44 protein-coding genes are annotated in these 45549 nt (G+C 47.3%); 24 read left to right on the plus strand and 20 right to left on the minus strand.

Going from position 1 to position 45549, the window contains the following annotated elements; genetic code table 11:
* Nucleotides 1-609 (minus strand): IS110 family transposase (locus tag ACI4J0_RS04595; RefSeq protein ID WP_439764637.1); only part of this gene is annotated, 609 nt, incomplete at its 3' end.
* Between the two features lie 297 nt (nucleotides 610-906).
* Between ACI4J0_RS04595 and ACI4J0_RS04600 the strand changes: the two genes are divergently transcribed.
* Entirely contained in the window at nucleotides 907-2475 is a 1569-nt protein-coding gene (locus ACI4J0_RS04600; protein ID WP_439764638.1) for an AAA family ATPase, read from the plus strand.
* Between the two features lie 54 nt (nucleotides 2476-2529).
* Here the strand turns inward: ACI4J0_RS04600 and ACI4J0_RS04605 are convergent, their stop codons facing one another.
* Nucleotides 2530-2781, minus strand: a complete 252-nt coding sequence (locus tag ACI4J0_RS04605; RefSeq protein WP_439764639.1) for an alpha/beta-type small acid-soluble spore protein — start codon at nucleotides 2779-2781, stop codon at nucleotides 2530-2532.
* Nucleotides 2782-3423: 642 nt separating this feature from the next.
* Between ACI4J0_RS04605 and ACI4J0_RS04610 the strand changes: the two genes are divergently transcribed.
* Nucleotides 3424-4461, plus strand: a complete 1038-nt coding sequence (locus ACI4J0_RS04610) for a LacI family DNA-binding transcriptional regulator (RefSeq protein ID WP_439764640.1) — start codon at nucleotides 3424-3426, stop codon at nucleotides 4459-4461.
* On the opposite strand, the gene ACI4J0_RS04615 is transcribed toward ACI4J0_RS04610, so the two are convergent.
* Entirely contained in the window at nucleotides 4431-5216 is a 786-nt protein-coding gene (locus ACI4J0_RS04615) for a class I SAM-dependent methyltransferase (protein ID WP_439764641.1), read from the minus strand. The genes ACI4J0_RS04610 and ACI4J0_RS04615 overlap by 31 nt on opposite strands.
* A gap of 89 nt (nucleotides 5217-5305) precedes the next feature.
* On the opposite strand from ACI4J0_RS04615, the gene ACI4J0_RS04620 reads away from it, so the two are divergent.
* From ACI4J0_RS04620 to ACI4J0_RS04635, 4 genes are read left to right on the plus strand one after another with little or no spacing between them, the layout of a single operon-like run.
* Nucleotides 5306-6328, plus strand: coding sequence for an FAD:protein FMN transferase (locus tag ACI4J0_RS04620; protein WP_439764642.1), 1023 nt, complete (start codon nucleotides 5306-5308; stop codon nucleotides 6326-6328).
* Nucleotides 6325-6693: a NusG domain II-containing protein gene (locus tag ACI4J0_RS04625; protein WP_439764643.1), complete on the plus strand. Its 369-nt coding sequence runs from the start codon at nucleotides 6325-6327 to the stop codon at nucleotides 6691-6693. Before ACI4J0_RS04620 ends, ACI4J0_RS04625 begins: the two co-directional genes overlap by 4 nt.
* Nucleotides 6694-6698: 5 nt before the next feature.
* The gene (locus ACI4J0_RS04630; RefSeq protein ID WP_439764644.1) at nucleotides 6699-7190 is read left to right on the plus strand and encodes a Gx transporter family protein; all 492 of its coding nucleotides are present in this window, start codon (nucleotides 6699-6701) and stop codon (nucleotides 7188-7190) included.
* A gap of 1 nt (nucleotide 7191) precedes the next feature.
* Nucleotides 7192-7632 carry a GNAT family N-acetyltransferase gene (locus ACI4J0_RS04635; protein ID WP_439764645.1) on the plus strand — a complete coding sequence of 147 codons (441 nt, stop codon included), beginning with the start codon at nucleotides 7192-7194 and terminating at the stop codon, nucleotides 7630-7632.
* A 39-nt stretch (nucleotides 7633-7671) separates the two neighbouring features.
* Here ACI4J0_RS04635 and ACI4J0_RS04640 read toward each other — a convergent pair whose 3' ends face one another.
* Both ACI4J0_RS04640 and ACI4J0_RS04645 read right to left on the minus strand, forming a co-directional pair.
* Nucleotides 7672-8295 carry a hypothetical protein gene (locus ACI4J0_RS04640; protein ID WP_439764646.1) on the minus strand — a complete coding sequence of 208 codons (624 nt, stop codon included), beginning with the start codon at nucleotides 8293-8295 and terminating at the stop codon, nucleotides 7672-7674.
* Nucleotides 8296-8299: 4 nt separating this feature from the next.
* On the minus strand, nucleotides 8300-9271 hold the full coding sequence (locus tag ACI4J0_RS04645) for a carbohydrate kinase family protein (RefSeq protein ID WP_439764647.1): 972 nt from the start codon (nucleotides 9269-9271) through the stop codon (nucleotides 8300-8302).
* Nucleotides 9272-9457: 186 nt separating this feature from the next.
* Here ACI4J0_RS04645 and ACI4J0_RS04650 point away from each other — a divergent pair, with 186 nt between their 5' ends.
* From ACI4J0_RS04650 to ACI4J0_RS04660, 3 genes are read left to right on the plus strand one after another with little or no spacing between them, the layout of a single operon-like run.
* Entirely contained in the window at nucleotides 9458-11002 is a 1545-nt protein-coding gene (locus ACI4J0_RS04650; protein WP_439764648.1) for a spore germination protein, read from the plus strand.
* The gene (locus tag ACI4J0_RS04655; protein WP_439764649.1) at nucleotides 10999-12039 is read left to right on the plus strand and encodes a GerAB/ArcD/ProY family transporter; all 1041 of its coding nucleotides are present in this window, start codon (nucleotides 10999-11001) and stop codon (nucleotides 12037-12039) included. The genes ACI4J0_RS04650 and ACI4J0_RS04655 overlap by 4 nt, the downstream gene beginning before the upstream one ends.
* A complete protein-coding gene (locus ACI4J0_RS04660; protein ID WP_439764650.1) occupies nucleotides 12036-13040 on the plus strand; it encodes a hypothetical protein in 1005 nt (334 codons plus the stop codon). Before ACI4J0_RS04655 ends, ACI4J0_RS04660 begins: the two co-directional genes overlap by 4 nt.
* A 152-nt stretch (nucleotides 13041-13192) precedes the next feature.
* Here ACI4J0_RS04660 and ACI4J0_RS04665 read toward each other — a convergent pair whose 3' ends face one another.
* The 6 genes from ACI4J0_RS04665 to ACI4J0_RS04690 are packed head-to-tail and all read right to left on the minus strand — an operon-like array spanning nucleotide 13193 to nucleotide 18205.
* Nucleotides 13193-13975, minus strand: coding sequence for an MBL fold metallo-hydrolase (locus ACI4J0_RS04665; protein ID WP_439764651.1), 783 nt, complete (start codon nucleotides 13973-13975; stop codon nucleotides 13193-13195).
* Nucleotides 13976-13986: 11 nt separating this feature from the next.
* Complete coding sequence (locus ACI4J0_RS04670; protein ID WP_439764652.1) at nucleotides 13987-14793, minus strand: hypothetical protein; 807 nt, start codon at nucleotides 14791-14793, stop codon at nucleotides 13987-13989.
* A gap of 10 nt (nucleotides 14794-14803) precedes the next feature.
* Nucleotides 14804-16051, minus strand: coding sequence for a glutamate-5-semialdehyde dehydrogenase (locus ACI4J0_RS04675; protein ID WP_439764653.1), 1248 nt, complete (start codon nucleotides 16049-16051; stop codon nucleotides 14804-14806).
* Nucleotides 16052-16066: 15 nt separating this feature from the next.
* Nucleotides 16067-16858 carry a glutamate 5-kinase gene (proB, locus tag ACI4J0_RS04680; protein ID WP_439764654.1) on the minus strand — a complete coding sequence of 264 codons (792 nt, stop codon included), beginning with the start codon at nucleotides 16856-16858 and terminating at the stop codon, nucleotides 16067-16069.
* Nucleotides 16859-16877: 19 nt separating this feature from the next.
* Nucleotides 16878-17825, minus strand: a complete 948-nt coding sequence (locus ACI4J0_RS04685; RefSeq protein WP_439764655.1) for a D-2-hydroxyacid dehydrogenase — start codon at nucleotides 17823-17825, stop codon at nucleotides 16878-16880.
* Between the two features lie 11 nt (nucleotides 17826-17836).
* Nucleotides 17837-18205, minus strand: coding sequence for a hypothetical protein (locus ACI4J0_RS04690; RefSeq protein WP_439764656.1), 369 nt, complete (start codon nucleotides 18203-18205; stop codon nucleotides 17837-17839).
* Between the two features lie 236 nt (nucleotides 18206-18441).
* Here ACI4J0_RS04690 and ACI4J0_RS04695 point away from each other — a divergent pair, with 236 nt between their 5' ends.
* The 15 genes from ACI4J0_RS04695 to ACI4J0_RS04765 all read left to right on the plus strand — a co-directional run bounded on the left by ACI4J0_RS04695 (nucleotide 18442) and on the right by ACI4J0_RS04765 (nucleotide 38503).
* Nucleotides 18442-20490, plus strand: coding sequence for a cellulase family glycosylhydrolase (locus ACI4J0_RS04695; RefSeq protein ID WP_439764657.1), 2049 nt, complete (start codon nucleotides 18442-18444; stop codon nucleotides 20488-20490).
* A gap of 21 nt (nucleotides 20491-20511) precedes the next feature.
* Nucleotides 20512-21243, plus strand: a complete 732-nt coding sequence (locus tag ACI4J0_RS04700; protein WP_439764658.1) for a tRNA1(Val) (adenine(37)-N6)-methyltransferase — start codon at nucleotides 20512-20514, stop codon at nucleotides 21241-21243.
* A gap of 3 nt (nucleotides 21244-21246) precedes the next feature.
* Nucleotides 21247-22071 (plus strand): 16S rRNA (cytidine(1402)-2'-O)-methyltransferase, encoded by an 825-nt coding sequence (gene rsmI / locus ACI4J0_RS04705; RefSeq protein WP_439764659.1) that lies wholly within the window; start codon nucleotides 21247-21249, stop codon nucleotides 22069-22071.
* A gap of 195 nt (nucleotides 22072-22266) precedes the next feature.
* Nucleotides 22267-23613: an NADP-specific glutamate dehydrogenase gene (gene gdhA, locus ACI4J0_RS04710; RefSeq protein ID WP_439764660.1), complete on the plus strand. Its 1347-nt coding sequence runs from the start codon at nucleotides 22267-22269 to the stop codon at nucleotides 23611-23613.
* Between the two features lie 171 nt (nucleotides 23614-23784).
* Nucleotides 23785-24507 carry an N-acetylmuramoyl-L-alanine amidase gene (locus ACI4J0_RS04715; protein ID WP_439764661.1) on the plus strand — a complete coding sequence of 241 codons (723 nt, stop codon included), beginning with the start codon at nucleotides 23785-23787 and terminating at the stop codon, nucleotides 24505-24507.
* A 373-nt stretch (nucleotides 24508-24880) separates the two neighbouring features.
* Nucleotides 24881-26677 carry a sensor histidine kinase gene (locus ACI4J0_RS04720; protein ID WP_439764662.1) on the plus strand — a complete coding sequence of 599 codons (1797 nt, stop codon included), beginning with the start codon at nucleotides 24881-24883 and terminating at the stop codon, nucleotides 26675-26677.
* 6 nt (nucleotides 26678-26683) lie between these two features.
* Nucleotides 26684-28186, plus strand: a complete 1503-nt coding sequence (locus tag ACI4J0_RS04725) for a response regulator (RefSeq protein WP_439764663.1) — start codon at nucleotides 26684-26686, stop codon at nucleotides 28184-28186.
* A 175-nt stretch (nucleotides 28187-28361) separates the two neighbouring features.
* Nucleotides 28362-29201 carry a sulfide/dihydroorotate dehydrogenase-like FAD/NAD-binding protein gene (locus ACI4J0_RS04730; protein ID WP_439764664.1) on the plus strand — a complete coding sequence of 280 codons (840 nt, stop codon included), beginning with the start codon at nucleotides 28362-28364 and terminating at the stop codon, nucleotides 29199-29201.
* A 1-nt stretch (nucleotide 29202) separates the two neighbouring features.
* Nucleotides 29203-30588 carry an NADPH-dependent glutamate synthase gene (gltA, locus tag ACI4J0_RS04735; RefSeq protein WP_439764665.1) on the plus strand — a complete coding sequence of 462 codons (1386 nt, stop codon included), beginning with the start codon at nucleotides 29203-29205 and terminating at the stop codon, nucleotides 30586-30588.
* Between the two features lie 60 nt (nucleotides 30589-30648).
* A complete protein-coding gene (locus ACI4J0_RS04740; RefSeq protein WP_439764666.1) occupies nucleotides 30649-31620 on the plus strand; it encodes a hypothetical protein in 972 nt (323 codons plus the stop codon).
* A complete protein-coding gene (locus ACI4J0_RS04745; RefSeq protein ID WP_439764667.1) occupies nucleotides 31617-32579 on the plus strand; it encodes an RluA family pseudouridine synthase in 963 nt (320 codons plus the stop codon). The genes ACI4J0_RS04740 and ACI4J0_RS04745 overlap by 4 nt, the downstream gene beginning before the upstream one ends.
* Before the next feature lie 119 nt (nucleotides 32580-32698).
* Nucleotides 32699-33235, plus strand: coding sequence for a MarR family winged helix-turn-helix transcriptional regulator (locus tag ACI4J0_RS04750; protein WP_439764668.1), 537 nt, complete (start codon nucleotides 32699-32701; stop codon nucleotides 33233-33235).
* A complete protein-coding gene (locus tag ACI4J0_RS04755) occupies nucleotides 33229-34959 on the plus strand; it encodes an ABC transporter ATP-binding protein (protein WP_439764669.1) in 1731 nt (576 codons plus the stop codon). Before ACI4J0_RS04750 ends, ACI4J0_RS04755 begins: the two co-directional genes overlap by 7 nt.
* Nucleotides 34959-36869: an ABC transporter ATP-binding protein gene (locus ACI4J0_RS04760; RefSeq protein ID WP_439764670.1), complete on the plus strand. Its 1911-nt coding sequence runs from the start codon at nucleotides 34959-34961 to the stop codon at nucleotides 36867-36869. The genes ACI4J0_RS04755 and ACI4J0_RS04760 overlap by 1 nt, the downstream gene beginning before the upstream one ends.
* Nucleotides 36870-37207: 338 nt before the next feature.
* Entirely contained in the window at nucleotides 37208-38503 is a 1296-nt protein-coding gene (locus ACI4J0_RS04765) for an O-acetylhomoserine aminocarboxypropyltransferase/cysteine synthase family protein (RefSeq protein ID WP_439764671.1), read from the plus strand.
* An 83-nt stretch (nucleotides 38504-38586) separates the two neighbouring features.
* Here the strand turns inward: ACI4J0_RS04765 and ACI4J0_RS04770 are convergent, their stop codons facing one another.
* From ACI4J0_RS04770 to ACI4J0_RS04810, 9 genes are all read right to left on the minus strand, one after another.
* Nucleotides 38587-39183 (minus strand): hypothetical protein, encoded by a 597-nt coding sequence (locus ACI4J0_RS04770; RefSeq protein ID WP_439764672.1) that lies wholly within the window; start codon nucleotides 39181-39183, stop codon nucleotides 38587-38589.
* 19 nt (nucleotides 39184-39202) lie between these two features.
* Nucleotides 39203-40684, minus strand: a complete 1482-nt coding sequence (locus ACI4J0_RS04775) for a rhamnulokinase (RefSeq protein WP_439764673.1) — start codon at nucleotides 40682-40684, stop codon at nucleotides 39203-39205.
* An 18-nt stretch (nucleotides 40685-40702) separates the two neighbouring features.
* The gene (gene fucU, locus ACI4J0_RS04780) at nucleotides 40703-41131 is read right to left on the minus strand and encodes an L-fucose mutarotase (RefSeq protein ID WP_439764674.1); all 429 of its coding nucleotides are present in this window, start codon (nucleotides 41129-41131) and stop codon (nucleotides 40703-40705) included.
* A gap of 13 nt (nucleotides 41132-41144) precedes the next feature.
* On the minus strand, nucleotides 41145-41672 hold the full coding sequence (locus ACI4J0_RS04785; RefSeq protein WP_439764675.1) for a nitroreductase family protein: 528 nt from the start codon (nucleotides 41670-41672) through the stop codon (nucleotides 41145-41147).
* A gap of 24 nt (nucleotides 41673-41696) precedes the next feature.
* Nucleotides 41697-42017: a hypothetical protein gene (locus ACI4J0_RS04790; protein ID WP_439764676.1), complete on the minus strand. Its 321-nt coding sequence runs from the start codon at nucleotides 42015-42017 to the stop codon at nucleotides 41697-41699.
* Complete coding sequence (locus ACI4J0_RS04795; RefSeq protein WP_439764677.1) at nucleotides 42014-42592, minus strand: GNAT family N-acetyltransferase; 579 nt, start codon at nucleotides 42590-42592, stop codon at nucleotides 42014-42016. Before ACI4J0_RS04795 ends, ACI4J0_RS04790 begins: the two co-directional genes overlap by 4 nt.
* Before the next feature lie 128 nt (nucleotides 42593-42720).
* Nucleotides 42721-43869, minus strand: a complete 1149-nt coding sequence (gene fucO, locus ACI4J0_RS04800) for a lactaldehyde reductase (protein ID WP_439764678.1) — start codon at nucleotides 43867-43869, stop codon at nucleotides 42721-42723.
* A gap of 80 nt (nucleotides 43870-43949) precedes the next feature.
* Entirely contained in the window at nucleotides 43950-44540 is a 591-nt protein-coding gene (locus ACI4J0_RS04805; RefSeq protein ID WP_439764679.1) for a hypothetical protein, read from the minus strand.
* Nucleotides 44541-44561: 21 nt separating this feature from the next.
* Nucleotides 44562-45251, minus strand: coding sequence for a class II aldolase/adducin family protein (locus ACI4J0_RS04810; protein WP_439764680.1), 690 nt, complete (start codon nucleotides 45249-45251; stop codon nucleotides 44562-44564).
* Nucleotides 45252-45549 lie beyond the last annotated feature (298 nt).

A 45549-nucleotide genomic window follows, 5' to 3' on the forward strand; every position in this document is an offset into this window, starting at 1 on the left:
TATGGGGTGCTTACATCGTTTATCTACAAAAGGTGTAACATCAAAGGTCTCACCGGGATGTTCAAGGATCTGCTTGATGATGGAACGTGAGGATTTACCAAACACGTCGGAAAACACATCGTCAAGCTTAAGATTGGAAACGGTAAGACAATTGAGAGCACGATTTTTCATACCGGTGATCTGATACGTCAGTTTCATACGGAATCGCAGAAGGTCACGAAGCTGCCGTATATCAGGCGGTGGGATAAAGCTTGGTTTGATCATATCGCACATGAACAGGTCACAGATCCATTTCGCATCTTTGCGGTCAGTTTTGTTACCTTTCTGCGGTTTAGTGTATTTGGGGTGAGCAAGTGTTACCCAGCAGGTTTTTTCAAGAATGTTGAAAACAGGGATCCAATATTTACCCGATGATTCCATACAGACTTCTGTACAAGAGTATTTAGCAAGCCATTCAGCCAGTTCCTTCAAGCCATTGGAAAATGAAGAAAAGCGAGCCTGCTTGTACTCTGTACGATTGTTGGGATCGGTTGTTCCGATACAGGCATAGATCCAGGTTTTGTGAACATCAAGTCCGCAGCAGTTTTTACGGAAGATTTTAAATGCCATTGACATTCCTCCTGCGAAAAAATTGAGGAAACGGCATTGACTGATCCTCCGGCAAAATCGAGTCGATTTGAAAGAGATAAGTTTACGGGCTACTTGTTTGCGCCAGTTATTGATGCCTTAACGGAGAATCAAACCATATAAACATGCGAGGTTGCCGCTATACAGCCCCGCCACTCACCTCCACGGTTTCTGTAGTTGACCGTTTCCTTCAACTACTATTATATCACATTAAATATCTTAGCGAAAGTACTTTTCATTACCCGATTGGTGCCTTTCGCAGAAAGGCGGATTATAAAGATGGGAATCTATCTTAACCCTGATAATACTCTTTTTTTTAATTCAGTTAATCATTCAAATGTATATGTTGATAAATCAGCTCTCATAGACAAGACAAATGGATGCTTATTCGGAGAATTACGTCACATCTGCATAAGCCGTCCACGACGTTTCGGCAAATCAATGGCGGCAAATATGCTGACTGCATATTACAGCCGAGGCTGTGATTCAAGGAATCTTTTCAGCCAACTAAAAATTTCAAGATTTGACAGCTTTGAAAAACACCTTAACAAATATAACGTCTTCCACTTTGATATAAGAAGCTTTGCTTCAAAATCCGACAATATCAAAATGATGATCGAAATGCTTGAAAAAACGATCAAGCGTGACTTGAAAAGTGATTATTCCGATATGAATTTGCCCGATGATTACAGTGCAGATGAAATGCTGCTTGCAGTGTTCCGCAAATACGGTATTCCATTTGTTTTTATAATCGACGAATGGGACTGCATATTCAGAATATATAAGGACGATACAAAAGGACAGCAGCTGTATCTGAATTATCTTCGTACATTACTGAAAGAACAGCCCTATGTCGCCCTTGATTATGCAACGGGTATTCTTCCCGTTAAGAAATACGGCGAGCATTCCGCTCTCAATATGTATTCGGAATATTCTATGGCTAATCAGGCTATGTTTGCGGAGTACACAGGATTTACCCCCGATGATGTTGCCTATCTTTGCAAAAAATTTGATATGCCCCTTGAAAAAATGGCACAGTGGTACGATGGATACAAAGTGGGCAGCTATGATATTTACAATCCTCAATCTGTTGTAAGAGCAGTAACCAACCGCATATTTGACAGCTACTGGACAAAAACCGAAACCTTTGAAGCCCTGCAAATGTATATCAAAATAGATATGGACGGACTGCGGCAGTCGGTCATCAGAATGATAGCAGGAGAGCATATTTCCGTAAACACGGGCAAATTTCAGAATGATATGGTATCGCTCCATTCCGCCGATGATGTTCTTACGCTTCTTATCCATCTCGGATATCTCACATATGATTTTGATTCCAAAACTGCATGGATACCCAATAAAGAGGTTCAGCAGGAGTTTATCAACTGTATAGAAGACGGCGGTTGGGAAGAGGTCATGAACTCGCTCCGTCAGTCGGACGAACTGCTTTCCGCAACCCTTGCCTGCAACAGTGACAAGGTTGCCGAGATACTTGAAGAAGTACATCGGAAAAACACTTCCATCATTGCTTACAACAATGAAATGTCCCTGTCGGTAACGCTTTCACTTGCCTATTATTCCGCAAGAAACAGCTACGAGATATTCAGAGAGCTTCCAAGCGGAAAAGGCTTTGCCGATCTCACATTCATTCCCCGCAAGGGCGTTGATTCACCTGCAATGGTCATTGAGCTGAAATACAACAAAACCGCTTCAAATGCACTTGAGCAAATAAAGGGAAAGAATTATACCGAAAAGCTGACTGCATTCAGCGGAGAAATACTGCTTGTGGGTATCAGCTACGACGAGAGCAAGGGTCATTCCTGCGTTATCGAGAAGATAGTTAAATGAGAAACAGCCGAGGACAAAAAATCCTCGGCTGTTTGCATATCCGATAAATACGTATCATATCCCGCTCTGCACCAAAAATGTAAGATCCTGTGAATGCCCGATCTTGCGTACATTATTGCGAGTAAAACACCATTGTTGTTCGGGAGTCATCATATTGACCATCATACCGCCTACAGAGCCTGCTTCTCTTGCAGTGATATCGCCGTTGTAACCGTTCTTGAGGTTAACGCCGACCTCGTTGGCTGCTTCCATCTTAAATCTTTCCATAGTTTCTCTGCCCTGGGCAGTGAGCTTATCGCTTTTCATAGTATTATTCTCCTTTTATGATCAGTTTGATTTGAGAAGCGGATTTCGTTTCTCTATTGGGTTTGCAGTAATATTATATTACAGACAGCAGTTTTTATTATCGGAAATGTTTTGCACGTAAGGGAGAAAATGCCCGTAGATATCCTGCATAATACTAACAAATAATCCTGCATTATTGTGCAGAAGTATTACCAGAACTTACAGCTTGAAAAAGAGCAGAATAAATGCTATAATTAAGTTGATCCGAGAGGGAAAAATCCCTTGCGGAAATAAAAAAAGGGAGGCGAGAATGATGTGTGGATTTAATTTCTCCTGCATTATGGAAATTATCAGAAACTGCTTTACAAGCTGCGGCAGATAAGATGAAGCAACCTGAACGAAACGAAAAAACATATCAATGGAGGTAACATTATGTGCAACTTTAATTTCTTCTGCGCAGATATATCCTGCGTCATTGACATTCTCAGAAACTGCTTTACAGGCTGCGGCAGATAAGCTGCGTTTAACATAACAAAATAACAGAACATAGGCTCATCTATGCTCCGTTCCCTGGGAGCGTAGATGAGCGTTTTTTGTGTTGACTTTTTAGTCTGTTGTGTAGTATAATAAATCTGTTGATATGCAGAAAGGAAAGTGACCGTTTTGACAAAAAATGTTAAAATGCAGGATATAGCCGACCGACTCGGGATAAGTGTTGTGGCTGTCTCCAAGGCTCTGGGAGGCAAAAGCGGAGTAAGCGAGGCGCTTCGTGACGAGGTTCGCCGCACCGCCAAGGAGCTTGGCTATTCCTATACAGTAAGACGAAAGCAGCAGGGGAGTCTTACAGGAAATATCTGCGTTCTCGCATCTTCACGCTTTATCGACGAGGACTCCTTTTATCTGAAATATTATAAGCATATCTCCGCCCAGCTTCAAAGCAGAGGACGGTGTGCCTTTTTTCATACCGTAACTCCGGAAAGCGAGGAAAAGCTGATATATCCATCTGCTATGCAGGGAAAAGCTGACGGCGCAATTATCCTCGGACAGCTTTCAAAAAGCTATACCGACCTTATCACTTCGGAAAATATTCCCGTTGTATTCCTTGATTTTTACGACGACCGCAAGGACATAGACTGCATAATCAGCGACAGCTTTTACGCCTCCTACGATATTACAAATTTCCTTATAAATATAGGTCACCGAAAGCTTGCCTTTGTAGGCTCCGTCAAGGCAACAAGCTCTATTCAGGACAGATATCTGGGCTATATCAAATCCCTTATGGAGCATAATATCCACGTAAGCTCAAATTATGTTCTCGAGGACAGAGGCGAGGACGGACTTATGAAGCCCATAGCCCTGCCTGTGGATATGCCTACCGCATTTGTCTGCAACTGTGACGGCACAGCCTATCAGCTTATTGACCAGCTGAAAAAAGAGGGCTATCGTGTTCCTCAGGATATTTCCGTCACAGGCTTTGATAATTCGGTCTACTCGGAAATGTCCGACCCGAAAATAACGACCATTGAGGTAAATACCGAGCAGATGTCCGCTCTTGCAGTGGAGACCATTCTTAAAAAAATCGAAAATCCCGCCTATTCCATCGGACGAATGCCCGTGGGCGGCAGGATAATCTATAAAAATTCCGTAAGAGCCATAAAAACTGAAACGGATCAGATCTTTTCAAACTCAAACAGGCGGTAAATTTTTTTAGTTGCCTTTCCCGCAAGGACAGCATTGAAAAAGGTCCTTTCAAAACCTTGAAGCTGCTCAGTAAGCTTTGGGGGAGTCATAGAATGTTCCGACTTAAAGCGTATTTCCTCTGTTTCAATTTCATCGGGGCTGTCAATGCCGTAAACCTCGGTAACGCCCACATCATTTATGGGATTTTTGTACTTTGTGGCTTTGGCTGCAAAAACGGTGTAAACGTCCGCTAAGATAAACAGCCTGTCATATTTCTGTGAAAGAGCCTCAAAAAGCTCCCGGACCTTTTCCTTTCCGAGATACATAGATATCCCTTCCATAACGACCACTGCTTCCGGGGCGTCGGGAAGAGAGCTTATCCAGCCTGTTTCCGAAGCGTCCGCTCCAAGCATAGTATATTTCTCATTTTCGGAAAAATACTTTTTACGTTCGGCGATCACATCGGGAAAATCAATGTCAAACCATAAATTGGAGCTGTTTCCCGTCCGCAGGATACGGCTGTCAAGACCGCAGCCGATGTGCAGGACGACTGCCTCGGGATATTTGGAAAGAGTCCGCACCGTCCATTCGTCAAACACCGCCGCCCGCATTGACATAAACAGGGCGAGCCATTTTGAGCGAGCCTTTCCTTTAAGCCGGAAGCCCTCCTTTTCCCATATCTCCTCAGCCATTTTGTCGCTGATGATAATGCCCCTGCGGCTTATTTCGGATTTACCGTATAAAGGAATATAAAGCGTTTTGTTGACCCCGTTCATAATGCTGCTCTCCTAAATAAAAAATATCTGCTTTGATTATAGCATATCCGCGGATAAACGTCAATCAGTTTTTAAGTGAGATGATAATTTTGAAAAAAGCAGCCGTAATTTTCGGCATATCCGTTTTTAGCCTGCTCTGCGGCTGCGCAGATCGGGGAGAGCCCTGCGCCAAAAAAGACCTTTTTGCAATGGATACCTATATGACAATGACCGCATACGGTGAAAATGCAGAAGCTGCGCTTGACAAGGCATGCAGTGAAATAACAAGGCTTGAGGGACTTTTTTCCGTTACCGATACAAACAGCGATATCGCCGGGATAAACAGCTCTGACGGACAGCCTGTCGAAATAAGCCGCGATACCGCCGAACTTATCCGCAGTTCGTCAGCGCTTTCCGAAATGACTGACGGAGCAGTTGATATCACCGTTTATCCCCTTGTGCGGGAGTGGGGCTTTACAACGGGAAATTATTCGGTACCGACAGAAAAAAGGATAAATGAGCTTATCGGATTTACAGGTTATTCTAACATTTCAATAAGCGATAATAAGGTCACCGTACCAGCAAATTATCAGCTTGATCTCGGCTCTGTTGCAAAGGGCTATGCGGGCGAAAAGGCGGCGGAAATCCTCAGAAATGAAGGCGTCACCTCTGCCATACTGAGTCTGGGCGGAAATATTCAGACCATAGGCGAAAAGCCCGACGGCACACCATGGCGTGTGGCTGTGACCGACCCGGTTTCCCCCTCGGACACCGTCTGTACCCTTTCCGTTCGGGATAAAGCAGTAGTCACCTCGGGAAATTATCAGCGTTATTTTATCTGCGCAGACGGAAAAAAATACTGTCACATAATAGATCCCGAAACGGGATATCCCGTTGATAACGGACTTGCCTCAGTAACGGTAACAGGCGACAGCGGAACATACTGCGACGGCTTGTCAACGGCTCTTTTTGTAATGGGCGAAGAAAAAGCTGTGAGCTTTTGGAAAGACCATCGGGATTTTGAAATGCTCATAATAACCGAGGACGGCAGGATAATTATGACAGAAAACCTATCCGAAAACATCGGATTTGCGGATAATACTCTCAGTTCCAAAGCGGAAGTGATAAAATGAAAAAAACAAGGATAATTGTAATTATCATCGTCCTGATATTTGCGGCAGCCCTGGCAGGCAGTCTGATGATATGGTGTAAGCCCCGTGGAAATGTGGTGAATATCAGAAGCGGCGGCGAAATGATCTGTTCCATAGACCTTTCCGATGCCGAGGACTGCGAATTTGATGTCAACTATAGCGGCGGCGTGAATACCATTGAAATAAAAGATCATATGATACACGTCAAAGAAGCGGACTGTCCCGACGGAATATGCATAAAAACGGGCTGGATAGGCGGCGAAAAGGGAGCCGCACCCATAGTATGCCTGCCCAACCGCCTTGTTATCGAGCCTGCGGACGATACAGCCGACGGCAGAACGAGGTGAAGGCAATGGATAAAAAACGGATAACACAAATGGGGCTTCTTACCTGTATAGCTCTTATAATATTCGTGGTGGAAATGCAGATACCCCTCCCCGTCCCCGTACCGGGTATGAAGCTGGGACTTGCAAATATCGTGACCGTATACGCGGTTTACCGATACACCCCGAAGGAAACGGCGCTTATCCTCACCGCAAGAATAATTCTCGGCTCCATATTTTCGGGAAATCCCTCAGCACTGATTTTCAGTACCTGCGGCGGGATACTCTGCCTTATGGGAATGATATTTCTGAAACGTTTCATAGACAAAAAGCATATATACCTTAACAGTATCATCGGCGCAGTCCTTCACAATATTGGACAGCTCTCGGCAGCAGCGGCGGTAATGGGAACAATGTCCGTATTTGCCTACCTTCCCGTGCTTACGGTCGCAGGCTGTATCGCAGGGCTTTTTACGGGAATATGCGCTCAGATCGCAGTTAACAGAATAGGAGTGAAGTAAAATGACCATCAGAAAAATTACCATCGAGGACTACGAAAAAATGTATGCTCTCTGGCTTTCCTGCAAGGGAATGGGGCTCAACGATACAGACGATTCCAAGGAGGGCATAAAGCGTTTCCTTGACCGCAATCCCGAGACCTGCTTTGCCGCCTGTGAGAATGACTGTATCATAGGAGTTATCCTTGCAGGAAATGACGGCAGGAGAGGTTTTATATACCACACCGCCGTATCGCCTGATTTTAGGGGCAGGGGAGTAGGCACCGCCCTTGTAAATGCCGCCCTTGAAGCGCTGGGAAGTCTCGGTATAACAAAGACCGCCCTGGTGGTCTTTGACCGCAACGAGTCGGGCAACGCCTTCTGGGAGAAATTGGGCTTTACCGCAAGAAACGACCTTGTTTACCGAAACAAGGCACTTGTGGATATGGTAAGGATAGATACATAACTATCGGCTTCGGCAGTATTTTTCTGCCGAAGCCGATGTTTATATATTCTTATATATCCTGAACTCCGAGCCGTTTAAAAAGCGTTCCGAACCCTGTTCGCAGGGGAGAATGACCAAAAGCTCATTCTTTTTTGCAAAATCTGAAATAAGCCTCAGCCGTTCCTCCTGAATTTCAGCCTGTGAAGCGGATATCCAGGGAAAACCGAAAATTCTTGCTCCCTTTTGAAAGCCGAGGTAGAATGAAACGATATATCGCCAGTTGCCTAAATTTGTAAGCTCTCTGTCCATTATACCGTTTTCCGATAGAAATCTGAATATTTCGTCATCTCCGGGCAAAATAATATCTTTTACCTTTTTATGTGTAAGCTTTTGTATAAGGTCAGGCTCAGTGCCGCATATGTAAAAGCTTTTTCTGCGCAGCATTCTGAGGCTCACATTTTTCCCGTTAAGAAAAAAGTCTCCTTCAGTGTCAGATGCTTTCATACTTTTATTGCAAAGGCAGTTTGAAAGCCCCCAGCCGTTGCCGTTCAAGGGACAGGTAAGTACGTTTACCCCCTCTCTCAGCCCTTTGATCGAAAAATCGCGGCAGAAATTTTTAAGCACCCCGATGTGAGGGTGTCGGCAATGAAAATATGTGTACAAACCGTATACGGTAATATTCATATGTTCAGTTCCTCTCCGGCTTCACCGTCTCCATAAGCTTGATAATATCCTCCTTTGAGGGCATTGCGGGAATAGCCCCCTGCTTGGTGGAACAAAGAGCGCCGCAGGCATTTGCAAACATAGCCATCTCAAGAATATCCTCACTGTCCAGCTCTTCGATAGACTTTTCAAGCTTTAAAAGCTTGTAGAGGAAAGCACCGAAAAAGCTGTCTCCAGAGCCCAGAGTGTCAATTGACTTTACCTTGTAAGCAGGATATCTTTCAATACCCTTTGCCGTAGCAATTATACAGCCCTTTGCCCCCTGGGTGATACATATGATCTTAACGCCTGCACCGAGCAGCTTAGCCACTCCGGGAATAAGAGCGCCGCAGTCGGTGAGCAGCTGTAATTCATTTTCCGATACCTTGATAATGTCCGCATATTGAGCAGCGCTTTTCATCGCCCTGATGCCTGCTTCCTTTGACTCCCACAGAAGGGGTCTCCAGTTTGGATCGTAGGAAATATACTTTCCCTGCATTTTAGCATATTCCACCGCATTTACAGTAGCCGTTCTTGCAGGCTCAGAGGAAAGGGACAGCGACCCGAAATGGAAAATTTTGCATTCGTCAATAAGCTCCCTGTTCACTTCCCCGTACCGCAGATTAAGATCCGCGGCAGTCTGAGGGCTGCGGTAAAAAACGAAATCCCTGTCGCCTTCCTCATCGTTGTGAATAAAAGCAAGGGTGGTGGAATAATTGGGGTCAAGAATAAGTCCCGTTGTATCGACCTTGTTGTCAAACAATACCTTTTTTAGATAAAATCCGAACATATCCCTGCCTATTTTTCCGATAAAGCCCGTACTTGCCCCTAATTTTGAAGCCATACAAACAACATTGGCAGGAGCGCCGCCTGCATTCTGCTTGTAGATCGTCTCTCCGTCAAGCCGGGAGCAGGTAAAATCCACTAAAAGTTCTCCTATAGCAACAATATCAGTCATATTTCTTATCTCCGTTTCAAGTTTATAAAATAATTATACCATTGGATAATGTAAATATATGACGAAAAATAATTGCCGGTGTATAAAATAATTATGAACTCCGAAGCCATTGCATAAATTTAGCAGCAGCGGCAAAAATATTTCTGCATAGAAAAAAAGAATTATGCGGAAAGCAGGCTGTACATTTTGAAAAAGAAGGACACCCGTTATCCCGACGGATATAATTTTGAAAATGTCCCTATAGCAGCGGGTCTTGATGAAAATATCAGGAACATAAAAAATATCCTGGGCAATACAAGCGACCTGCTCATAAGCCCCATAACCATCTGCGGCACAAAAGCGGCAGTTATCTGCTTTGAGGGAATGGTCTCGGGACTTAGCACCGCCCATATGGTAATAAACCCTTTAATGAACATCTCCATTGACAACTGTACCGGCAAAAAGCTTTTCAGCCATATCCGTGACAATATGATACTCTCGGTAGATACAGCCGTTTCCGAGGAATACGGCGATATTATCCGAAGGCTTATGAGCGGTTTTGCGGTAATATTCGTGGACGGTGAAGGAAAAGCCATATGCTGCGGCATACAGGGCTATGACAAAAGGGGAGTTGACGAGCCCTCCTCCGAAGGAAATATCCGAGGCTCCCACGAAGGCTTTGTTGAAACTGTCCGTACGAATATGTCCCTTGTCCGCCGCCGAATGAAAACGCCTCTTCTGCGCTTTGAGCTTTTTCCCGTATCTCCCCGAAGCAATACGGACGTTATCGTCTGCTATATGGCTGACAGAGTGCCTCCCGCCCTTGTAAAGAGCATAAAAAAGAAGCTCAGGGACTTAAAGCTTGAGACAATTCTGGGCAGCGGATATATAGAACCCTTTCTCGACAGCGGCAGACCCTCCGTTTTTTCGGGGCTTACCATAACCGAGCGCCCCGACGTGATGTGCGCCAAGCTCCTTGAGGGACGAGTGGGGGTAATGATAGAAGGCACACCCTTTGCCATAGTCATTCCCGCAATGTTCACCGAGCATTTCCAGACTCTCGATGACTATAACTTCCGCCCCTTCTACGCCGTATTTTTAAGATATATAAGATATATCGCCTTTTTCCTCGCCGTATTCTTCCCGGGAATATACGTGGCAGCAGCACTTTTTCACCCCGAGATGTTCAACAGCCGCCTGCTTTTAAATTTAGCGGCAGCCCAGGAAGCCGCACCCTTGAACCTTATGTGGGAAGCACTCATAACTCTCATATTCTACGAAATAATCAGAGAAGCGGGAGTCCGTCTCCCCCAGAGCGTAGGAGGAGCAGTCTCCATAGTAGGCGGACTTATCATCGGAGACGCCGCAGTGTCCGCAGGAATAATCTCAAACCCCATGCTGCTTGTCTGCGCCATATCCGTGACCGCCTCCTTTGTAATACCGAGCCTTGACCAGCAGGTAACACTTTTTCGTCTCGCGGCAGTAGTCATCGGCGGACTTTCGGGACTGTTCGGCATAGCCCTGCTGTCAGCATTGATGCTTGCAAATATCTGTGCCGCCGAAAATTACGGACTTCCCGTAATGGCACCCATATCGCCCTTTTCACCAAAAGCAATGGGAGACGTGGCAGTGCGCCTCGGTTTCAGACGTCTTGGAAAGCGGGGATTTACTATCGAACAGCTAAACGGCGCAGATATGGAAGCAGCAGCAGAAAACGAGCTTGAAAAAGACGGCGAGGTGACGGATAAATGAAAATAGGCTATATCGGACGAGGACAAACAGCGGTAATGCTCACCCTTTTCGGCGTTATCTTCTGCGTTCTGAACACAACGCTGCCCGATATGGGAACATCTCTTGCGGATATCTCCGTATCGGTCATGATAATGGCGGTAATGCTTATCCCCCTTGCAGTTTTGTCCGCAAAAGGAGAGAAAAGCGTTCCCGAGCTGTGTACAGTGAGACTTGGATCTATCGGACGTGTAATAAATATCCTCTTTTTCATCTATTTCATCACCGCCGCCGCCCATATCCTGAAACGATACAGCGAATTTGTCTCCGAGCGGTATTTTCCCGAAGCAGATCAGGCGGTCTGTATAATAATGCTTGGAGCAGTCTGCGTCTATATCGCCCATACAGGAGTGGAAACGGTCTGCCGAATGAGTACGGTGCTGCTTTTTATGCTCTGCGTGCTTTCGGTAATATTTCTTCTCGGAGCATGGAAGGATATCCTTTCCTTTGATCGTACCGATGTCACCGTCCCGAAGCTGTCCCTTCAAAGAGGTCTCGGCGGATTATTTCCCATAGGAGCCGCAGGCTGTACCTGCCTCTGCGTAATGTGCGGAGGAATGGGAAAACGCACCAGAAGCGGAGCATACGGAGGAATAGCCGCAATGCTCGCCGTTTCCGTGCTGATAACCGCCGCCGTATATATGACCCTGGGCGGCTATATAACAGTGTCCGAATACCCCCTTGCCGACAGCGCGGTATACGCCGCACGAGGAGGAACATTCAGGAATGACGGACTTTTTTTCAGTCTCTGGACGGTAATGTGCGCAGCAGTGATATCACTCCTCTGCGCCTGCGGAGGACATTCGCTTAAACAGGCGGCACCGGCTGTAAAGCTTGAGGGACTTATCAGCGGCACAGCAGCAGTCATATGCGCCCTTTCCGAAATGTATTTCGGTCTCGCATTCTGCCAAATGATATATGAAGCTCCTCTGCCGCCACTTATCCTCACCGCCGCCGTACCGCTGATACTACTGATATTCGGGAAAGGAAAACGCAGATGAAAAAAGCAATATTGTTAGCGGCGGCAATGACCTTAATGCTGCTCCTTGCCGCCTGCACTGCCGTACAGGTAAACGAGAGAATGTTCGTCTCCCTTATGGGCATAGAGGAAGATGACGGACTGTATTATCTCACAATTCAGGCATACAGCAGTACCGATACAAATTCCGAAGCTCCCGTACCCGAGTACCGTGTATATTCGGGAACAGGCAGAAGCTTTTACGAAGCGGCGGATATGATAATGAGGGAAAGCGGCAGGGAACTGTTTTTCGGTCATTGCAGCTGTGTATTTGCGGACGATGATATCATACGCGACAAGGAAAAGCTTAAAATGCTGGCAGGGGAGCGGATATCCCCGGGCTGTCCCGTCATATATTCGGAAGACCCGGGAGCGGAAGCTGACAGAAGGGACGAAAACGATGAGCCTGTAGGCTCGGACGTTATCATATCGGGACTTGGAAGATATGCCGCCGAAGGACTTTACAGCGAGGTCACGCTCCGTGATGTCATATCCGCCGACAGCGCAGGGGGAGTGGTGATAGTCCCTCTCTCCGATAAAAAAATATCAGGCTCTGCGGCGGTAAATACACTGGGCGAAACGGTCCTTCTGGACCTGTCCGAGACCGCCGCACTAAATCTCCTTCGGGGCGAAAAGGGCGTGCGTATGAGCGTTCTCGGAGGAAGCCTCAGCGTGTTCATAAAGGATAAAAGCGTATATTTCAGACAAGGAGATGATACGGGGGAATATAACATATCCATAAAAGCCGAAGGCGTACTTTCGGAAACGGGAACGTCCGAAAGCCTTGAGGAATACAAAAGGGAAGCGGAAAAAATAATCTCCGGTTCTGCGGGCGCCATATGTGAAAAAGCCTTTGAGGACGGCTTTCTTGCGGCAATATTTCCGAGGGAATATTCCCTTTCCGAAGACTGTGAGAATGTGACCTTTTCGGTGGAAACAGATATAACGCTCACCACCGGTAATACCTCACGATCTATATTATAGCACAAATGTACTGATTTGTCAAGTATAAATCGAACAAAAGTTTATTTTTGTACACCTGTACAAATGTGCCTCAAAAAATACAGTACAAATGCACCAAAAAATCGGCTGCTCCCATTTCTTCGGGAACAGCCGATAAAAACATCCGTAAATTGTCAGAACGCCACAAAACCACCGCTTGTTTCCACAGGAGCGCAGGAAAGAATGTAGTCACGGTTTCGCTGATAACCCATTTTAGCGATCTCCGACTCAACCGCGTATTCCGCCGTTTCGGGCGTGTTGTTCTCTCTCGACAGATGACCGAGGATAAACCTCGTAGTGCCGCTGTCTATCAGCTCAGCGCAGAAGCAGCCGCAGTCGGTGTTGGATAAATGCCCCCTGTCCGAGCGTATCCTTGCCTTGAGATAAGCGGGGTATCCGCCGTTTCTGAGCATCACAGGGTCATAGTTTGCCTCGATAAGCACCGCCGAGCAGCCCTTTATGCCGTTTCTTACCTCATCGCTCACAAAGCCCAGGTCTGTGCAAACGGCGCAGCTCACATCATCTTCAAATGTGATACGATATCCGCAGGACTGAACCGTATCGTGTGAAGTTGGAAAGCAGGATATCCTCATTCCGCCTATGTCCGCATGATCCTTTATATCCTCCGCACTCGAGGAAATAAGCCCCATATCGTACAGCACGTCAAGAGTGCCGCTCTGTGAATAAACGGGTATACCGGTTTTCTTACTCAGCACTCTCAGCCCCTTAACGTGGTCATTGTGGTCATGGGTGATAAAGACCGCCTTGACGCAGCCTATATCCAGCCCGTTCAGCGCAAGTGCATTTTTTATCTTTGTGAATGAAGCGCCGCAGTCGATAAGAACGCCCTCGCTGCCCGAGCCGACATATGTACAGTTACCGCTGCTTGATGAAAACAGGGGATATATCCTTGGCATAGAAATTCTCCTTAAAGTCCGCTGTCATGAGCGTTTTCCGCCTGCATTTCCGATTGCTTTATGGCAACGAGAGTGTAGCTTGTGCCCCTCTTCTGAACCACATAATCCACATACTTCTCGGGAGAGGGAGCCTCGTCCGAGGTAAGGGTGAGCCATGCGGGGGTAGGTGAAACATAGCCCACCGTAAGAGTATAGCTTTCACCTATCTTGCTTATGGACTCGATGTAGGGCGAGTATGTGAAAAACTTGGGATTTTCGGGAATACGGTAAGAGCTTATCTCCCCGTCATAGTAGAATGAGATATCCGCCGAAGCGATAGTCATATGGTTTATGGTAAGACCCGAGCCGAAAAGCTTAGCGGCGTGCTGTTCAATGTCCACCTCGGGAACGATGAGATAGTCGAAATCAAGCTCATACTTGCTCTTGTCCTCGTAAAGAATGATATCCCACACCGCCGCCGATATGATAGTTTCATTCTTGAGCTTGGTGGTAGCGTCAAATCCGGGAGGGTCGCAGATAACAACGGGGTAAATGAACTTTGCAAACTCGTTTTTCTGCTCGGTGTTGTCAATGATGTTTCTGACCTTGTCCGAAACAAAGCCCACCGTAGAAATAAGACCTATTGCCGCAAGAATGATGAAAATAAGTCCCACGATAAAGTGAAATGCGCTTTTGTTTCCGGGCTTTGCGGCTTCATTGCTGCTTTCCTCCAGCTCGGACATTTCGCTTATCTCGGAAATGTCCTCGTCGAGAGCGGAGTCAAGCATATCGATGATATCGCCGTTTTTCTTTTCCTCGGAGCGTTTATCTTTCTTCATAGTCCTGTCCTTATCTGATCTGACCGTTTCCGTCGATCAGGTATTTGTTTGATGTTATCTCGTAAAGTCCCATAGGACCTCTTGCGTGGAGCTTCTGAGTGGAAATGCCTATCTCAGCGCCGAAGCCGAACATGCCGCCGTCCGTAAATCTCGTGGAAGCATTTACGTAAACGCAGGCGGAGTCCACCTCTTTCTTGAATTTCTCCGCATTTCCCAGATCGTTTGTAACGATACATTCCGAGTGCCCCGTGGAGTATTTTCCGATATGCTCGATAGCCTCGTCAATGTCATTTACGACCTTTACAGCCATAATATAATCGCCGAACTCGGTAGCATAATCCTCCTCTGTGGCAGGAACAACGCAGTCTCCCAGGATACGGACAGTCTCGGGACAGCCTCTCAGCTCCACATTATGCTCGTCAAGCCTTGCCTTCACAGCAGGCAGAAATTCCTCTGCAATATCCTTGTGAACCAGCAGCGTCTCAAGGGCATTGCACACCGAGGGGCGCTGGGTCTTGCCGTTGTCGGTTATGTTAACGCCCATCTCAATGTCCGCGCTCTTGTCTATGTAAATGTGGCAGTTGCCCGTTCCTGTTTCGATAACGGGAACTGTGGCATTCTGAGTAACAGCCTTTATAAGCCCCGCTCCTCCTCTGGGAATGAGCAGGTCCAGGTATTTGCTGCATTTCATAAGCTCGGTGGTGACTTCTCTCGTAGTGTCGTCAACGAACTGGATTATATCCTTGGGGAAGCCTGCCTCACAAACGGCATCTCGCATAATATTACATATGCATTTGTTGGAGTTGTAAGCCTCCTTGCCGCCTCTCAGAATTACCGCATTGCCTGTTTTAAGGCATAGGGTTGCAGCGTCCGCAGTAACATTGGGACGTGACTCATATATCATTCCGATAACGCCCATAGGAACTCTCACCTTTGTTATCCTCATACCGTTGGGACGGACAGAACCGCTGTCCACCTTTCCGATGGGGTCCTCAAGCTTGATAAGCTCTCCGATTGCCGAAGATATGCCCCTTATCCTGTCCTCGTTGAGCATAAGTCTGTCCTGCATAGAAACGGACATACCGTTTTCGCGGGCAGCCTTCAGGTCAGCAGCATTTGCCTCGATTATCTCGTCGGAATGCTTGATAAGCGCTTCTGCGATCTTTGCAAGAGCAGCATTTTTCTTTTCTGTATCAGCGGAAATAAGCGACTTCTTTGCGGCAGCAGCGTTTGCGCCCAGGGTTTCAATGTAAGTCATTGCAGCAGTCCTCCTTTATTTGTTTGCCAGGAAAACCGTTCCCACGGATTTTCCGTCAAAAAGGTCGTAAAGAATATTGGGGTTCCTTCCGTTTACGATAGCCATATCAAAGCCTGCCTCCATAGCTATCTCGGCAGCGTTTATCTTGGTTATCATGCCGCCGCTGCCCAGACCCGAAACAGCGTCGCCTGCCAGCGCCCTTATCTTGTCGTCGATTTTCTCAACTACGGGAATAAGCTTAGCGTCGGGATTTGAGCGGGGGTCTCCGTCAAAAAATCCGTCAATGTCCGACATAATGACCAGCAGGTCCGCGTTGCAGAACACTCCAACGTGAGCCGCAAGGGAGTCGTTCTCGCCCACCGCAAGCTCCAGCTCGTCAATGGCAACGGTGTCATTCTCGTTTACAACGGGAATGATGTTGTGCTCGATAAGCTTGTAGAAGGTGTTCTCAACGTTGTTTTTGCGGGGAGTTTCGAGAATGTATCTCGTAAGAAGTATCTGAGCCACATTCAGATTATATTCTCCGAAAAGCTTGTCGTACATATACATAAGCTCGCACTGTCCCACAGCAGCGCATGCCTGCTTCATCGGCGTGTCGGTGGGACGTTCCCTGAGACCCATTTTTGACATTCCCAGACCGATAGCTCCCGAGGACACCAGGATTATCTCACGTCCGCTGTTCTGAATGTCCGCAAGAGTCTTGACAAGTCTTTCCATTCTGCGGATATTGAGCCTGCCTGTTTTGTGGGTAAGGGTGGAGGTGCCCACCTTGATTACAATTCTCTTTTTTGTGCTGATATCAAACATATAAATGACCCGACTTTCGTTAATTTACTTTGTTTTTGGGAGCGCCGTCAATAAAGCTCCGAAGATTATCGACCGCTGCGGCGATAAGCCTTTCCCTCGTCTGAACCGGCGCCCACGCCACGTGAGGGGTGATAATGCAGTTTTTAGCTCCCAGAAGTGGATTATCCGCTTTCATAGGCTCCGTTTCCACCACGTCCAGCCCCGCGCCTGCGATAATGCCGCCGTTAAGCGCTGTAGCAAGGTCGGTTTCATTCACTACCGGACCTCTCGACGTGTTTATTATGTAAGCGGTCGGCTTGCAGAGCCGCAGCCTATCCATATTCACAAGCCCTCTCGTTTCATCCGTAAGGGGACAGTGGAGGGATATGAAATCGGCGCATTCAAAAACTTCCTCGGCAGAAACAAAGCTTACGCCCTCAGCGGTTTTGGGAGTCCGTGTGGAGGCAATTACCTTCATACCGAATGCAAGAGCAATGCGAGCCACCGCCGAACCGATGCTGCCGAAGCCGATAATTCCCATAGTCATTCCCGAAAGCTCAAAGGTGGGAATGGTGAAATAGGAAAATGTGTCCGACCGCACCCAGCCGCCGCTTTGAACGTCTGCGTTGTAATCCGCCGTTCGGCTTGCAAAATGAAGCACGTAGGAAAATACCTGCTGAGCCACTGCCGAGGTGGAATATGCGGGAACATTACACACTGTTATGCCAAGCTCCGCCGCCGCCTTTGTATCCACATTGTTAAATCCCGTAGCGCACAGACCGATGTATCGCAGCTTCGGACATTGTTCCATTATCTCCCGTGTAAAAACGGTCTTGTTGATAATAACGGCATCTGCGTCTCCGACCCTCTCTGCAACTTTATCCTGAGGGGTAAGAGGATAGCCCGTTACCTTTCCCAGAGCCTTGAACCCGTCAAGGGAAACATCTCCCTGAGAAACGGTTTTTTCTTCGAGCAGAATTATCTTCACGGCAATTCTCCTTATTCGCTTTTATCGGTATCGCCCTTTTCGGCGGTTTCATCCGGATCTGTTTCTTCCGTGTCAGTTTCCGAAGTATTTTCGGCAGCATCCTGTTCAGCCTTTTCCGCCGCGGCGGCAGCCTTTGATACCTTAGCCATATCGACGATCGTAAGCGCCAGAAGTATCATTTCCTCAAGCCCTAAAATATAAAAATATGGCTTTTCCTTGCAGACATATATGAACAGCGTGGAGACTATCCCCACCAGCATATACAGCTCATAGGTGTACTTCCGCTTTTTGTAGCAGAGCATCAGCAGAATAACGCTGATCACCACAAAGCCGATATGGATACTGAGGGGGAGGGGAAATATAATTGAATGTTCCATCATAAAAGTAAGCGTCCTTTCAAAAAATGCGATTTTGCAATAATATTTATAGTATAGCACAATCGGAGCGGCATTTCAATAGCCTTGATGTAAAAAAATACGGCATGAGGAAAATTTTTCAGTAAATGGGCTGCGGCGGCGAATGAAAGCATTTGCAGGGAATAAAACGGTTGACGGCGGAACGAAAAAGTGATATAATATTTTTATTGCAAAATTAGCCGTACAAGGGGGACGTAAGTATGAAAAAAATCAGTATGAAATGTATATCTGCCGCACTTGTAATATGCTTGTCAATGACCGCCTGCGGAGAAAGATCCGAACCTGTTCCCGAAATAGCGGAAACATCTGCGGGCGTTTCTTCGGAAGTGACGGATAGCGCCGAAACAAGCAGCGCCGCCTCCGAAAAAGAGGACTTCTTCGGTAATGATTATGACCCTTTTGCAGATGATTATGACCCATACGGAGACGGAGGAGCCGTAACCGTCACCGCCGATAACGCCCATATCGCCGAGACGGAAAATACACAGGCTCCCGCAGAACAAAAGGAAACGGACAAGCCTGCTCAGACTACAGTGACAACGGCTGCGGAAACCGCCGCAAAGCCTTCCTCTGAAACCTCTTCCGCGACTCAGAGCACAAAAGCTGAAACGGGGTCTGCTTCGGAAGAAAAGGCTTCCGAGGACGTAGAGCTTGTCATATCCGTCCCAAACGGCTGGAATGACGGCACAGCGGATTATTCCCAGATCGACGGCACCGTAAAAAACAAGTCCTCCGCAAGCGTTGACGGCTGGACGGCAACTATTTATGTGGGAAAATCGGCTTCCGTTGAGCAGTCCTGGAACTGCGGCATTGAGCTCAAAGACGGCAAAATGACCGTCACCCCCGTTGAACATAACAAGACCATCACCTCGGGCGGAGAGGGCACCTTCGGAATGATACTCAAAAACCCCGGGGATATCGATACGGGCAAGGCTGAGCTTGTCTGCTCAATGGGCGCATTTGCCGCATCATCATCGGGCAGCGGCAGCTCAGGCTCAAACGGAACACCTCCCGCCGCACCCGTTCAGGAAAAGGACGTTCCTGCTCCTACCACCGACGACTGGCTTTCCGTCAAGGGCAATAAGATAGTTGACAGCAGCGGCAGGGAAGTATGGCTCACAGGCGTGAACTGGTTCGGCTACAATACAGGCACAAATACCTTTGACGGCTTGTGGGCGTGCGACCTGAATACCTCGCTCAAGTCGATTGCCGACCATGGCTTCAATCTCCTGCGAGTACCCATTTCCGCGGAGCTTATCAATAACTGGTCATCGGGCAATTACCCCACCGCAAATTTCAATCAGGCGACAAACTCCTACCTTGTGGGAATGAACAGCCTTGAGATATTCGACTATGTCATAGGTCAGTGCAGAGCCAACGGTATCAAGATAATGATAGATATCCACAGCGCAAAGACCGACGCAATGGGTCATATGAAGAATATGTGGTATGAGGGCAATGTGACCGAAAAGGACTATCTCGCCGCCCTTTCCTGGATGGCAGAGCGATATAAAAACGATGATACCATTATCGCATACGACCTTAAAAACGAGCCTCACGGAAAGGCAAACGAAAGCCCCAGAGCAAAGTGGGATAACAGCAAGGACAACGACAACTGGAAATACGTGGCAGAAAAGGCTGCAAAAGCAGTCCTCGGCAAAAATCCCAACGTTCTTGTAATGGTGGAGGGCATTGAGATATACCCCACAGATATCAAGAGCAACGGCGATTTCGGCTCCACAGATCCGTCGGACTATTATTCCACATGGTGGGGCGGCAACCTCCGCGGCGTGAAGAACGACCCTATCGACCTGGGCAAATATCAGAATAAGATTGTCTACTCTCCCCACGATTACGGCCCCGCAGTATATCAGCAGGAGTGGTTCAAGGGCGACTATACCTATAATTCCCTTTACAAGGACGCCTGGTATGACAATTGGTTCTACATTCAGGACGAGAATATCGCACCTCTCCTTATCGGCGAATGGGGCGGCTTTATGACCCAGCCCAATCTCAAGTGGATGACCTATCTCAGACAGCTTATCAAGGAAAAGCGCATCAACCATACATTCTGGTGCTTTAACGCCAACTCGGGAGATACGGGCGGACTTGTGAAGGACGATTTCACCACATGGGACAATGAAAAATACGAATTTGTAAAGGAAGTTCTCTGGCAGGAGGACGGAAAATTCGTAGGTCTCGACCACGAGATACCCTTAGGCTCAAACGGCAAGGCTTTGGGCAAATAAATTTTTTCGGGAGCTTCATATATGAGCGGATTTGATACATTTGAAAAGCTGGGAGACGGCTGTGAGATATGTGTTACCGAGGAGCATACCTTCGGAACGGACGCATTTCTCCTTGCGGATTTTGCAAGGGCAAGGCATAAGGATATCGTCTGCGACCTGGGCACGGGCTGCGGGATAATCGCAGTCCTTGAAAAGCTCAGATATTCGCCTAAAAAGGTCTACGGCATTGATATCCAGGAGCAGGCGATAGAGCAGTTTAAAATAACTGTTGAACGTTCTTCCCTTGAGGACGTTTGCCCCCTTCATATGGACCTTAGATCACTTACAAATGAAGCTCCACTTGATATATGCGACCTTGTTACCTGCAATCCGCCCTATAAGGCATACAAGGCAGGTATAGAAAGCGAGCTTGACGCCCATAAAATAGCAAGGCACGAGATACTCTGCAATATAAACGATGTCTGCGCCGCCGCAAAGAGACTTCTGAAATTCGGCGGCAGGCTTTGCATATGCAACCGTCCCGAACGGCTTGCGGACGTTATATCGGCAATGCGCTCAAACGGTATCGAGCCGAAAAATCTCAGGTTCGTGTCAAAGTCACCCGACAGCGCCCCATGGCTGTTTCTTATCGAGGGGCGAAAGGGCGGCGGCGCATTTATGAAGGTAATGCCCCAGCTTTACATAAGCGGTACGGGCGGAGTAAGCCCCGAGCTGGCGGCGATATACGGTCATTATTCGGAGAAAGGGGAGTAAGCTGTGTCGGGAAAGCTTTATGTTGTGGGTACGCCTATCGGCAACCTTGAGGATATAACATACCGTGCGGTGAGGATATTGTCTGAGGTGGATTTTATCTGCGCCGAGGACACCAGGGTAACGGTAAAGCTTCTCAATCATTTTGAGATAAAAAAGCCGCTCCTCAGTTATCACGAGCATTCCGCAGCCCATGTTTCGGAAAATATCATTGAAAGGCTCCGAAACGGCGAAAGCTGCGCTGTGGTAACGGATGCGGGAATGCCCTGTATTTCCGACCCGGGAGAGGACCTTGTAAGAATGTGCCGAGACCTGGACATTCCCGTTGAAGCTGTTCCCGGACCTACCGCAATGGCAACTGCTGCGGCGGTCTGCGGGATACCTGCGTCCCGTTTTGCATTTGAAGGCTTCCTTTCCGTCACAAAGAAGCAGAGATTTGCACATCTGAAAGCGGTGGCGTCCGACACTCACACACTGATATTTTACGAGGCGCCCCATAAGCTGAGAACTACCTTGGAAGATATGCTCAAATACTTTGGAGACAGGCGGATATCCATATGCAGAGAGCTTACGAAGATACACGAAGAGGTAATGCGGACGACCCTTTCCGAGGCTATAAGCTATTACGAGACCAATGCTCCCCGAGGAGAATATGTCCTTGTGGTAGAGGGCGCAGGGGAGAACAGTGAAGATAAGGACTACACCCTTGAGGACGCGGTCAGGCTTGCGAAGGAGCTTGCAGAAAAGGGCGTAAAGCTGACCGAGGCTTGCAGGGAGGCAGCGTCGGTGACGGGTATAAGAAAAAATGACATTTATTCGGCTCTTATGTAATTTTTTGACCGACTAAATGCAAAGATAAAGCTTTGTCAGCATTTTTTGTTGAAAATGCTCAAAAAATATGAAAGAATTTTTTTGCAAAATTGCATTTTTAATCTTGCAAAATGGAAAAAATAATGTTATAATGTATTCAGGCTTTATGCGAAAGGGAAGTTTGCATAAGTTGAATTTATTTGGGAGGTTTTAACAATGGCGTTAAAAAACAAATATCTTATTGATTTACTCGAGACAGTAAAGAAGCGCAATCAGGGAGAGCCCGAATTTATTCAGGCAGTTACAGAGGTTATCGAAACTCTCGAGCCTGTTATTGAAAAGAGACCTGACCTCGTTGAGGCAGGCGTTCTCGACAGACTCGTTGAGCCTGAGAGACAGATCGTTTTCCGTGTTCCCTGGGTAGATGACAACGGCAAGGTTCAGGTAAACCGCGGCTTCAGAGTACAGTTCAACTCTGCTATCGGTCCTTACAAGGGCGGTATCAGACTTCACCCTTCCGTATATATCGGTATCATCAAGTTCCTCGGCTTCGAGCAGGTATTTAAGAACAGCCTTACCACCCTTCCCATGGGCGGCGGCAAGGGCGGCTCCGACTTTGACCCCAAGGGCAAGAGCGACGGAGAGGTTATGCGTTTCTGCCAGAGCTTTATGACTGAGCTCTGCAAGCACATCGGCGCAGACACCGACGTTCCCGCTGGCGATATCGGTACCGGCGCAAGAGAGATAGGCTATATGTTCGGTCAGTATAAGAGACTCCGCAACGAGTTCACAGGCGTTCTCACAGGTAAGGGTCTTACCTACGGCGGTTCTCTCGCAAGAACAGAGGCTACAGGCTACGGTCTCTGCTACTTCACAGACGAAATGCTCAAGGCTAACGGCAAGTCCTTCGAGGGCAAGACCGTTGTTATTTCCGGTTCCGGAAACGTTGCTATCTACGCTACCGAGAAGGCTACAGCTCTCGGCGCAAAGGTAGTTGCACTTTCCGACTCCAACGGCTACATCTACGATCCCGACGGAATTGATCTTGCTTGCGTAAAGCAGCTCAAGGAAGTTGAGAGAAAGAGAATCAAGGAGTACGTTGCTACTCACCCCAACGCAACCTACACAGAGGGCTGCAAGGGTATCTGGACTATCAAGTGCGATATCGCTCTTCCCTGCGCAACTCAGAACGAGATCGACGGCGAGAGCGCTGCTATCCTCGTAAAGAATGGCTGCTGGTGTGTATCCGAGGGTGCAAATATGCCCTCTACTCCCGAGGCTATCAACACTTACCTTGCAAACGGTATCCTCTATGGTCCCGCTAAGGCTGCAAACGCTGGCGGCGTTGCTACTTCCGGTCTCGAAATGAGCCAGAACAGCGAGAGACTTTCCTGGACATTCGAAGAGGTTGACGCTAAGCTTCACGGCATTATGGTTTCCATCTTCAAGGCTTGCGAGAGTGCAGCTAAGGAGTATGGCATGGAAGGCAACTACATGGCAGGCGCAAACATTGCAGGCTTCCTGAAGGTTGCTGAGGCTATGAAGGCTCAGGGCTGCGTTTGATTTCAGATCACGCTTACCGTAAAATAAACTGAATTATCCCTTTGCAGCAAAATTCTGCTGCAAAGGGATTTTTTGCATTATTTCACCCATACCGTCATAATATTTTATCAGAAGTGTTCGTCCGGATAAATTTCGGAACAAGGCTGATTATAGGAAAGGATCGGGTTTTATATGGGATTTGAATTTTCAAGGTACAGGACCGCCGTTTTTTCTGCTCTGGCAGTTCTGGCTTCGGCGGCTATGATACATTATGCTGTTGATAAGATAGACAGCGCTGTGTATGTGAATACGGGCGAGGCGGATATGGGCGGCAGGATAGTTGTGCTCGACTGCGGACACGGCGGAATGGACGGCGGCTGCTCCACAGCTGACGGCATAACGGAAAAGGGGATAAACCTGAAAATAATGCTTGCAGTCCGGGATATGTGCAGGCTGTACGGCTATGATACCGCCGTAACGCGTGACAGGGATATCTCCATTCACGACAGTGGCGTTACGGGTGTGCGCAATCAGAAGGTGTCGGATATGGAAAACAGGCTTGAGCTTTTCAATAAATTCCCCGACGCAGTGTGCCTGTCCATTCATCAGAATACATACACCGACCCGAAATTCAGCGGTGCGCAGATGTTTTATTCCGCCACAAATCCCGAAAGCGAGCGCTTTGCTTCTATTCTGCAAAATAAGTTCGTCCAGAATCTCCAGCCCGAAAATATGAGAGAGACGAAGCTTTGCGGCAAAGAGCTGTATCTCTGCTATTTCTGCAATAATCCTGCTGTTATGGCTGAATGCGGATTTCTCTCCAATCCCGAGGAAGCGGCAAAGCTTACAAATGAAGCATATCAGCAGCAGGTGGCATACACATTGTTTTCGGGGCTGAATGAATTTATAAGCTGACATATGATACTATAGCAATCCACAAAAATATCCTGCCAAGTTCGGCAGTGCAAAGCTTGAATAGTGTCGTCACTCACCCTTGACAGGCGGCAAGCCTGCCTGCGGGTTCGTTCCTAACTCTTCAAGCTTTGCCCTTGCCTCTTTTTGTCAGTCTATTTCTGTGTCTTGCTATAATATCCTCCTGCACGGGATATCCGAGTGCAGGGGGATATTTTTTTATATTGACCCACCTTCTTTTCCGGCGGTGTCAGTCTGCCGAGAGAAGGACTCTGCGTCAGTTTTTGCATAATTTGCATTTTATCTATTGAAAAAAATAAGGCTTTGTGGTATAATCAGAATGTATATTTATTTCTTTTGAAGGGCGGTTTTGAAGATGAAGCTTGTCGGTTCAAAAAACAGCTCTATCAGAAATCAGATGCTGATAATGTTTCTTATAGTAATACTGCCCCTTTTTGCAGCCAGCATAATGCTGCTTGTGAATATGCGGTCGGAGGTCACCGAAAGGATCATAAGCACCGCAAATGTCAAGGCTGACAGTATCCGTACAAGGATAGCCGACACGGTGGATTCGGTGGAGGCGGCAATGGATATGTTCGTTACGGACGAAAATGTCATTGCCTTTCTGGAAAACGACTACGAGACAAATGCCGAATATTACAAATATTACAGCAGAGGACCTCATCAGAGATATCTTGAGTCCTTTCCGCAGATCGATAGCGTTAAGGTTTACACAGGGCGGAGCGATTTTGTCTGCAATGCCGATTATATTTATGCTGACGAGCAGATAGAGGCTCAGACCTGGTATAATAAAGCAAGGCTTGACAGCGATGTTTTTTTCTGGGACACAGTTATCGACCGAAAGGACGGTATATGGCATCTCGGCTGTATAAAGGCGATAAAAAAGGATAATAAGGTCATAGGCATTGCTGCGGCTCTTATTTCCGAGGACTGGATAAACAGGAGCGTTTCGTCGGAGGAAAGCAAGAGTATCCTGTGCGTCGGTGAGGGCTCTGTCTTTTTCAGCAATTACGAGGGTGCAAAGCCCGGAGGCAGGATAGAATATGACGAGTCCATATCTATGAACGGCAGAAATGTTCTGAAAGAAGGACTTTTAGGCTTCAAGGGCTATACCATAACCGAGAATTTCCAATACGGAGAAAATTTTCAGATCATTTTTCTTATCCCCGCAGGAGTGGCAGATCTTGAGATAAATAAGCTGATAATTATTTACGGCGGTTATTTCTGCCTGTTCTTTATTCTTTCGCTGCTCATCATCGTGCTGTTCACCAGCGTTTTCTCAAGGCGTATCACTCTGCTCAGCGAGAAAATGCACGCTGTGGCAGGAGGCGATTTCAATGTGGAATTTACCGACAAGGGACACGATGAGATCGCAGAGCTGTACACCGATCTTGAGCAGATGATCCACAGTATGCAGACTATGATGAACGATGTCTATCAGGCAAAGCTCCAGAATGAGGAATTTAAATTCGTTCAGATGGAAGCCGAGTTCAAGGCGCTTGCCAGCCAGATAAATCCCCATTTTCTGTATAACACCCTTGAAACTATCCGAATGAAAGCATTCTGCAACAATGACAAGGAAACTGCCGATCTTGTGAAGAAGCTGGGCAAATTTATGCGCAGATGCCTTGAATTTAAAGACGGCGAGGTCACGCTCCGCTCCGAGCTTGAGTTTACAAACGGATATCTTGAGCTGCAGTCCGCAAGATTTGGTGACAGGGTCTCCTACAGCATTTATTCCGAAGTGTCAAAGGATTATATGATACTGCCCCTTGTGATACAGCCTGTGGTGGAGAATGCCTTTGTTCACGGCATAGAGAGCTGCAAGGATAACGGACGTATCGACATAAAGGTATATTACAGCGGTGACAACGTGATTATCGATGTAAAGGACAACGGCAGCGGAATGAGCAAAGAAAAACTCAGAGAGCTTGAAGCGAAGCTCAGGAGAAACGATACCTCCTCGGGCAAGAGTATAGGACTGACAAACGTTAACAAGCGAATAAAAATGTACCACGGCGAGCGGTACGGACTTACAATAAAAACTAAGGAAGGCGGGGGAACTACCATCAGGATAACCCTTCCCCGCAATCCCGTTTCCCGCAGCTCCGCTGCAGGAGGCAGCATTACAACAGATACGGAAAGGCGATGATACATAATGTTTAAGGTGCTTCTGGTGGACGACGAGCCAAACGTAAGAATGGGCATAAAAATGATGATACCCTGGGAGGAGATAGGCTGTGAGATAATCGGCGAGGCGGAGGACGGCGACGACGGACTTTCCAAAATAATGATATCCCGTCCGGATATCGTCATCGCAGATATCAAAATGCCGGGAAAGACAGGCATTGAAATGACCGAGGCAGCAAAGGCACTGGGCTTTAAGGGCAAGGTCATTATCCTGTCGGGATATTCGGATTTCAGCTATGCCAAGACCGCCATTTCCCTGGGGGTGGAGAATTTCATTCTCAAACCCGTTGACGAGGACGAGCTTACCGAAGCAATAAAGGCGGCGGGGGAGAAGATTAAAAGCGAGCGTGAGAAAAGCTACCGGCAGGAGATCGGCAGCGAATATCTTTACGAGCAGAGGGTCAAGGGACTTTTTGCGGGAGATGAGGGTCACATTGCAGACGCTGCCGCAGCAGGGCAGTATACCTCCTACTGTGCAGCCGTTATTGGTTTTGACGACGGACAGGAGCTTGGCTCGGACTGCGGTGCGGCTGTACGGAAATTCTTTGATAATATGAAGAATGTGGATATAGTTTCGGTGGACATAAGCGGCGTTCTCGGGCTGCTGTTCAAGGACTGGGAGTACGAGGCTGTTAAGGAGGCGCTTATTCGTCTGAACGAGGCTCTTATGGGACGGGCGTTCATAGCCTGCGGCAGCAGCGTAAGGTCTCCCGGCGAGATATGCAGGTCTTACGGCGAAGCAAAGAGCATCTATGCAAACAAATTCATTTTCCGCCACTGCGGCATCGCTGCTCCCGATCTGCTCAAACAACGCCGTGATAATGACGATACGGATTATGCTTCCCAGCTTTATGCATATATGGAGATAAACGATACCGAAAAGCTCAGCCGTACCCTCGATATGTTTATGGAGTCTATGCAGACCATGGACAACACCCCCGAAAAGGCGAAAATAAGCTGTATAACCCTGCTTATGGATATCCGCTCAAGGATAGTGCGCAGCGCGTCGGACAAAAAGCCCGAGACCCTTATCTCCGATGAGTTCGTTTCACATATCGGAGGACTTTCAAGTCTCAGGGATATTATCGAGGAGATAAGAAAATGCCTTATCAGCGTGTCGGACGCCTGCTTCAGCAAGACCACCAAGAGCAATATGGAGAGGGTGGTGCAGTACATCAGGGCAAATTACAACCGTGAGCTGCGCCTTGAAATGCTGGCAGGGATATTCGGCTACAACAGCGCATATCTGGGCAAGGTCTTTCATCAGTACACGGGTGAGAACTTCAACAATTACCTTGACGAGATACGTATTTCCGAAGCCAAAAGGCTCCTTGCCGAGGAGGATTACAAGGTCTACGAGGTGGCTGAAATGGTTGGCTATTCCAACATAAATTATTTCCACAACAAATTCAAGAAATATGTGGGTGTAAGCCCTCTCAGCTACAAGAAGTCCTTCGGCAGGGACGAATAACAGATATATCAAAAAATATATAGGGTCATATATTTTTTGTATTTCAAAAAAAGCTTATGATGTGATATCATAAAATTGTATGCAGATAATGCTGATTTTCGGTACATACTGCCGAATTTTAGGCATAGATATTCTGCTCGCTTGCTCGTATTTCAACACGAAAGGACAGTGTGCAATGTATAAAATTGTAAGAAAAAAGGCTTTAAATCCTACTGTAACTCTTATGGATATCGAAGCTCCCGCAGTTGCAAAAAAGGCTGAGCCGGGTCAGTTCATCATTCTGAGAACTGACGAGAACGGCGAGAGAATACCCCTCACCGTTGCCGATTACGACAGGGAAAAGGGTACTGTTACCATTATTTTCCAGATAGTCGGCGCTACTACGGAAAAGCTCAATCATATGAACGAGGGTGATTATTTACAGGATTTCGCAGGCCCTCTCGGCAGAGCAACTCACACCGAGGGACTTAAAAAGGTGGCTGTTGTGGGCGGCGGCGTTGGCTGCGCAATTGCATATCCTGTTGCCAAGAAGCTTCACAGCGTAGGCTGCGAGGTACACTCCATCGTTGGTTTCAGAAGCAAGGACCTTGTTATCCTCGAGGATGAGTTCAGAGCCTGCTCGGACAAGCTTTGCATGATGACCGATGACGGCTCCTACGGCACCAAGGGTCTTGTTACAAATGCTCTCAAGGAGCTTATCGACAGCGGCGAGCAGTATGACGAGGTCATCGCTATCGGTCCCCTGATAATGATGAAGTTCGTTGCCGCTACTACTAAGGAATACGGCATCAAGACAGTTGTATCTATGAATCCTATTATGATAGACGGAACGGGAATGTGCGGCGGCTGCCGTCTTACAGTCGGCGGAGAGACAAAGTTTGCCTGCGTTGACGGTCCCGAATTTGACGGTCATCTTGTTGATTTCGACGAGGCTATGGGACGTTCTACTATGTACAAGCCTTTTGAAAGAAAGAAGCACGAGGAAACCTGCAACTTATTCAAGGAGGTAAAGTGATATGCCTAATATGTCGCTTAAAAAGAACCCTATGCCCTCTCAGGAGCCTGAGGTAAGAAACAAGAATTTCCTCGAGGTGGCTCTCGGCTACACAGAGGAAATGGCTGTGGACGAGGCTCAGAGATGTCTTCACTGCAAGAATATGCCCTGTGTGAAGGGCTGTCCCGTAAATATCGATATCCCCGCATTTATCAAGGAGATCGCAGACAAGAACTTCGAGGGCGCTTATGGAATAATTGCCAAGTCCAGCTCCCTTCCCGCAGTATGCGGACGTGTTTGTCCCCAGGAAACTCAGTGCGAGGGTAAGTGTGTAAGAGGTATCAAGGGCGAGCCTGTGGGTATCGGCAGACTTGAGAGATTTGCAGCGGATCACCACAATGCAAACTTCAAGGGTGAGCCCGAAAAGCCTGCTTCAAACGGCAAAAAGGTGGCAGTTATCGGCGCAGGTCCCGCAGGTCTTACCTGTGCGGGCGACCTTGCAAAGAAGGGCTATGACGTTACAGTATTTGAGGCACTTCACCTTGCAGGCGGCGTTCTGGTTTACGGAATCCCCGAGTTCAGACTTCCCAAGAGCATCGTTCAGCGCGAGATAGACGGTCTCATGGCTATCGGCGTACATATCGAGACAAACGTTATCATCGGCAAGACCATTACCATTGACGAGCTTTTCGAGCAGGGCTTCAAGAGCGTGTTCATCGGCTCGGGAGCAGGTCTGCCCAGATTTATGAATATCCCCGGTGAGAACCTCAAGGGCGTTTATTCCGCAAACGAGTTCCTCACAAGAGTTAACCTGATGAAGGCTTACAAAGAGGGCAGCGACACTCCCGTTAAGGAGAACAAGAAGGTTGCTGTTGTTGGCGGCGGAAACGTTGCAATGGACGCTGCACGCTGCGCACTCAGACTTGGAGCTGAGGAAGTTTACATCGTATACCGCAGAGGCGAGGCTGAGCTTCCTGCAAGAGCGGAGGAGATCGAGCACGCTAAGGAGGAGGGCATCATCTTCAAGACCCTCACAAATCCTGTGGAGATTCTGGGCGATGAAAACAAGTTCGTAAGCGGTATCAAGTGCGTATCCATGGAGCTTGGCGAGCCTGACGAGTCGGGCAGACGCCGTCCCGTTGTAAAGGAAGGCTCCGAGCACGTTATCGACGTTGACTGCGTTGTAATGTCCATCGGAACATCTCCCAACCCCCTCATCAGAAACACAACCGAGGGACTTGAGACAAACAAGCACGGCTGTATCGTGGTTAAGGACGAAAGCGGTCTTACCTCCCGCGAGGGCGTTTATGCAGGCGGCGACGCTGTTACAGGCGCAGCTACCGTTATCCTTGCAATGGGCGCAGGTAAATCTGCGGCTGAGGCTATTGACGAATATCTTTCTAAGTAAGATGACTTTTTTCACCGTACCCGGTTTACGGGTACGGTGAATTTGTATGGGGTAGGAAATGTGAAGAACCAAAAAAAGGAAAAGATAAGCATTGCCGAAATACTTGCAGCAATTTATGTGGTTGCTGTGATTATCATATATTTTCTTCCCGGTGTGTTGGGTCTGTATGATGTAATGGTCGGAAAAAGAGGGCTTGGAAATACGATTTCTGCTATTCTTATCAGCTCAGGATCTGCACTTTTTCTTTCTGTTCCCATACTCATTATCGGAATAGGTAATCTCAGAGGTCTTATTAAGAACAGGAAGGAATTGAAAAGCTCTTTTCTGCCAATAATAGGGATAACATTTCTCACTATCACAATTCCCATAATTTTATTCGGCGTTATCAACCGGACACGTTATGCAGAGCAGCAGTGTTTCTCCGATAATGACATAGGATTCGGGGATTTCCCCATTTTGGCAGACTGTATTTCCGATTATTTCTCAGATGAATATGACGAATTTGTTGTTAATGATATTTGGTTAGATAGTAGGAAACATATCTCTTCGTCGGGCAGGGGCGGAAGCTCATATCATAAAGAATATATTATTTATGGCTACAATAACGAGGTGAAGCTTTTTTCTGCTCAGATAGGAAAAGAGGATCATAATTCTTTTGTGAAGTCATTGCCAAAGGGTTTTGATATTACGGTGACGGTCTATAAAAAATCCCGCTTTATCAGAAGTGTTGAGTCGTCTGTGGATTTTGGCAGAGAGAAAAGCTATGAGCATTTTTTTGAAATATCCGAAGATGGTGATGTAATTGTCCGTTCCGAAAAAATGGCAGCTTTTGAGATAGATAATCTCACTTGGTGCGAATTTCATAAGGGCGGAAGCATTGATATTCAAAATGCGCTGTGCGGCATAAATGCTGAAAAATCACTTGAATATCCATATTCGATAATGGGTGATGAAATATGCCTTTTTGCGTGGGTGGACGGGGGATATAAGAGAGTGAGCAACATTATTTACAAGGAAGATATCAGCCAATGAAAAAATACATCATCAACTCAAACGACGCAGGGCAGCGTGTGGACAAATTCATACAGAAAGCCGCTCCCAAGCTGCCTCAGAGCGCAATGTACAAGGGAATACGCACGAAAAATATCAAGCTCAACCGCAAACGCTGTGAAATATCCACAAGGCTTTCCGAGGGAGATGTGCTTGAGCTGTATCTGCCCGATGAATTCTTTGAGGAGGACGATTCGGGGGAGAAGTACGAGTTTCTCAAGGCACCGAAGGATATCTCGGTGATCTACGAGGACGAAAATATCCTGCTTATGGACAAGAAAAACGGACTTGTAGTACACGAGGATAACGAGGGCACGGTGGACACCCTTGTGAACCGTATGCAGCATTATCTTTACGCAAAAGGGGAGTACGACCCTGCGGACGAGAACAGCTTTACCCCCTCTCTGTGCAACAGGCTTGACAGGAATACGGGAGGTATCGTCATTGCGGCGAAAAATGCGGAGTCCCTGCGTATACTCAATCAGAAGATAAAGGACAGGGAGCTTGAAAAGAAATATCTGTGTATTGTTGTGGGAGTGCCGCCGAAAAGATCCGAAACTATGACTGCGTTTCTTTTCAAGGACAGCAAATCGAATACCGTTACCGTTTCCGACAAAAAGACCGACCGCAACAAGACCATTGTGACCAAATACCGAGTGCTGAAAACCGACGGAAAGCTGAGCCTTGTTGAGGTTGAGCTGCTTACCGGGCGCACTCATCAGATAAGGGCGCATATGGCTTATATCGGCTGTCCGCTGCTTGGGGACGGGAAGTACGGCAGCAACAAGGTGAACAGGAGCTATGGCATAAAAACTCAGGCGCTCTATTCCTACAAGCTGAAATTTGCTTTTACCACCGACGGTGGATTGCTCGAATATTTAAACGGCAGGGAATTTACTGTTCCCATGGTATGGTTTGAGGATATGTTTCTTGAAAAATAATATTAGCAAAATGTTCACAGAATGTTAGTTGTATTATTAGTATAATATCCGTATAATAAATGTTAGACTTCTAACCGATAGATGTCTAACATTTTTATTTCGTGCAGGGAGGCGATCATTTGAACGGCTCAGACGAAGCATATCCCGAAAAAGAGGAGCATATCGGAAGATATGTGAACCGGCTTTCAAAGGATATCCGTTACTCGATAAACGGATATCTGCTGGAAAAGGGGTATTCAATGACGGGCGAGCAGTGCAGGATACTGGGATTTATCAGATACTGCAATGACAGCGGCAGCTGCGTTTACCAGAAGGATATAGAAAACAGCTTCGGCATAAAGCGTTCCTCAGTTGCAAGTATTCTTGCCAATATGGAAAAAGGGGGCTACATTATCCGCGAGGTGGATAAGTCCGACGCCCGTATAAAAAAGGTCTTTCTTACCGACGAGGGTCAGAAATTACAGACGGAGATAGGTCGTACTATCGGTATGATAGAGGAGATGATCACACGTAATATGTCGGATAAGGAAAAAAGAGAGCTTATCAGGCTCACACAGCTTGCTATTTCCAATATCGAGTCCTCGGGACTTCTTGGGGAACAGTGCGGAAAGGGCAGAGAAAAATTCAAAGAAAAGGAGACTTCCGGAAAATGCTGAAAAAACTGCTGTCCTGCGTGGGAGAGTATAAAAAGTATGTTATACTCACTCCCATTGTAATGATGGGCGAGGTCATTATGGAGGTGCTCATACCCCTTGTAATGGCTTTTATGGTGGACAACGGAATTGGTAAGGGCGATATTTCCTACACCATAAAAATGGGTCTGCTGATGGTGCTTATGGCACTGTTCTCCCTCGCCTGCGGTGCTTTGGGCGGTAAATTTGCCGCTGTTGCAGGTATGGGCTTTGCAAAGAATGTGAGAAAAAAGCTTTTTGACAAGGTGCAGGATTTTTCCTTTGCCAATGTGGACAAATTTTCCACAGCTTCCCTTGTTACAAGACTTACCACAGACGTTACCAATGTGCAGAACACATTTATGATGATAATAAGAATGGCGGTCAGGTCGCCGTTTATGCTTATCTTTGCGCTGATAATGGCTGTTTCCATCAATGCAAAGCTTGCAACTATCTTTCTCATAGCAATTCCCGTTCTTGCGGTCGGTATGATAATAATCACCTCCACCGCATTCCCCAGATTTGAGAAAATGCTTGCAAAATATGACGCTCTTAACTCAAGAGTTCAGGAAAATCTTATAGGAATAAGAGTTGTTAAGGCGTTTGTACGTGAAAAATTCGAGGGCGAGAAATTCGTGGCTTCCGCCGATGATGTCCGCGCGGCTCAGGTAAAGGCTGAAAAGGTGGTAATTCTCGGTCAGCCCCTTATGCAGATAGCTATGTACTCATGCATTGTGGCTGTTATCTACTTCGGCGGAAATATGGTCATCGGAGAATCAATGCTTATCGGTCAGCTTTCAAGCTTTATCACATACATCACCCAGATACTTATGTCCCTGATGATGCTCTCTATGATATTTGTTATGACCACCATTTCCATGGCTTCAATGCACAGAATTGTGGAGATATTCGACGAGGTCCCCGACATTGCTGACGATAATGCAGACCCCGAGCTTCGTCCCGAGGACGGAAGCATCGTATTTGACAATGTTTCCTTCAGCTATGCAAAGGACAAGGATAAGCTCAACCTGAGAAATATCGACCTGAATATCAGATCGGGCGAGACCATCGGTGTCATAGGCGGAACGGGTTCGGCAAAATCTACTCTCGTTCAGCTTATCCCGAGGCTTTACGATGTTATAGACGGAAAGATCATGGTCGGCGGCCACGATGTACGGGATTACAAGATAGATAATCTCCGCAACGAAGTCGCAATGGTGCTGCAGAAAAACGTTCTCTTCTCGGGAACCATAAAGGATAATCTCCGCTGGGGCGATGAAAATGCCACCGATGAGGAGATAATCGAGGCGTGCAAGCAGGCTCAGGCTCACGATTTCGTTATGAGCTTCCCCGATGGCTATGATACCGACCTGGGACAGGGGGGCGTTAACGTTTCCGGCGGTCAGAAGCAGCGACTCTGTATCGCAAGAGCGCTGCTCAAAAAGCCTAAGATAGTTATTCTTGACGACTCCACCAGCGCTGTCGATACCGCTACAGACGCAAAGATACGTCACGCATTCAGGACGGAGCTTGCGGATACCACCACTATTATCATTGCCCAGCGTATTTCCTCCGTTGCCGAGGCGGACAGGATAATCGTCCTCGATGACGGAAAGATCGACGCATTTGACACTCACGAGCATCTTCTCAAAAATAATAAGATCTATCGCGAGGTCTACACCTCACAGCAGAAAGGAGCTGAAGAATAATGCCTCCGCACAAGCCTCACGGACCCCTTCAGAAGCCCGGAAACGCAGGAGCCGCTTTCAAAAGGATACTCGGCTATGCTTCGGAATATAAGGGACTTCTGGCATTGGTCGTAGTATTTATCATTTTAAGCTCCCTTGCAAATATTATCGGCACATCGTTTTTGCAGGTAATTATCGATGATTATCTCACCCCCATGATAGGCAATAAGGACGAGGTACTGTTCGGACAGTTTATCGGCACTCTTGCAAAAATGGGACTGATATACGTGCTTGGCGCCCTCTCCACCTTTGCATATGCAAGGATAATGCTCACAGTCTCCACAAGGACGCTTTTCAAGCTGAGAACAGACCTGTTCACTCATATGGAGACCCTTCCCATAAAATACTTTGACACCCATACTCACGGCGATGTTATGAGCCGTTATACAAACGATATCGACACGATCCGAGAGATGATGTCAAACTCCATTGCAAGCTTTATTTCATCGGCTGTTACCGTTGTGGGCGTTTTCGTGATGATGGTATATTACAGCTGGCAGCTTACGCTCATTGTTCTGGCAATGCTCGTCCTGCTTCTGTTCATCACAGGAAAAATAGGCGGACAGAGCGGCAAATTCTTCAAGGAGCAGCAGTCAAAGATAGGCGCAGTCAACGGCTACATTGAGGAAATGATTGACGGTCAGAAGGTAGTCAAGGTCTTTGTTCACGAGGATAAGTCCAAGGAGGAGTTCGACAAGCTGAACACCGCTCTCTGCGAGGCTTCCACAAAGGCTAACACCTTTGCCAATATCATGGGTCCCGTTAACAATAATCTGGCGCACATTCAGTATGCTATCCTTGCGGTTGCGGGAAGTATACTTGCAATTCTGGGCGTTCATACCTTCAGCGGCGTTATGACAATAGGTACTGTGGTGGCATTCCTTCAGTTTTCAAGAAACTTCTCTATGCCTATTGCACAGGTGGCTCAGCAGTTCAATGCAGTGCTTTCCGCACTTGCGGGTGCAGAGCGCATATTCAGCCTTATTGACGAGACCTCCGAGGTGGACGATGGATATGTTACCCTTGTAAATGCGGAGATACAGCCTGACGGAACTATTTCCGAAAGCGACAAGCGCACAGGCGTATGGGCGTGGAAGCACCCTCACAAGGCTGACGGAACTATCACCTATACAAAGGTCGAGGGTAGAGTTGAATTTGACGATGTGACATTCGGCTATGAGGAGAACAAGACGGTTTTAAATGGTGTTTCCCTTTTCGCAAAGCCCGGTCAGAAGATCGCTTTTGTGGGCTCCACAGGCGCAGGAAAGACCACCATTACAAATCTTATCAACAGATTTTACGATGTCCCCGACGGAAAAATTCGCTATGACGGCATAAACATCAACAAGATCAAAAAGGACGATCTGAGACGTTCGCTGTCAATGGTTCTCCAGGACACCCATCTGTTTACGGGTACGGTCATGGAGAATATTCGATACGGAAAGCTTGACGCTACAGACGATGATGTTATCGCGGCGGCAAAGCTTGCCAATGCCGACTCCTTTATCAGACATCTTCCCGAGGGCTATAACACGATGCTCACGTCGGACGGCGCAAACCTCTCTCAAGGTCAGAGACAGCTGCTTGCAATCGCCCGTGCGGCTGTGGCAGACCCGCCCGTTCTCATTCTCGACGAGGCGACTTCCTCCATCGATACAAGAACGGAAGCCCTTATTGAAAAGGGTATGGACAGCCTTATGAAGGGTCGTACTGTTTTCGTTATCGCCCACAGGCTTTCTACAGTCAGAAATTCCGACGCTATTATGGTCCTCGAGCACGGAAACATCATCGAGCGCGGCGACCATGACAAGCTTATTGCCGACAAGGGCAAGTATTATCAGCTGTATACGGGTATGTTTGAGCTGAGCTGATAAATTTTATGAAATAAAAATGCTGTTTCCTCGGAATATTACGGGGAAACAGCATTTTTTTTGTTGAAAATGTAATAATTTACAGCCAAGAGACTTTGGAAAATTGTGATTTGTTATAAAATACCAAAATCCTATCAAAAATATAGGAAAATCTCTTGACAAATCCGGGAAAGTGATATATAATATAATCACAGTCAAACACTACTAAATGAATAGGAATGGTGGAGATTATAATGACCTTTATAAATAAGCCGAACTACGGACGAATGTGCTGTTGACCTTGTTCCGTTATCAAAATCGTTATAAACCAATATTATTAAGAAAAGAGGATCTTTATTATGGCACAGATCACAGATACATCAGCTTGGGGCTTTGAAACAAAGCAGCTTCACATCGGACAGGAAGAGGCGGATCCCGCGACCGACTCCAGAGCGGTCCCCATTTATCAGACCACTTCCTACGTTTTCAAAAATTCCGCTCACGCAGCCGCACGCTTCGGTCTTGCGGACGCAGGCAACATTTACGGCAGACTTACAAACTCCACTCAGGACGTTTTTGAGCGCAGAGTAGCGGCTCTTGAGGGCGGCGTGGCAGCTCTTGCAGTGGCTTCGGGCGCTGCGGCAATTGCATACACCTTCCAGAATCTGGCAGGTGCAGGGGACAACATAGTTTCCTCAAAGACCATTTACGGCGGTACATATAACCTTCTCGCCCACACTCTTCCTCAGTACGGTATTGACACCACTTTCGTTAACATTCACGACCTTGACGAGGTGAGAAATGCCGTAAAGCCCAACACCAAGGCAATTTTCCTTGAGACTCTGGGCAACCCCAACAGCGATATCGCAGACATTGACGCTCTTGCGGAAATTGCTCACGAAAACAAGATACCCCTTGTTATCGACAGCACATTTGCTACTCCCTATCTTATCCGTCCCATTGAGCACGGCGCTGACATCGTTGTTCATTCGGCTACAAAGTTCATCGGCGGTCACGGCACAACTCTCGGCGGCGTTATCGTTGACAGCGGCAAGTTTGACTGGGAGGCAAGTGGAAAGTTCCCATCTCTCACCGAGCCTAATCCCAGCTATCACGGCATTTCCTTTACAAAGGCTGTGGGCGCGGCGGCTTTCGTTACAAAGATAAGGGCTATCCTGCTCAGAGATACAGGTGCTACCATTTCTCCCTTCAACGCATTCCTGCTTCTCCAGGGTCTTGAAACTCTGTCCCTCAGAGTTGAGCGTCATGTGGAGAATGCTCTCAAGGTGGTTGAGTTCCTCAAAAATCACCCTGCCGTTGAGAATGTAAATCACCCCTCCCTGCCCGATCACCCCGACCATGCTCTTTATGAGAAATATTTCCCGAATGGTGCAGGTTCCATCTTCACCTTTGAGGTAAAGGGCGGTGCAAAGGAGGCTCAGGAGTTTATCGACAGACTGCAGATATTCTCGCTCCTTGCAAATGTTGCGGACGTTAAATCCCTTGTTATCCACCCTGCAAGCACAACTCACTCCCAGCTCACCGAGGAAGAGCTTATCGACCAGGGTATCAAGCCCAACACCGTAAGACTTTCTATCGGTACAGAGAGCATCAAGGATATCCTTGCAGACCTGGATCAGGCACTCAAGGGCTAATAAGCATTAAGAAAATCCCCGTCAGTTTTATGAAATGACTGTCGGGGACTTTTTGCGCTGTTTTTTTTCGCCGCTATGCCGGTTTATTCAACTATTATTTCTTTTCTGAATTTTATGACCAGTCTCCAAGTTATAAAAAATACTGTTAAAAACAATAAGATCACACTGCCAAGCTTTAAGTTCCTGTAATAGTCATAATGTATGTCAACATCGGTCGTGTTATTGCCTGTAGTTAAAAAAATATGTTCATTGCCCCAAATATCCTGCTCATAGCTTAATGTGTAATTACCGGAAGATAATTTATATTTCGGAGTAATTTTTTTGGAATACGATACATCATTAACAGCATTGCCATTAAAATCATATACGTATTTGATATATTTATTGTTAGCTTGAACAACAAGATTATCGTCAATGCTGCCTATAGCAATACTTCCCCGAAAATTAAATGTCAATCTTTTAACAAACTGACCTTTATTGTTGTAAAACAGCAGGTCGTGTTTGTTTTCGCCATTTCTGAGTGACAAACAAACAGCGAAATTACCGTCTTCACTTGCCGCAACTCCTGTCACGTATTGCGTTTTCATCGGCAAGTACAGGAAAGCAATACCGATCATTACGATAAATAAAGCGGTAAGTATTGTTCCAAGCTTGTTTTTATCGGACGTTTTTTCGCTCATTTTTCATCCCACCCCGATGTCAGCCTATGCCTGTTATCTTCTTGTACCTCTCATAGCTTTCAGCCCATTTCGCCTCATTTTCGGGAAGGTAGACCTTTATTTCCTCCGAGCGGCGGATAATTTTCCGGGCTTCCGAAATATTTTCTATTGCGCCAAGCGAAATAAGCTGTATGGCACCGTTGCCGTATGCGGTGGCTTCAACAGGTCCTGCGTTTACCGTACAGCCGCAGGAGCAGGCGGCGAGACTGCAAAGGAAGGTGTCCTTGATACCTCCGCCCACCATATATATCTTATTGTATTCCTTTCCCGTACATTCGGAAATCTCATCGAGAGACTGTCTGTATTTCAATGCAAGGCTCTCGTAAATGCAGCGCATTACTTCTCCGAGAGTCTGCGGCACGTACTGTCCTGTGCGGGCGCAGTGATCCTTCACCCTCTGAGGGATATCTCCCGGGGGAACAAATTCGGGGGCGGCAGGGTCTATAAAGCATTTGAAAGGCTCGCTTTCACGCGCCATAGCTTCAAGGTCGGCAAAGGAATATTCATGACCCTGTTTTCTGAGATAACGCCTTGTTTCCTGAATGAACCACAGTCCGATGATGTTCTTGAGGAAGGTGGTCTTTCCGCCGAAGCCCGTTTCGTTGGTGATGTTGTATTTTGCGGAAAGGGGAGTGAGGACGGGGCTGTCTGTTTCCGTGCCGAACAGTGACCAGGTGCCGCAGGAGATGAATATGAAGTCCTCCTCCTCGGCGGGGACTGCCGCGGCGGCACACTGAGTATCGTGTCCGCAGACCGCAGTTACGGGACATCGCGGAACGCACAGTTCCTCCGAAAGCTCCTCGGTGAGCATACCTGCTTGTGTTCCCGAGGGGATAAGCTCGGGGAATATGCTTCGGGGAAGTCCCAGAGCGTTTATCACCTTGTCCGACCAGTTCTTTGTTTTTGCGTCAAGAAGCCCTGTGGTGGAGGCAATGGACAGCTCACTGTGAAGCTCTCCCGTGAGAAGGAAGTTAAACAGGTCGGGGGTGAGCAAAATCTTATCGGTGCGGCTCAGAAGCTCCTCCCTGCAAAGCTTTAATGACAAAAGCTGGAATGCGGTGTTTATTTCCATGATCTCTATTCCCGTAAGGGCGTAAAGCTCCTCGGGGGATATCTTTTCAAAAGCCTTGGGCAGTATTCCGCTTGTGCGGCGGTCACGGTAGTTTACGGGATTTTCAAGCAGTGCTCCGTCACTGCCCATAAGACCGAAATCCACGCCCCAGGTATCAATGCCTATGCTCTCAAAGCCGCCTGCGGCGTTTGCCTTGATAATTCCCTGCTTTATTTCAAAAAAAAGTCTCAGGATATCCCAGTAAAATGTGCCGTGGACCATTACGGGGTCGTTGGAGAAGCGGTGTACCTCCTCCATTGAGAGCTTGCCGTTTTCAAGGGAACAGAGCATTGCCCGCCCGCTTGAGGCTCCGAAATCAAACACCAGCACGCTTCTTTTTCCGTCGGGCATATTCTTTCCGCCTTTCTTTTATTTTACTACGCCTTTTTTGAGAATAATGTTTGCATATATCGCTTCCTCGCCTGTTGCCACAACGGCATAGGCATTTTTTGCGCGCTCGTAGAAATCAAAGCGCTCTATCATATCTATCTTGCAGTTTTCGGGCTCGTATTTGTTTATTATCGCCTTGTACTCCTCCCAGATGGTGGGAACTACGGGGTCTCCGGGTACGACCTCCATAAGCATTACCGGCTTTTCGGTGTATGTGTCCAGAGGGAAAAGCTGCATTATTGCGTCAAGCAGCTCGGGGACGCCGTGTCCGTCGCAGCGGATGACTCTTTTGCCATAGGTCTCGGCAGGAAAATTTCCGTCGCCGATAACAAGCTCGTCGCCATGACCCATTTCCATAAGAGTTTTTATAAGCTCGGGGGAAATTATCTTCGGTATGTTTTTAAGCATTGGTATGCCCTCCTTATTTATTGTTTATATAAATTACTCTGCCTTCTTTTCTGGGCTTTGTACCGGGATAGGGCTTGTCGGAATAGCCTAAAATGCAGTTGCCGATGCCCTTGTATTTCTCGTCAATGCCCCATTTTTTCATAAGTGCCTTGCCCTCATCTGTTTCGAAAACCTCTCTTGCACGGTGTATCCAGCAGGAATCGACTCCAAGAGAATGTGCGGCGTTAAGAAGATTTCCCATAACGAGTGCGCCGTCCTCCATATAGGTGTGGACGGTGCTGTCGGCAAACACGATTATCACCGTTCCTGCACCGTAGAAGGGGTCTGTGCTGCTGCCCTTTACGGCGGCGTTCATCATTGACAGGTCGGCGATAAGGTCTTTGTTGCGCACAGCCACCATTATTGTGGGCTGCCTGTCCATACCGCTGGGGGCGTATTCTCCTGCGGCAAGTATTTCCTCAAGCACATCGTCGGGAACGGGTCTGCCGTCATATGAACGTACGCTTCTGCGCTCGGTGAGACATTTTATTACTTCGTTCATTGTAATTCTTCCTTTCGGTTCATATCAGTTTATGACGATAACATCGTCGGTCTGTTCGGTCAGGGAGATATCGGATATGGTAAGGTCTACGCCTGCTTTATCCGCCATTTTATGAGCCTTGGCGATTATCCGCACCTTGTTTTTCTCAAATGCCTTGAGTATCATTTCGTCCTGCTTTTCCTTGGGTATGAATTTCAGAAAATTCTCAAGGACGCCCGGGGTCTCGGCGGCGTTTTTTACCACATCGGGAATGGGCAGATCCTCCTTTTTGATGTAGGGGAGCAGGGCGCGTATTGCCTGGGGATAGTTTAACTCGTCGATATCTATTTTTAGTTCAAATTTCATTCTGATGTCCTTTCTTTTGGGGTAACTGCATACGGATAAATGCGTGAAAACAGTCCGCCTGCATATTCGTTCATCATTCGGATGTAGTCATTCGGTTCAAGGTGTTCCGATGTGCCCATTACATCATAGGTCACGCCGCCCTCGGTTATCTGACAGTCAACAGGCTTCAGCCCGTTATGCAGATAAAAATTTCTCCGCTTTACACGTTCGTCGTAATTGGGTGCGGATTCATCGAGAGTTTCAAGAGCCAGAAACAGCTGCTGACCGTCATACATTCGTCTGAGAGTTCTTATGATAGCCGAGCCGAAGCCTTTGCCTCTTTCGGTCTCCGAGACTGCCAGATAAAACAGATATGAAAGCCTGCCCTTTGAGATGACATATGCAAGACCTATCCATTTTCCGTCGGCGTATATGCCCCAGAAGTCCACGTCCTCCCTGCCTGTCCTTGACATAAGCAGGAAAAACGGGGGACGCTCCTCGGGGGGGAAGGCGGTGAGGTAAAGCTCCTTGATCTGTTTGTATTCGGGAAGCGAGGACTTGACTCGTTTAAGGGTCATTCGCATTTTTGTTATCATTCCTTTTTTATGATTTTTGCTCCGAAGATGAAAATCTGCTCGCTCATCTTCGGGGGAAATATCACAAAAAACATTACAAGGGCGCTCTGCGGTGAACGCCCCTGTTTTGCGCGGTGAATGTTTTTTCGTCAGATGAGAGATCTGTAAAGCTCTGCGATCTCCTCAACAGAGGTCTCTCTGGGATTTCCGGGACGGCAGGCATCATCATATGCGGACTGTGAAAGGAAGGGGATATCCTCTGCCTTTACGATATCCTTGAGGTCCTCGGGAATTCCTACGTCCTTTGCAAGCTGCTTAACTGCGTCGATGGCTGCCTTGCGATACTCGTCCTGAGACATATCGTCAACGCCCTTTACGCCCATTGCTCTTGCTATCTCACGATATTTTTCCCCTGTTGCGGGAGCGTTATACTCCATTACGGTGGGGAGGATTATTGCGTTTGCAATGCCGTGAGGTGTGTCATAAAGCGCACCGAGAGGGTGAGCCATTGAGTGGACAATTCCAAGTCCTACGTTTGAGAAGCCCATACCTGCGATATACTGTCCGAGAGCCATATCTGTTCTGCCCTCGGGGGTGTTTGCTACGGCGTTTCGGAGGCTCCTGCCGATTATTTCGATTGCCTTTAAGTGGAACATATCGGAAAGCTCCCATGCTCCTGCGGTTATGTAGCCCTCGATAGCGTGGGTGAGAGCGTCCATACCTGTTGCGGCGGTGAGTCCCTTGGGCATTGAGGACATCATATCGGGGTCAACAAATGCCACTACGGGGATATCGTGGGGGTCAACGCACACCATTTTTCTGTTCTTCTGAACATCGGTTATTACGTAGTTGATAGTTACCTCTGCGGCAGTTCCTGCGGTGGTGGGTACGGCGAGGATAGGAACGCACTTGTTCTTGGTGTCTGCAACGCCCTCAAGGCTTCTTACATCGGCAAATTCGGGATTGTTGATGATTATGCCCACTGCCTTTGCGGTGTCCATTGAGGAGCCGCCGCCGATGGCGATGAGATAATCCGCACCTGCTGCCTTGAATGCGGCAACGCCCGACTGAACGTTTTCGATAGAGGGATTAGGCTTTATTTCCGAGAATATCTCGTAGGCAAGCCCTGCATTGTCAAGTACATCTGTTACCTTTTTTGTAACGCCGAACTTGATAAGGTCGGGGTCGGAGCATACGAGAGCCTTTTTAAAGCCTCTGTTCTTTGCTTCGTCTGCAATGGCTGCGATAGCGCCCGAGCCGTGATATGAGGTTTCGTTGAGGATAAATCTGTTTGCCATATTTTTCCAACTCCTTTATATTTTTTGCAGATGTATCTGCATTGATTATATGAAAAATGTGCTTGGGAGACGTTCTGATCTCACAGCGGCTTTTTCCGCTTTGTGAAAATGTCTTCGTAATCGCCGCTTGTGGGAGGGGGCTTTATATCGTCCATTCGTGTGCTTTCGGGGTTCTTCTTTGCACGCTTCATTCGGGAGGCAAACTCCTCTCCGGAGGTTCGGCGGTTAGGCTTATGCATATATATATCAGCATTGAAGCCGGGATATCCGAACTGTCCCTTGAGTATCGACAGCACCTTGTACTGCCGCATACACAGATATTGGGGCAGGGCAAAGAGCAAAAGGAACGGCACTCCCATCATAAAGCTTTTATGCGTTATCATTACAAGAATAACACGCAGCAGAAATACCGCAAGCGCATAAACTGTCCATTTTTCACGCTTGCATGAGGAAAGGACGCTCAGCAACACCGACAGGGGGGCGAGGAGACTTTCAAGGAGGGACAGGATATCTCTGTTGGCAAGATACAATGGTATGCCTATCATATCGTACAGGGTCACGGCTCCGTTTATGATAACACAGAGAAAGCCTGCCGCATAAAACAGCTTATCTATGCGCTCCATAAGCTTCTGATTGCGGTTCATCTGTGCGATAAGCTCCCGTTCGTCCATCGGCTGCCTCCATCTGATATGTTACTTATCTCCGTAGGGGTATTTTTTATAACCCGGGTGCTTGCCCGTTACTTTGTAATTTTCACGCATACTGCAAAGGCGGTCGATATTTTCGCGGGAGATCTCTCTTTCGCCGCCGAGAAGGTGGGCGGTAAGGGATATCTTAGCAAAAAGCTCAAGAGTCTCCATTCGGTAGTAGGCGGTGAGAAGGTCTGCGCCCACGGTCAGTGCGCCGTGATTTTGCAGGAGCATTACATCGTGCTCTTTCAGGTAGGGGGCAATGGCTTCGGGTACCTCGTATGTAGAGGGGGTGCCGTAAGGGGTAACGGGAACGCTGCCCACGGCAATGACTGCTTCTATCATTGTGTAGCCGTCAAGGGCTTTATTTGCTACTGCATAGCCTGTGGCGGTGGGAGGGTGGGCGTGAACTACTCCGCCTACATCCTCGCGCTCCTTATAGCAGCGCAGGTGCATTTTTATCTCAGATGAGGGACGGTAGCCGTTTTCAGCTTCGATAACATTGCCTTCGCCGTCAATGCGTACGATTTTTTCGGGGGTGATAAAGCTTTTGGATATGCCTGTGGGGGTGGCGAGAAATGTGCCGTCATCAAGCCTTACGGAAACGTTTCCGTCATTTGCTGCGACCCAGCCCAGCTGCCACATTTTATGGCAGACATCACACATCTGCTCTTTTACTTCGTTAATATTCATAAGAGGAAAATCCTTTCGGTGGAGTATTTATGTTTATATTATACAACATCTATTTATGCAAGTCTATATATTTGTGTAAAATTATACTTAAAATTTGGGAACCATTTTTTAGTTAATTTAAACAACTCCTTAAAATGGGTGATGATATGATGAAAATTGCCGCAAAGCTGTTGCATTTTTTAAACCAAAGTGGTATAATTATTATTTGCAGGAAAAAATATCTTCGCCAAACGGCTTCAATATGAAAGACCAGCTATAAAAAGTCAATACCCCAAATGAAAAAATTAAGAAAAATTTT

Origin of the sequence: Huintestinicola sp. (assembly GCF_051882455.1) — a bacterium.
Lineage (GTDB): Bacteria > Bacillota > Clostridia > Oscillospirales > Ruminococcaceae > Huintestinicola.

Excerpts from the sequence above, each read along its gene's own strand:
- ACI4J0_RS04655 (WP_439764649.1), top strand. The coding sequence starts at position 10,999 with ATGAAAATAGGCTATATCGGACGAGGACAAACAGCGGTAATGCTCACC.
- ACI4J0_RS04760 (WP_439764670.1), top strand. The coding sequence starts at position 34,959 with ATGCCTCCGCACAAGCCTCACGGACCCCTTCAGAAGCCCGGAAACGCA.
- ACI4J0_RS04605 (WP_439764639.1), bottom strand. The coding sequence starts at position 2,781 with ATGAAAAGCGATAAGCTCACTGCCCAGGGCAGAGAAACTATGGAAAGA.
- ACI4J0_RS04810 (WP_439764680.1), bottom strand. The coding sequence starts at position 45,251 with ATGAATATTAACGAAGTAAAAGAGCAGATGTGTGATGTCTGCCATAAA.
- ACI4J0_RS04695 (WP_439764657.1), top strand. The coding sequence starts at position 18,442 with ATGAAAAAAATCAGTATGAAATGTATATCTGCCGCACTTGTAATATGC.
- ACI4J0_RS04660 (WP_439764650.1), top strand. The coding sequence starts at position 12,036 with ATGAAAAAAGCAATATTGTTAGCGGCGGCAATGACCTTAATGCTGCTC.
- ACI4J0_RS04670 (WP_439764652.1), bottom strand. The coding sequence starts at position 14,793 with ATGAAGAAAGATAAACGCTCCGAGGAAAAGAAAAACGGCGATATCATC.
- gltA (WP_439764665.1), top strand. The coding sequence starts at position 29,203 with ATGCCTAATATGTCGCTTAAAAAGAACCCTATGCCCTCTCAGGAGCCT.
- ACI4J0_RS04665 (WP_439764651.1), bottom strand. The coding sequence starts at position 13,975 with ATGCCAAGGATATATCCCCTGTTTTCATCAAGCAGCGGTAACTGTACA.
- ACI4J0_RS04615 (WP_439764641.1), bottom strand. The coding sequence starts at position 5,216 with ATGAACGGGGTCAACAAAACGCTTTATATTCCTTTATACGGTAAATCC.
- ACI4J0_RS04675 (WP_439764653.1), bottom strand. The coding sequence starts at position 16,051 with ATGACTTACATTGAAACCCTGGGCGCAAACGCTGCTGCCGCAAAGAAG.
- ACI4J0_RS04730 (WP_439764664.1), top strand. The coding sequence starts at position 28,362 with ATGTATAAAATTGTAAGAAAAAAGGCTTTAAATCCTACTGTAACTCTT.
- ACI4J0_RS04690 (WP_439764656.1), bottom strand. The coding sequence starts at position 18,205 with ATGATGGAACATTCAATTATATTTCCCCTCCCCCTCAGTATCCATATC.
- ACI4J0_RS04765 (WP_439764671.1), top strand. The coding sequence starts at position 37,208 with ATGGCACAGATCACAGATACATCAGCTTGGGGCTTTGAAACAAAGCAG.
- fucU (WP_439764674.1), bottom strand. The coding sequence starts at position 41,131 with ATGCTTAAAAACATACCGAAGATAATTTCCCCCGAGCTTATAAAAACT.
- ACI4J0_RS04635 (WP_439764645.1), top strand. The coding sequence starts at position 7,192 with ATGACCATCAGAAAAATTACCATCGAGGACTACGAAAAAATGTATGCT.
- ACI4J0_RS04755 (WP_439764669.1), top strand. The coding sequence starts at position 33,229 with ATGCTGAAAAAACTGCTGTCCTGCGTGGGAGAGTATAAAAAGTATGTT.
- ACI4J0_RS04720 (WP_439764662.1), top strand. The coding sequence starts at position 24,881 with ATGAAGCTTGTCGGTTCAAAAAACAGCTCTATCAGAAATCAGATGCTG.
- ACI4J0_RS04775 (WP_439764673.1), bottom strand. The coding sequence starts at position 40,684 with ATGCCCGACGGAAAAAGAAGCGTGCTGGTGTTTGATTTCGGAGCCTCA.
- ACI4J0_RS04645 (WP_439764647.1), bottom strand. The coding sequence starts at position 9,271 with ATGACTGATATTGTTGCTATAGGAGAACTTTTAGTGGATTTTACCTGC.
- ACI4J0_RS04805 (WP_439764679.1), bottom strand. The coding sequence starts at position 44,540 with ATGGACGAACGGGAGCTTATCGCACAGATGAACCGCAATCAGAAGCTT.
- ACI4J0_RS04600 (WP_439764638.1), top strand. The coding sequence starts at position 907 with ATGGGAATCTATCTTAACCCTGATAATACTCTTTTTTTTAATTCAGTT.
- ACI4J0_RS04785 (WP_439764675.1), bottom strand. The coding sequence starts at position 41,672 with ATGAACGAAGTAATAAAATGTCTCACCGAGCGCAGAAGCGTACGTTCA.
- fucO (WP_439764678.1), bottom strand. The coding sequence starts at position 43,869 with ATGGCAAACAGATTTATCCTCAACGAAACCTCATATCACGGCTCGGGC.
- gdhA (WP_439764660.1), top strand. The coding sequence starts at position 22,267 with ATGGCGTTAAAAAACAAATATCTTATTGATTTACTCGAGACAGTAAAG.
- ACI4J0_RS04725 (WP_439764663.1), top strand. The coding sequence starts at position 26,684 with ATGTTTAAGGTGCTTCTGGTGGACGACGAGCCAAACGTAAGAATGGGC.
- ACI4J0_RS04625 (WP_439764643.1), top strand. The coding sequence starts at position 6,325 with ATGAAAAAAACAAGGATAATTGTAATTATCATCGTCCTGATATTTGCG.
- ACI4J0_RS04715 (WP_439764661.1), top strand. The coding sequence starts at position 23,785 with ATGGGATTTGAATTTTCAAGGTACAGGACCGCCGTTTTTTCTGCTCTG.
- ACI4J0_RS04770 (WP_439764672.1), bottom strand. The coding sequence starts at position 39,183 with ATGAGCGAAAAAACGTCCGATAAAAACAAGCTTGGAACAATACTTACC.
- ACI4J0_RS04745 (WP_439764667.1), top strand. The coding sequence starts at position 31,617 with ATGAAAAAATACATCATCAACTCAAACGACGCAGGGCAGCGTGTGGAC.
- ACI4J0_RS04630 (WP_439764644.1), top strand. The coding sequence starts at position 6,699 with ATGGATAAAAAACGGATAACACAAATGGGGCTTCTTACCTGTATAGCT.
- ACI4J0_RS04700 (WP_439764658.1), top strand. The coding sequence starts at position 20,512 with ATGAGCGGATTTGATACATTTGAAAAGCTGGGAGACGGCTGTGAGATA.
- ACI4J0_RS04640 (WP_439764646.1), bottom strand. The coding sequence starts at position 8,295 with ATGAATATTACCGTATACGGTTTGTACACATATTTTCATTGCCGACAC.
- ACI4J0_RS04790 (WP_439764676.1), bottom strand. The coding sequence starts at position 42,017 with ATGAAATTTGAACTAAAAATAGATATCGACGAGTTAAACTATCCCCAG.
- ACI4J0_RS04795 (WP_439764677.1), bottom strand. The coding sequence starts at position 42,592 with ATGATAACAAAAATGCGAATGACCCTTAAACGAGTCAAGTCCTCGCTT.
- proB (WP_439764654.1), bottom strand. The coding sequence starts at position 16,858 with ATGTTTGATATCAGCACAAAAAAGAGAATTGTAATCAAGGTGGGCACC.